The organism is Desulfatiglans anilini DSM 4660, assembly GCF_000422285.1.
GTDB lineage: Bacteria > Desulfobacterota > DSM-4660 > Desulfatiglandales > Desulfatiglandaceae > Desulfatiglans > Desulfatiglans anilini.
The window spans coordinates 1-51,693 of record NZ_AULM01000028.1 but is presented as its reverse complement, the minus strand read 5'-3'; the positions used below and the strand labels follow the sequence as shown (position 1 = coordinate 51,693).

The 51,693-nt window shown below is 59.7% G+C and carries 44 protein-coding genes; 29 read left to right on the top strand and 15 right to left on the bottom strand.

Annotation, left to right across the window (positions count from 1 at the left end):
• Window positions 1–107 precede the first annotated feature (107 nt).
• From H567_RS25430 to H567_RS0116145, 4 genes are all read right to left on the bottom strand, one after another.
• Entirely contained in the window at window positions 108–623 is a 516-nt protein-coding gene (locus tag H567_RS25430; protein ID WP_153306223.1) for a response regulator, read from the bottom strand.
• A gap of 75 nt (window positions 624–698) precedes the next feature.
• Entirely contained in the window at window positions 699–3,377 is a 2,679-nt protein-coding gene (locus tag H567_RS0116160) for a bifunctional acetate--CoA ligase family protein/GNAT family N-acetyltransferase (RefSeq protein WP_028322194.1), read from the bottom strand.
• 278 nt (window positions 3,378–3,655) lie between these two features.
• Entirely contained in the window at window positions 3,656–4,555 is a 900-nt protein-coding gene (locus tag H567_RS0116150) for a universal stress protein (protein WP_028322193.1), read from the bottom strand.
• Between the two features lie 56 nt (window positions 4,556–4,611).
• Window positions 4,612–5,301 (bottom strand): CBS and ACT domain-containing protein, encoded by a 690-nt coding sequence (locus H567_RS0116145; protein ID WP_028322192.1) that lies wholly within the window; start codon window positions 5,299–5,301, stop codon window positions 4,612–4,614.
• 458 nt (window positions 5,302–5,759) lie between these two features.
• Between H567_RS0116145 and H567_RS0116135 the strand changes: the two genes are divergently transcribed.
• The 3 genes from H567_RS0116135 to H567_RS0116125 are packed head-to-tail and all read left to right on the top strand — an operon-like array spanning window position 5,760 to window position 8,967.
• Window positions 5,760–6,635: an AAA family ATPase gene (locus H567_RS0116135; protein ID WP_028322191.1), complete on the top strand. Its 876-nt coding sequence runs from the start codon at window positions 5,760–5,762 to the stop codon at window positions 6,633–6,635.
• Window positions 6,613–8,442, top strand: a complete 1,830-nt coding sequence (locus tag H567_RS0116130) for a TraB/GumN family protein (RefSeq protein ID WP_028322190.1) — start codon at window positions 6,613–6,615, stop codon at window positions 8,440–8,442. The genes H567_RS0116135 and H567_RS0116130 overlap by 23 nt, the downstream gene beginning before the upstream one ends.
• Window positions 8,443–8,466: 24 nt before the next feature.
• The gene (locus H567_RS0116125) at window positions 8,467–8,967 is read left to right on the top strand and encodes a rubrerythrin family protein (RefSeq protein ID WP_028322189.1); all 501 of its coding nucleotides are present in this window, start codon (window positions 8,467–8,469) and stop codon (window positions 8,965–8,967) included.
• A gap of 39 nt (window positions 8,968–9,006) precedes the next feature.
• Here H567_RS0116125 and H567_RS25425 read toward each other — a convergent pair whose 3' ends face one another.
• Genes H567_RS25425 through H567_RS25415 form a run of 3 tightly spaced genes read right to left on the bottom strand, consistent with a single transcriptional unit; the run spans window position 9,007 to window position 12,080 of the window.
• On the bottom strand, window positions 9,007–10,344 hold the full coding sequence (locus H567_RS25425; protein WP_084517410.1) for an adenylate/guanylate cyclase domain-containing protein: 1,338 nt from the start codon (window positions 10,342–10,344) through the stop codon (window positions 9,007–9,009).
• 7 nt (window positions 10,345–10,351) lie between these two features.
• Window positions 10,352–10,936 (bottom strand): cysteine hydrolase family protein, encoded by a 585-nt coding sequence (locus H567_RS25420; RefSeq protein WP_035254773.1) that lies wholly within the window; start codon window positions 10,934–10,936, stop codon window positions 10,352–10,354.
• Window positions 10,923–12,080, bottom strand: coding sequence for a cysteine desulfurase family protein (locus H567_RS25415; RefSeq protein ID WP_035254772.1), 1,158 nt, complete (start codon window positions 12,078–12,080; stop codon window positions 10,923–10,925). The genes H567_RS25420 and H567_RS25415 overlap by 14 nt, the downstream gene beginning before the upstream one ends.
• An 834-nt stretch (window positions 12,081–12,914) precedes the next feature.
• Here H567_RS25415 and ppsA point away from each other — a divergent pair.
• From ppsA to H567_RS0116085, 4 genes are all read left to right on the top strand, one after another.
• Window positions 12,915–15,392: a phosphoenolpyruvate synthase gene (gene ppsA / locus H567_RS0116100; RefSeq protein WP_028322187.1), complete on the top strand. Its 2,478-nt coding sequence runs from the start codon at window positions 12,915–12,917 to the stop codon at window positions 15,390–15,392.
• A gap of 6 nt (window positions 15,393–15,398) precedes the next feature.
• Complete coding sequence (locus H567_RS0116095; RefSeq protein WP_028322186.1) at window positions 15,399–16,397, top strand: beta-ketoacyl-ACP synthase III; 999 nt, start codon at window positions 15,399–15,401, stop codon at window positions 16,395–16,397.
• 379 nt (window positions 16,398–16,776) lie between these two features.
• Window positions 16,777–18,342 (top strand): class I adenylate-forming enzyme family protein, encoded by a 1,566-nt coding sequence (locus tag H567_RS0116090; RefSeq protein WP_051185034.1) that lies wholly within the window; start codon window positions 16,777–16,779, stop codon window positions 18,340–18,342.
• Window positions 18,343–18,344: 2 nt separating this feature from the next.
• On the top strand, window positions 18,345–19,151 hold the full coding sequence (locus H567_RS0116085) for an alpha/beta fold hydrolase (protein ID WP_051185029.1): 807 nt from the start codon (window positions 18,345–18,347) through the stop codon (window positions 19,149–19,151).
• A 217-nt stretch (window positions 19,152–19,368) separates the two neighbouring features.
• Here the strand turns inward: H567_RS0116085 and H567_RS27370 are convergent, their stop codons facing one another.
• The 3 genes from H567_RS27370 to H567_RS25400 all read right to left on the bottom strand — a co-directional run bounded on the left by H567_RS27370 (window position 19,369) and on the right by H567_RS25400 (window position 22,037).
• Window positions 19,369–21,168 (bottom strand): protein-disulfide reductase DsbD family protein, encoded by a 1,800-nt coding sequence (locus H567_RS27370; protein ID WP_161626638.1) that lies wholly within the window; start codon window positions 21,166–21,168, stop codon window positions 19,369–19,371.
• An 82-nt stretch (window positions 21,169–21,250) separates the two neighbouring features.
• Entirely contained in the window at window positions 21,251–21,451 is a 201-nt protein-coding gene (locus H567_RS29050) for a hypothetical protein (RefSeq protein WP_028322183.1), read from the bottom strand.
• A gap of 10 nt (window positions 21,452–21,461) precedes the next feature.
• Window positions 21,462–22,037, bottom strand: a complete 576-nt coding sequence (locus H567_RS25400) for an HD domain-containing protein (RefSeq protein WP_051185033.1) — start codon at window positions 22,035–22,037, stop codon at window positions 21,462–21,464.
• A gap of 832 nt (window positions 22,038–22,869) precedes the next feature.
• Here H567_RS25400 and H567_RS0116060 point away from each other — a divergent pair.
• From H567_RS0116060 to H567_RS0116050, 3 genes are read left to right on the top strand one after another with little or no spacing between them, the layout of a single operon-like run.
• Complete coding sequence (locus tag H567_RS0116060; RefSeq protein ID WP_035254769.1) at window positions 22,870–24,237, top strand: glycosyltransferase family protein; 1,368 nt, start codon at window positions 22,870–22,872, stop codon at window positions 24,235–24,237.
• A gap of 20 nt (window positions 24,238–24,257) precedes the next feature.
• A complete protein-coding gene (locus H567_RS0116055; protein WP_028322181.1) occupies window positions 24,258–25,118 on the top strand; it encodes an HAD-IIB family hydrolase in 861 nt (286 codons plus the stop codon).
• Window positions 25,102–26,334, top strand: coding sequence for a glycosyltransferase family protein (locus H567_RS0116050; RefSeq protein ID WP_028322180.1), 1,233 nt, complete (start codon window positions 25,102–25,104; stop codon window positions 26,332–26,334). Before H567_RS0116055 ends, H567_RS0116050 begins: the two co-directional genes overlap by 17 nt.
• Before the next feature lie 25 nt (window positions 26,335–26,359).
• Here the strand turns inward: H567_RS0116050 and H567_RS0116045 are convergent, their stop codons facing one another.
• Entirely contained in the window at window positions 26,360–27,712 is a 1,353-nt protein-coding gene (locus tag H567_RS0116045; RefSeq protein ID WP_028322179.1) for a glycerate kinase type-2 family protein, read from the bottom strand.
• Between the two features lie 146 nt (window positions 27,713–27,858).
• Here H567_RS0116045 and H567_RS0116040 point away from each other — a divergent pair, with 146 nt between their 5' ends.
• Window positions 27,859–28,848 carry a hypothetical protein gene (locus H567_RS0116040; RefSeq protein WP_028322178.1) on the top strand — a complete coding sequence of 330 codons (990 nt, stop codon included), beginning with the start codon at window positions 27,859–27,861 and terminating at the stop codon, window positions 28,846–28,848.
• Between the two features lie 57 nt (window positions 28,849–28,905).
• Entirely contained in the window at window positions 28,906–30,264 is a 1,359-nt protein-coding gene (locus H567_RS25395; protein ID WP_035254767.1) for an NAD(P)/FAD-dependent oxidoreductase, read from the top strand.
• A 229-nt stretch (window positions 30,265–30,493) separates the two neighbouring features.
• Here H567_RS25395 and H567_RS0116030 read toward each other — a convergent pair whose 3' ends face one another.
• Window positions 30,494–31,006 (bottom strand): type 1 glutamine amidotransferase domain-containing protein, encoded by a 513-nt coding sequence (locus tag H567_RS0116030; RefSeq protein WP_028322177.1) that lies wholly within the window; start codon window positions 31,004–31,006, stop codon window positions 30,494–30,496.
• Window positions 31,007–31,636: 630 nt separating this feature from the next.
• Here H567_RS0116030 and H567_RS0116020 point away from each other — a divergent pair.
• Window positions 31,637–32,929: a hypothetical protein gene (locus H567_RS0116020; RefSeq protein WP_153306222.1), complete on the top strand. Its 1,293-nt coding sequence runs from the start codon at window positions 31,637–31,639 to the stop codon at window positions 32,927–32,929.
• 9 nt (window positions 32,930–32,938) lie between these two features.
• Window positions 32,939–33,781 (top strand): mechanosensitive ion channel family protein, encoded by an 843-nt coding sequence (locus H567_RS0116015; RefSeq protein ID WP_028322175.1) that lies wholly within the window; start codon window positions 32,939–32,941, stop codon window positions 33,779–33,781.
• On the opposite strand, the gene H567_RS0116010 is transcribed toward H567_RS0116015, so the two are convergent.
• Window positions 33,778–34,620, bottom strand: a complete 843-nt coding sequence (locus H567_RS0116010) for a 4Fe-4S binding protein (RefSeq protein ID WP_208598405.1) — start codon at window positions 34,618–34,620, stop codon at window positions 33,778–33,780. The two genes, H567_RS0116015 and H567_RS0116010, sit on opposite strands and share 4 nt — an antisense overlap.
• Window positions 34,621–35,098: 478 nt before the next feature.
• Here H567_RS0116010 and H567_RS27365 point away from each other — a divergent pair, with 478 nt between their 5' ends.
• The 15 genes from H567_RS27365 to H567_RS0115925 all read left to right on the top strand — a co-directional run bounded on the left by H567_RS27365 (window position 35,099) and on the right by H567_RS0115925 (window position 50,041).
• Window positions 35,099–35,815 carry an acyloxyacyl hydrolase gene (locus tag H567_RS27365; RefSeq protein ID WP_051185027.1) on the top strand — a complete coding sequence of 239 codons (717 nt, stop codon included), beginning with the start codon at window positions 35,099–35,101 and terminating at the stop codon, window positions 35,813–35,815.
• A gap of 141 nt (window positions 35,816–35,956) precedes the next feature.
• On the top strand, window positions 35,957–36,523 hold the full coding sequence (locus H567_RS0116000; protein ID WP_028322173.1) for a GAF domain-containing protein: 567 nt from the start codon (window positions 35,957–35,959) through the stop codon (window positions 36,521–36,523).
• Between the two features lie 2 nt (window positions 36,524–36,525).
• Window positions 36,526–37,434, top strand: coding sequence for a serine/threonine-protein kinase (locus H567_RS0115995; protein WP_028322172.1), 909 nt, complete (start codon window positions 36,526–36,528; stop codon window positions 37,432–37,434).
• Window positions 37,435–37,447: 13 nt separating this feature from the next.
• A complete protein-coding gene (locus H567_RS0115990; protein WP_028322171.1) occupies window positions 37,448–37,894 on the top strand; it encodes a universal stress protein in 447 nt (148 codons plus the stop codon).
• Between the two features lie 97 nt (window positions 37,895–37,991).
• The gene (locus tag H567_RS0115985; protein WP_028322170.1) at window positions 37,992–39,047 is read left to right on the top strand and encodes an AI-2E family transporter; all 1,056 of its coding nucleotides are present in this window, start codon (window positions 37,992–37,994) and stop codon (window positions 39,045–39,047) included.
• Between the two features lie 1,081 nt (window positions 39,048–40,128).
• Window positions 40,129–40,626, top strand: coding sequence for a TRAP transporter small permease (locus H567_RS25385; protein WP_051185025.1), 498 nt, complete (start codon window positions 40,129–40,131; stop codon window positions 40,624–40,626).
• Entirely contained in the window at window positions 40,623–41,927 is a 1,305-nt protein-coding gene (locus tag H567_RS0115970) for a TRAP transporter large permease (RefSeq protein ID WP_028322169.1), read from the top strand. The genes H567_RS25385 and H567_RS0115970 overlap by 4 nt, the downstream gene beginning before the upstream one ends.
• A 112-nt stretch (window positions 41,928–42,039) precedes the next feature.
• On the top strand, window positions 42,040–43,071 hold the full coding sequence (locus H567_RS25380; protein ID WP_035254780.1) for a TRAP transporter substrate-binding protein: 1,032 nt from the start codon (window positions 42,040–42,042) through the stop codon (window positions 43,069–43,071).
• 422 nt (window positions 43,072–43,493) lie between these two features.
• Window positions 43,494–43,850: a ferredoxin family protein gene (locus tag H567_RS27965; protein ID WP_084517405.1), complete on the top strand. Its 357-nt coding sequence runs from the start codon at window positions 43,494–43,496 to the stop codon at window positions 43,848–43,850.
• A gap of 540 nt (window positions 43,851–44,390) precedes the next feature.
• The gene (locus H567_RS0115950; protein ID WP_028322168.1) at window positions 44,391–45,314 is read left to right on the top strand and encodes a beta-keto acid cleavage family enzyme; all 924 of its coding nucleotides are present in this window, start codon (window positions 44,391–44,393) and stop codon (window positions 45,312–45,314) included.
• A gap of 14 nt (window positions 45,315–45,328) precedes the next feature.
• A complete protein-coding gene (locus H567_RS0115945) occupies window positions 45,329–46,081 on the top strand; it encodes an ABC transporter ATP-binding protein (RefSeq protein ID WP_028322167.1) in 753 nt (250 codons plus the stop codon).
• A gap of 2 nt (window positions 46,082–46,083) precedes the next feature.
• Window positions 46,084–46,779, top strand: coding sequence for an ABC transporter ATP-binding protein (locus H567_RS0115940; RefSeq protein ID WP_028322166.1), 696 nt, complete (start codon window positions 46,084–46,086; stop codon window positions 46,777–46,779).
• Window positions 46,780–46,905: 126 nt separating this feature from the next.
• The gene (locus tag H567_RS25375) at window positions 46,906–48,105 is read left to right on the top strand and encodes an ABC transporter substrate-binding protein (RefSeq protein ID WP_161626637.1); all 1,200 of its coding nucleotides are present in this window, start codon (window positions 46,906–46,908) and stop codon (window positions 48,103–48,105) included.
• Between the two features lie 109 nt (window positions 48,106–48,214).
• Window positions 48,215–49,093 carry a branched-chain amino acid ABC transporter permease gene (locus H567_RS0115930; protein WP_028322165.1) on the top strand — a complete coding sequence of 293 codons (879 nt, stop codon included), beginning with the start codon at window positions 48,215–48,217 and terminating at the stop codon, window positions 49,091–49,093.
• Between the two features lie 15 nt (window positions 49,094–49,108).
• Window positions 49,109–50,041: a branched-chain amino acid ABC transporter permease gene (locus tag H567_RS0115925; protein ID WP_028322164.1), complete on the top strand. Its 933-nt coding sequence runs from the start codon at window positions 49,109–49,111 to the stop codon at window positions 50,039–50,041.
• Here the strand turns inward: H567_RS0115925 and H567_RS27960 are convergent.
• Entirely contained in the window at window positions 50,030–50,836 is an 807-nt protein-coding gene (locus H567_RS27960) for a transposase (RefSeq protein ID WP_084517412.1), read from the bottom strand. The genes H567_RS0115925 and H567_RS27960 overlap by 12 nt on opposite strands.
• A gap of 380 nt (window positions 50,837–51,216) precedes the next feature.
• Window positions 51,217–51,693: transposase (locus H567_RS0115915; protein ID WP_035254763.1), on the bottom strand; the 477-nt coding region annotated here is incomplete at its 5' end.

The window sequence follows — 51,693 nt, the reverse complement described above, 5'->3', positions numbered from 1 at the left end:
AAGGAGATCAAGCGCTTGCGCGGAGGCGACCTGGTGGTCGCCGCACAAGCAAACGTGCAGATTGACGCCGAGATTGGCCAAAAAGACCATTTCCGGACGGAAACTCCCTAAGGTCCGGACCATTGCTCGTCAGCGGAAGGGGTGTCCGGCGAGGGGCCGTCATTCGGGAGCAGATTATAGATGAGAGTTTTCAGCGGTTCAATGCTATTCCCCATTTTTTCGACAAATCCCAAGGTGTCCAGGATCTCGGACCACTGATCGTCGACGGGGAGGAAGCCGTGTATGACGACCGGCAGGGCGGGGATGCGGCTGTCGAGCTTCTCGTAGAGCTGCTTTTCCTTCAGGTCCGGCAGATCTGGGTCCAGGATCAGGAGGTCCAGCCGTTCGGGTCCGAAGGCGCAATCGAGCACCTCCGCTGCGGATTTGGCCAAATGGACCTTGAACCCGTCGTTGGCCAGCTCACGTTTCAAGAAGTCCCTGATGTGCGGATTACGGTCAGCAACGAGAATCGTGAACATCCTTTCCACCGCCTCTGCCTCCGGATACATCCCCGTTGTTACGAATGGCGGATCCGCCTTGCTGCTCCGGGAGGCCACCAGCCCCCCATTCGGGTCCGGGTTCAACCCGATCGATCCAGCAGCTTGCGCGCCGCAGGGCTGTCCGGACTTTCTCCGGCCGCCGCAAGGCGGCCTGGCCGTTCACCCGTTCAGTTCGAGGCTGAGGGCATACAGGCCGTTTTCGGCGGCCTTTTTGACCTCGAAGCCGAGGCGCCGGGCCAACGCCAGCATCTGCGTGTTTTCCGCGAGCACCTGTCCAGTGATCCTTTTCATGCCCTTTTCCTTGGCGATCCCGATCAGGCGATCCATCAGGGCCGCTCCGATGCCTTGCCCCTGCCAGGGATCGCCCACAGCGACAGCGAATTCGGCCTCTTCCGTCCGCGGGGTGCTCATGAGGCGCGCGACCGCCAGGATCCGTTCGTGCTCCACCTCCGTGTCGATGGCCACAAGGGCCATGTCGCGGTCATAGTCGATTTGGGTCAGCCTGGCCAGCATCTTCGCCGGCAGGGCTTTCAAGGGGCTGAAAAACCGGAAATAGATGCTGCGGGGGGAAAGCGCCGAAAAGAGCTCGACCAGGAGCGGCGCGTCTTCCGGTTTAATGGGGCGGAGGAAGAAACGCCTTCCGTCTTTGGTGTTGATCATGGCCTCGTACTGATTCGGGTAGGGGCTGATCACCAGATGCCCGGGGGACGGCCCGGCGGGCGGTGCGATGCGGATGCGTGCATCCACCGCGAGGCCGCGGTGGGCGTCGAGCAGGAAAGGGTTGATGTCCAGTTCGGATATCTCCGGGAAATCCGTGACCAGCTGGGCCAGACGCACGAGGACTTCTTCCAGCAGTTCGATGTTGGCGCGGGGGATGTTCCGATAGCCCTCTAAGACCCGATGGATCCGGGTCTCCTCCATGAGGCGCCTGGCCAGAAGCCGGTTGAGCGGAGGCAGCGCCAGCGCGTGGTCCTTCCAAAGCTCCGTGAGGATGCCTCCCGCGCCGAAAAGGAGCACCGGCCCGAAATCGGGATCCATTTTGCTGCCGAGAATCAGTTCGTGCATCGGATGGGAGACCATGGGCTGCACGGTGACGCCGTCTATGCGTGCGTCCGCCTTGTAGGCGCGGGCGGCCGCGAGGATGCGCTCGAAGGCCTCCCGGGCCTCGTCGGGCGTTTTCAGGTTCAATTCGACGCCGCCGGCATCCGATTTGTGGACGATGTCCCGTGACAGGATCTTCATCACCGCCGGAAAGCCCAGCCGGGCGCTCAAGGCCGCCGCTTCGTCGGCGTCATGGGCGGTTTCGGTCGGATTGACGGGGATCCCATAGGCGCTCAGGATCTTTTTGGACAGGGGCTCGTCAAGCATTCCGCCGCCGTCCTCGAGGGCCTTCTCGATCATCGATTTTGCCGTGACCCCGTCGAAATAGAGCGAGCGGTCGAATTTCGGCGGGATCTCGTGGAGCATTTCCAGGTTGCGGGCGTAGGAAACTGCGTACATAAAGGCCGTGACCGCGCGTTCTGGCGAGTCGTAGGTGGGGAAGGCGGACTGATTCATGGCCTCCCGCCCCGGGTCCGCCCCCTCACCGCCCATCCAGACGGAGAAGAGCGGCATGTCCGGATTTTTGTTCCGGAAGGCGGATACGAGCGCGGAAGCGACCTCGGCCGTCGGGTTCAGGCCCTGCGGGACATAGACGGTCATGAGCGCATCCATCTCTTTGGCCGAAAGACAGATCTCGGCTGCGGCCTTCCACCGTTCGGGGACGGCGTCTCCCAGGATGTCGATCGGGTTGCGCCTGCTCCAAAAAGGCGGAAGCAATGCATCGAGCGCCTTCAGCGTATCGGGTTGGAGGGGGGCCGGTTCGAGGCCGTAGGAGGCCAGGGCGTCGGCGGCCATGACCCCCGGGCCGCCTCCGTTCGTGAGGATGCACAGCCTGTTTCCGCGCGGGTTGTGCTGCTTGGCGAACAGTTCGGCACAGTCGAAGAGTTCATTCATGGTCTCGACCCGCAGCATGCCGGCCCGCTTGAAAGCGGCATCGTAGACGGCGTCTTCCCCCGCCATCGCACCGGTGTGGGAGGATGCCGCCGCGGCGCCGGCGGCCGACCGGCCCGCTTTGAGCACCACGATGGGTTTGACCCGCGAGACGGCGCGCGCGGCGCTCATGAACTTGCGCAGATGGGTCAGGCTTTCGACGTAAAGCACGATGGCGCTAACGTCGGGGTCATGCCCGAGGTAGTCGACGAGGTCCCCGAAGTCGACATCCAGCATCGACCCGATACTGACGAAATAGCGGAAACCGATCCCCTCGCGTTCAGAGAGGTCCAGGATGGCGGCGCACATGGCGCCGCTCTGCGAGATGAATGCAAGCCGGCCGCTGAGCGGCGCCCGGTGGGCAAAGGTCGCGTTGAGCTTCACGGAAGCGGATACGATGCCCATGCAGTTGGGGCCGATGATCCGGATCCCGGCCGCGTCGGCGCTCTCCCGGATAGCCCTTTCGACGGCGCGGCCGCGCTCCCCGGTTTCCTTCCCGCCGGCGGAGATCACGATGGCACCGCCAAGGCCTGCCGCCTCGCCGTCATCGATGACGGCGGGCACCTTTTCGATGGGCACGGCGACAACCGCCAGGTCGACCGGTTCTCCGATCTCCCTGAGGGATGCGTAGCACCGGGTCCCCATCAATTCTTTGTACTTCGGGTTGACGGGGAAGACGGCCCCTTTGAAGGGCGCCTCCAGCAGGTTGCTCAGAAGCGCTTCGCCGATGGTGCCGGCCTTCTCCGTGGCGCCGACGAGCGCCACGCTCGACGGCATGAAGATCTTCTCGAGGTTGTAGATACTCACCGCCTGCCTCCGGTACACGATCTGGAAGAAACAGCCACTCGGTCACGCATGCGTGTTCATCCGGAAATGATTTCGCCGTAGAACCCGGTTTCCATCCAAAAAGGAGGATTTTTCTTTACACGCTGCGCGTGCTCAGTCCCACCGCTTCGCGGCGGGTCCCGGTCTGGGTCATGTCAATGAAATCAAATAGCTGCGCTGAGACGGCCTGCAGGTCGCCGCACAAGCAAACGTGCAGATTCACGCCGAGATTGGCCCAATAGACCATTTCCGGATGAAATCTAGTTGATGACCCATATCGCCAGGCCCTTCCCCATTTGGATCAGCTTGTTTGTGACGCGGCCCAAAAAAAACTGCTCCACCTTGCTGATCCCCCTTCGGCCGGCGATGATGGTGCCGTACCCGCCTTTTCGGGCCTCTTCCACGATGGCGGCCGCCCGCGACGGGACATTCGTGATGACCTGGGTGCTGATCTGGGTGGGGCGCATCCCCCCGGCCATGAGGTGCTCTTTGGCCTCGTCGAAAAACCGTCCGATCACGATTTCGGCCTCTCCGATCGTCTCTCTGGTGGAGGCCCTGACAACATGGGTCAGGGTGACCTCCATCGAGCTGCCGTCAAGGGTTGCAGCGGCAAAATCGACAGCGCGCAGCGATCCTTCGGACCCGTCCACCGCGATCAGGACCTTGCCCGGGCGGGCCCCCTTTCCGACCAGGATCAGGGGAGTGAAATGCATCCCCTCGAGGAGTTTGGTGGAAACGCTGCCGAGGACGATTCGCCTCAGGTGGGCCATGCCTTTGCGGCCGACGAGCACGGCGTGGCATCCTTTTGCGGCCTGTTTGAGGATGTCCCTGGCGATCCCCGACTCCCTCGCATGAATCAGGATCCTGACCGATTCCGGTGAAAACCCGGCCTTCAACAAGTGTTTGCGCGCCTTTTCCATATAGGCCTTGAGCCGTTTCTCCTCTTCGATGGCCCAGGCGTGCACCTCCGCGATGCGGCGCCCGACGTGAGGCTGCTGCTGCAGGTCCCAGTAAGGTTCCGGGATCCTGCTGAATACGCTGAAGAGCACGACCGGCATGCTGCGCATGGACGGGATTTCGCTGATGTACCTGACGGTCTGAAAGGCGCGTTCGGAGCCGTCGAGTGCGAGCAGCAGCGGTTTTTGGGGGGTTTCAGCCATGGTCCGCCTCCTGTAAGTGAGAGGGTGGGGTCTGCCTGCCGGGTGGGGTCCCGTGTTCAGGCAGATTCTCCATAGATCTCTCGGATGTTTTCGCGATGGTCCACCATATACAGCAGTGCAGCTTTCTGACGGAGTTCTTCTTTCAGTTCGGCCAGCCTGGAGCGGTCCACCCCGTACATCCGGATGAATACCTGGCGGTAGCCCTTCGGCGCCCGTTCGTAGCTGGTCAGGATGCTGACCATGCGGCCGCCGTATTTACGGATGATGTCCGCCACGGTCTTGATCGAGCCCGGTGTGTCTTCCACCTGGAACCCGAACTGGATGCCCCGGTGCCCGACGCCCGTGAGGCTGATGAGGCAGCGGAAGATGTCCCCCTTGGTGATGGCCCCTGCGAGATTGCCGTCGTGGTCGACCACCGGTGCCCCGGAAATCCTGTGTTTGAGGAGGATTTCCGCTGTTTCCTCGACCGTGTGGTCGAAGGGAACCAGAATGGGGTCTTTGGTCATGATATCGGCCAGCTTGATCCGCGATATCAGATAGAGAAGTTCGTGCACCTCGAGCGTGGTGGCATCGGAGGCGGAGGCCCGTTTGAGATCCCTGTCCGTTACGATACCGACGATTTTGCCCCGTTTCATGACCGGCAGCATGCCGATGTCATGCTGCTTCATCCGCTTGGTGGCCTCCTGCATGTTGTCGTTGATGTCGATCGTGATCACGTTCCGGCTCATCCAATCCTTGACGAGCATGCCTGCACCTCCTGCCCTGAAGCGTTTCCCGAAGTTTGCCCGCGCCCCTTCACCGAAAACCCGACTGCCGGGGCGGGGACGCCAGGTTTCATCCCCTCGTTTTCCGAATGAAACCCAGTTTAGCACAAAGCAACATATATGCCAAACAATCGACTGGCCGGTGGCTGCCGCCCGGACCGGTTTTTCCTGCGGTCAATGGGTCGGCCGGCGGCCTTTGGCGTAGAGGCCTCTGTTGAGCCTTTTTACAATGTGTAAAAAATCCCTTTGCTTTGGGGCCGGGCTTCCGGGAGATTCGGGATTTGCATTTTGCCCGCCTCGCCATTAGAATCTTCTGATGTGAAATGAACGTCGAGGACCGGAGCTTTCCCGGTGTTTCCGGAAGGGAAACCCGGGCCGGGTCCGGGAAGCATCTGCAGGCCCCCCGATGAGCGGGTGGCCTTGTCTATGGAGGATTTGGAATGGCTGAAACGGTAACCCTGGATGGGGTGGAGATCCACCTCGCCGCCCCCGACGATGTCCCTCTCCGCTGGGTGGGCCAGCCGGAGCTGGTCACCCAGGTCCTGGCGGCCTGGCTCGTTTTGGGGGAAGAAGACCTCCCGCTGAATCCGAGGTTGATCGGAAAGCCGGGGGTCGGCAAGACCACTCTGGCCTACCACGCGGGCAGGATCCTGCAGCGCCCGGTCTATCTTTTCCAAGCGACCATGGACACGCGTCCGGAGGATCTGGTCATCACCCCGGTGATCGCGGAGCAGGGCCGCATCCGGTACATGGCGAGCCCCGTGGTCAGCGCGGTCATCAAAGGCGGGGTGGCGATCATTGACGAGGGCAACCGGATGAGCGAGAAAAGCTGGGCCTCCCTCGCCCCCCTGCTGGACGCCCGCCGATATGTGGAATCCATCGTGGCCGGGGTCAAGATCAAGGCGCATCCGGACTTCCGGTTCTGCACCACCATGAACGAGGATGCCTCGACCTTCGAACTGCCCGAATACATCCACTCGCGGCTCCAACCGCAGATCTACATCGATTTTCCCGATCGCGACGAGGAGCGCCGGATCCTGAAGAGCAATCTGCCCTTCTCCGACGATGAGGTCATCGAATATGTTCTGACCTTCCTCCAGGCGGCCCACGAGGGGGATGAGCGCTATTCCGTCCGGGATGGGATCAACATCGCGCGGTACGCCCTCAAACGCCTGGCTGCGGATGGCAAGCAGCTCGGAACGGAGCGTTCCGAGCTGCTCCCCGCTGTTTTGGGGGAGGCTGCAGCCATGATCCTCGATGTCAACGCGGCCCGCCTGTTCTCGGAGTTGCTGCATGCCGAACCAGAGGATCTCTAGCCTCGACTGGGGAAGTATCCGCTTCGTCCCCATCCTGCACAATCTGCTCGAATTCGCCCAGGAGGTGCGGCGGCAGTTTCGGGAGTTCCGGCCGGAGGTCGTTGCCGTCGAATACCCCGAGACCCTGATGGAGCCGATCCTGCGCGGTGTGGCGCGTATGCCCCTCCTGTCGGTCGTGAGCTACGAGGAAGAGGACGGGGTGTTGACCTATCTCGTCCTGGAGCCGACCGACGGACAGGTGGAAGCGCTCCGCCTGGCGCTTGCCGAAGGTGTGCCCGTCCACTTCGTCGATCGGGATACCGCTGATTACCCCTACGATTTCAGAGTGTTTCCGGACTCCTACGCCGTGAGGCGGATCGGCCACCAGGCCTACTGCGATGCCTGGCTGCGCTCGGATGCAGCTGCAGGGGCGGTTGTTCAGGAGGATCTTCTCCGCGAAAAGACCATGGCCTATCACCTGCAGAGGCTGAGTGCCGAAGGCCGCCGGGTGCTTTTCGTAGGGGGACTCGCCCACCTGGCGGGGGTCCGACGCGAGATCGAGGCCCCCCAGGCCCGCGTCATCGGAAGGACCCATCGTGACGGGGTGATGCTGGCGCATCTGCACCGGGATTCGAGCCGGGAGATCCTCTCCGAAACCCCATTTCTGGCTGCGCAATATGAAGCGGCGCGGTCGGGGGGCGAAGCGGAGGGGCTCGATCGTCTGGAGGTTCAGGCGCGGATGGTCCGGCTGGCTGGAGAGCGGCAGTGGCAGCACGCGCGGGAGCGGCTATCGGTGCAGCAGTTGCGCGTTCTGAACCGCTTCGCCCGCAATTATGCGCTTCTGAGCGCGAGGCTCGTACCGAATTTCTACCAACTGCTCGTGGCGGCGCGGGGCGCGGTCGACGACAATTTCGCCTACGAGGTCTGGGAGATCGGCAGCGACTATCCATGGCAGTCCGAGCAGCCGGATCTGCCGGTTCTGCGCCTTTCAGGCGAAGATCTCTTTCTGGATCAGAAGCGGATCCGCTTTCACCGGCGGCTCAAACAGATGCGCCGAAGGCTCGTCCCGGTCCCCGTCAGGCGCAGGGCGAGGGAGGCGGCGCCCGGCGAGTGGCGGCGGAGCTTCAGGGGGGAGGCCATCTGTTCCTACCCGCCGGAGGATCTGGTCATCGAAGGGTATGGTCAGTACCTCAAGAAGAAGGCGCTCGAGGTGAAGACGGAGGAGAATGTCCGCATCGAGCCGTTCACGGGTTCGATGCAGGATGGACTGGATGTGCGGGAAACGGTCCGCAGGTGGGCCACGGGGCGGGTCTATGTGCGCGAAGAGCGCCCGCTGCGCGGCCGGGTGGGGTCCGTGGTGGTCATTTTCGACCCCGATGAGCCTGGCGGCGAGGGAAAGGAGGCCTACCCCTGGTGCGTGACCTGGCTGGGGGAGCACGATCAGGAATCCGACATGGCCTTCTACAGCACGCCGGCCGGGGAGGTGATGAAGGGACCGGGGATCTCCCTCTGCCAGCACGGGGGGTTTATGCTGACCTATCCGCCCATGCGCGTCTTCGACATCTGGAAGGATCCGTTTTTCGGCCAGGCCCGGAACAAGCCCGAACGTCTGCTGATGGCGGCCATCGACTACAGCCTGGAACAGCACGTCGTCTACGTGGCGGCGGAGCCGCCGTCCGGGCGCTGCCGGAGCGTGGCGGCGCGGCTGGGGAAGACGATTCTCTACCTGCCGATCGGGATATTCTCCGCCGAGACCCTGCGGAAGATGCGGAGCTTTCACGTGCTCGACGGGCATCCTGTGCGGCGCTACGCGCATCGCTATGTCTGATAATAACCATGAAGGAGAAGACGAATGGGTGAGAAGACCGAAAAGAACCTGGGTTATGCCTTTGCGGCCGAGTCGAAGGCCTCGGCCCGCAATCTCGCCTTCGCCCAGAAGGCGGAGGTCGAAGGGTATGCGCAGATCGCGCGCCTCTTCAGGGCCGTCAGTGAGGCTGAAGGGGTCCACGCGCAGCGCTATCTGCGTTTGATGCGCGGGAAGATCGGATCCACCGAGGAAAACCTTCAGGCCGCGTTCGAGAACGAGATCCGTGCGAATGTGGACGAGTATCCCCAATTGATCCAGGACGCGATGAACGAAGGGGTTGCCGCGGTCGAGAAGGCCTTTACCCAGTCCCGCGATGTCGAGAGCGAGCATGCCGACCTTTACAAGCGGGCGATGAACGACATGCTGGCCGAACGGGAGACCGCCTATTTCGTCTGCCAGGTCTGCGGCTACATCGCCGAGGATGAGCCGCCGGTCAACTGCCCGGTCTGCGGCGCCGTCCAGCAGAAGTTCAAGCCGGTGCCTTAGGAAGGGTGGCGCGGACTGGGGAACGGCTTGAAGGGCGGTTCATTTCCGGGTGTGCTCGAAGACGCCTTCCCAGTCCTCAGGCGGCGGCGCGTCGAGGAAGTGTTTGCAGCGCCCGGCCATGACGCGGGAAGGGCCGTCTTTTGGATCCGCTGCGGCGGCCTGCTCGAAGCCGTGGAGGGCACGGACCCAGCTGCGCTTTCGGTAGGCCTCGAGGGCTTCGGCGTAAAAGGCCAGCGCCGCCTCGCGCGCGGGTGCTGGCCGGGGGCCGTCCGCTTCCCCCAGAAGCTCGTAGATGCGCACCGACTGGACGCGGCCCTTGACCCGGACCCAGTCGATCTCGCGCAGGCGGAAGGCGGCCCCGGCCGCCTGCGCCGTCCGCTCTCCGATCAGGATGGGCGTTCCGTAGACGGCGCAAAGGCCTTCGAGCCGGGAGGCCAGGTTGACCTGGTCCCCCAGGACGCCGTAGGAGAAGCGGTAGGGCGATCCGAGATTCCCGACCAGCATTGGACCCGTGTTGACGCCGATGCGGGCCCGGATGGCCGGTCGACCCGCGGCTCGCCAGCGCCGCCGCAGGTCGCCGAGGGCCGCCTGCATGGCGAGGGCCGCGCGGCAGGCCCTCGATGGATGATCGGACTGCTCGACCGGCGCCCCGAAGATCGCCATCAGTTCGTCCCCCACGTATTCCTTCAACGTACCTTCAAAGGCGAAAACCTCGTCGGTCATGACCGTGAAATACTCGCTCAGCAGCGTTACCATCTCGTTCGGGGTGTGTGATTCGCTGTAGCGGGTGAAATCTTCTATGTCCGCGAAAAGGACCGAGAGGTTCTTCTCTTCACCCCCGAGCCGCAGCTCCTGCGGGTTGCGGGCGATCATCTCCGAGACCGAGGGCGGCACGTAGCGCTTGAAGGCGTCGTGGAGGAAGTGCACATAGGAGAGGTCTTCGACGGTCACCAGCAGGCCGCGCAGGGCGTTTTCCTCATCCCTGAAGGGCTGCAGATACAGATTTCCCACCAGGGTCTTGCCGGAGGGCAGTTTCAGGCTGCGCGAGGCCAGGTGGGCGGGCTCGGCGTCTTCCAGAGCCCGCAGGAGCCTGCGCCCGACCTCGCTTTCGGGCCCGAAGATCTCCGCCGCCGGTTTGCCGGTGAGTTCCTCCTCCTGGAATCCCAGGATATCCTGGGCGGCCTTGTTGCTCATCCGGACGAGGCCGTCCCTGTCGGTGGCGATCAGCGCCACGGGCAGCATGGACAGAAGCGCCTTGCTGTAGATCGACAGGTTGATCAGCCGCCGCGCCTGCTGGATGGCGAGGTCTTCCAGGCCTTCGTAAAAGGCCGCCATCGGGTCGCTCTCGGGTGGTGCGGAAGGGGGCTTCCGGTTCATGTAGGGCTCACGACGGTTTGAGCGCTTCCAGCAGAGCGGGTGCGCGCATGACCTGGAAAAGCGGGTGAAGGGGGTTGCGGCGGTAGAGGTCGAGCGTCTGCCGGTGCGTTTCCGCGGAGGCCGCCGCCGCGCAGTCCTCGAGCAGGACGGCCTTGAAGTCGTGGCACAGGGCGTCCATGACGGTCGTGAGGACGCAGAAGTTGGTGGCGATGCCTCCTACGGCGCACACGGTGACGCCCCTTTCCCTCAGCCAGTGTTCGAGTCCTGTCTTGAAGAAGGCTGAAAAACGGGGTTTCGGCAGCCAGTAATCCTCCGGGCGGCGGTCCAGTTCGTCTACGACCTCGGCGCCTTCGGTGCCCGCCAGCGAGTGCGGGCTCATACGCCCCTTGAAGATGAAATCCTCCGCGTGGAAGGCGTCGGTTGCGAAGACCACCGGCCAACCGGCCTCCCGGAAGGCGGCGCTCAGGGTGTTGATGGGAGGGATGATGGCCTTTGCCAGAGGCGTGATGGGCAGATGCCTCTCTTCGATGAAGTTGTCCTTGACCATATCGATGATCAGCAGGGCGGGCTTGTCCGCTTCAAAGTCGTTCATGATCCATCCTTTTAACCTGGTCGATGATGAGGCCGGCGGCCTCGATGATTTGATCCAGCGTGTTGGACCTGCCGAGCGACAGACGCAGGGCGCCCATGCCCGTGGCAGGCTCGATGCCCATCGCGGAAAGGACATGGGAGAGGGCTACGCTGCGGTCGTGGCAGGCGGCCCCGGTGCTGGCCATGATGTTCGGGAGGGCTTCGAGGATCCTTCCGCCCTGCAGACCGGGCACCGAGACGTTGAGGGTGTTCGGAAGACGCTCGGAGGGGTCGCCGTTCAGGACGAGCCCGTCGATGCCGGCGAAGAGGCGTTCCTGCAGCGTGTCCCTGAGCCGTTCGACCCTGCGGCGCTCGGCCGTGAGGGTCTCGGCCGCCAGCCGGCAGGCCGCGCCCAGCCCCACGGCGAGGAGGACGTTTTCCGTGCCGGCGCGCCGGCCGGACTCCTGCCCCGCGCCGTGGATGAGGGGCGTGATTTCGAGGCCTTCCCGGATGTAGAGGGCCCCCACGCCTTTGGGGGCGTAGAGTTTGTGCCCCGCGACGCTCAGGAGCGCGACGCCGAGGGCATCGACGTCGACGGGGATCTTTCCCACCGCCTGCGCGGCGTCGGTGTGGAGCGGGACCCCGTGCTCCGCCGCGATCGCCGCGATCTCGGCGACCGGTTGGAGCGTTCCGGTCTCGTTGTTGGCCAGCATGACGCTGATCAACCCGGTGCCGGGCGTGAGGGCGCGCCGGACCGCGTCCGGATCGACCCGTCCGCGGCCGTCGACCGGCAAAACGGTGAGGGTTGCACCGAGTTCGCCGAGGTAGAGCGCGGGGTTGAGGATCGCCGGGTGCTCGACGGCCGTCGTCACGAGGTGAAAGGCCCCCGGACGGCGGAAGTCCACGCGGCCTTTGAGGGCCATGTTGTTCGCCTCGCTGCCGCCGGAGGTGAAGACGATCTCCTGCGGCTTGCAGCCGAGAAGGCGGGCGACGTCGGCCCGCGCCTCTTCCAGGGCATCCTTGGCCCGCCGGCCGAGCGGATAGCCGCTCGAGGGGTTGCCGAACGCCTCCCCGAGAAAAGGGAGCATGGCTTCACGCACCTCGGGGGCGATGGGTGTCGTGGCGTTGTGGTCCAGGTAAATGGGTTGGTGTTGTGCGCAATGCATCGAAGGAATCCTGATAGAACGGGGAAATCAACAGGCTGCAGGTCTGCAGCGTTCTCTGCCGATCGGGCGCCGTCATGCATCGACCGGCGGGAAAAAACGGCCTACAGGCGCCTTTTAACGCAATTTTTCTGAATTGACAACAAATTCCATTGATGGTAGGTCTAGACCGTGGTTGCACGGGCTGGATCGCCGCCGGTCGGCGGTGCAGAGGGGGATCGTGCCCGGATGTCGTTTCTGGACGGGCATCGGCTTGAGCAGATGCCTGTTTGCATTTGGTGGCTGTTGCCGGTGGATACAGGAACGGTCTTCGGAGCCGGCCGTTCACCCCGTTCGATAGGGAAAATCCCCGCTTCCGCCGCGCTTTCCCGGGTTTGCATCGCCCTCGAGTCCCCGATCCCGGCGGCAGAGGAAAACCCGGAACCGAATGTCCGGGGCGCCCGCCGGGCCGCGGTGAGTGGAGTCTGCGGATCGGCGCGGAGGCAGGTGAACAGGCCCGTTCCCGGACGGAGGCGCCAATCGGTGCCCATCCGGGAGATGCGATTCGGCATGACCGGGTTTCCGATTCGGAGATGTTCGTTTGTTTCCACCCGGAAAGGATGTTCCGGTACAACCCGGTCCCCAACCCTGAAACGAGGATTTTTTCTTTTCACGTTGAGCGTGCACAGACACGCCGCTTCGCGGCGGGTCCTGGTTTGCTGAAATCGAGGACATCAAGCGCTTGCGCGGAGGCGGCCTATAGGTTGACGCACAAGCCAACGTGCAGATTGACGCCGAGATCGGCGAAACGACCATTTCCGGATGGAAACCAGTTTGCTTGGGAAGAGGAGAGAGTCGATGGCAAAAGATAATGAGAAGAAGTTTATACTCTGGTTCAACGAGATCGGCATACGGGACGTCCCCCTCGTCGGGGGCAAGAATGCCTCGCTCGGAGAAATGTACCAGAAACTGCACAGCCGGGGGATCCAGGTCCCGAACGGTTTCGCCATCACGGCTTATGCCTATCGTTATTTCCTGAAGTACGCCGGCATCGAGGATGAGATCAAGAAGATCCTCAAGAACCTGGATACGAGCAATATCGAAGGCCTCATGCGCAAGGGCCGGGAGGTCCGCGAGACCATCGTACACGCCGAGTTCCCCCCCGATCTCACCCAGGCGATCTACACGAACTACGACAAACTGGCCGAGGAGTTCGCACTGCAGGGGCAGGATGCGGTCGATGTGGCCATCCGGTCCTCGGCGACGGCGGAAGACCTGCCGGACGCCTCTTTCGCCGGCCAGCAGGACACTTATCTCAATATCCGCGGGAGGATGAGCGTCCTCGATGCCTGCCGCAAGTGCTTTGCCAGCCTCTTCACCAACCGGGCGATCAGCTACCGCCACGACAAGGGCTTCGGACAGTTCGACGTCTCGCTTTCCATCGCGGTCCAGAAGATGGTCCGGAGCGATTCAGCCTATTCCGGCGTCATTTTTTCGATCGACACGGAGACGGGGTTCAAGGACGCGGTCTTCATCACGGCCGCCTACGGCCTGGGTGAAAACGTGGTCCAGGGCGTGGTCAACCCCGATGAGTACTATGTGTTCAAACCGACGCTGAAGCAGGGCAAGCGCGCCATCGTCAGCCGGAAGGTGGGGGACCGCGACATCAAGATGGCCTACTCGATGGAGGACGACGCCACGGTCAAGAACGTGCCGATCACGCTGCCCGAGCGGCACCGCTACGTCCTCACCGACGACGAGATCCTGCAGCTGGCGGAATGGGCCTGCATCATCGAGGAGCACTATTCCAAGGAGTCGGGCTACTTCAAGCCGATGGACATCGAGTGGGCCAAGGACGGCGACGGCGTCAACGTAGGGACCGGAAAGCTCTTCATCGTGCAGGCGCGTCCTGAAACCATCCACAGCCGCAAGGACCTGAAGACCTACGAAAACTACTATCTGGTCCAGGAGGGCGACCTGCTGGTCAGCGGAACGGCGGTGGGGACCAAGGTCGGCCAGGGGGAGGCCAACGTCATCCACTCGACGATCGATATGGGCAAATTCAAAAAGGGCCAGGTCCTGGTGACGAGCATGACGGACCCGGACTGGGAGCCGATCATGAAGATCGCCGCGGCGATCGTGACCAACAAGGGCGGGCGGACGTGCCACGCCGCGATCGTCTCCCGGGAGCTTGGCATCCCCTGTGTGATCGGTACCGGAAAGGGCGATGAAGTGATCAAGCCGGGCATGGAGGTGACCGTCTCCTGCTGCGAAGGCGAGACCGGCAATGTGTACAAGGGGCTCCTCAAATACGAGGTGGAAAAGATCGACCTCGAAGACGTCCCCAAGACCAGGACCAGGGTGATGATGAACGTCGGCATGCCCGAGAAGGCCTTCGCCCAGGGGATGATCCCGAACGACGGGGTCGGGCTGGCGCGCGAGGAATTCATCATCAACTCGCACATCGGGATCCATCCGCTGGCCCTCCTGGACTATGCGGAGCTGAAGGACCGGGCCCAGTCGGACCAGAAGATCGCGGGGGTGGTTTACAAGATCGACCAGATCACCTCGGTTTACGACGACAAGCGTCTGTTCTTCATCGACAAGCTGGCCGAGGGCGTGAGCCGCATCGCCGCCGGCTTCTATCCGAACGATGTCATTGTAAGACTCTCCGATTTCAAGACGAACGAGTATGAGAATCTGCTGGGCGGCTACCTCTACGAACCGCAGGAAAGCAACCCCATGATCGGCTGGCGCGGGGCCTCGCGCTACTACGACAAGAACTTCATGCGGGCCTTCGAGCTGGAGTGCCTGGCGCTGCACAAGGCGCGCAGCGAGGTCGGGCTGAACAACATCAAGGTCATGGTGCCCTTCTGCCGTACGCCGGAGGAGGGCCGGCGGGTGGTCGACCTGATGAAGCAGTTCGGGCTGACGCAGGGGGAGGACGGCCTCGAGATCTATGTCATGTGCGAGATCCCGAGCAATGTGATCTGCGCGGATCAGTTCGCGGATATCTTCGACGGCTTCTCCATCGGTTCCAACGATCTCACCCAACTGACCCTCGGCCTCGACCGCGACTCGTCGCTGGTTTCGCACCTTTATGACGAGCGCAACGATGCCGTCAAGCGTCTGATTGCCCAGGTCATCAAGACGGCCAAGGAAAAAAAGCGGAAGATCGGGATCTGCGGGCAGGCGCCGAGCGATTTTCCTGAATTCGCGGAGTTCCTGGTGGAATGCGGGATCGATTCCATGAGCCTCATACCGGACACCGTGATACGGACGAGGCTGCTGGTCGCGAAAAAGGAAAAGGCCCTTGGGATCAAGGTGGAGAACTGACAGCGCATGGGAAACATACGGATTCTCGGGACCGGGTCCTACGTCCCGCCCAAGGTGTTGACGAATTTCGACCTCCAGGCCATGGGCCTGGATACGACCGATGAGTGGATCGTCAAACGAACCGGAGTCAGCGAGCGGAGGATCGCCGATCCTGATGTTGCGACGTCCGATCTCGCCTATCAGGCCTCTCTCCGCGCCCTCGAGATGGCGGGGTTGACCGCCCAGGACCTGGACCTCATCATCGTGGGGACGATCACCCCGGACACCTGCTGCCCTTCGGCCGCCAACTGGCTGCAGGCCCATCTGGACGCCCCTCAGGCGGCCTCCTTCGATGTGACCGCCGCGTGTTCGGGCTTTATCTTCGGTCTGAACGTGGCCGAGCAGTACCTCAAGAACGGGGTCTACCGGACGATCCTGGTCGTCGGGGCCGAGGTGATGAGCCGAACGCTCAACTGGAAGGACCGTTCGACCTGCATCCTCTGGGGCGACGGTGCGGGCGCGGCTGTCCTGACGGCCGGGGATGCCGGGCCGGAGATCCTCTCGACGCATATCCACACGGATGGGGCCAACGGCCGCGACCTGCTCATGCCGGGCGGGGGGTCCAAAACGACGCCCATCTCGCATGAAAGCGTCGACAAAGGGCTCCACACGCTCAATATGATCGAGGCCAATGCCAGTTTCCGCGTGGCGGTGCGCCACTTCATCGAGTCGATCCGGGAGGCCCTCGATTTCAATGGGTTGCGTGTGGAGGATGTCTCGTGGTTCATCCCTCATCAGGCCAACCTGCGGATGTTTCAATCCATCGCGAAATTTTTGGATGTTCCGATGGAACAATTTTACGTAACACTCAATAAATACGGGAATATTTCTTCGGCATCCTGTGCCATTGCCTTCGACGAGGCGGTGCGGGACGGCAGCATCAGGGATGGAGACCTGGTGTGCCTGCCGGTCTTCGGAGGCGGATTGACCTGGGGGAGCGCCCTCGTCAGGTGGGCGTCCGTCTGAGGCCGCTTTTTCGAGGAAGTGCTGCCTGATACCGGGCGCCCCGCAGCCGGCGCCGAAGAGTCTCCTGATCCCGGTGCGTTCGCACCAAAACGCGCATGAGCCCACACCATGGGATCCGGCTTCCTTTTACCCGCCACGTTCCGCCCTGGAGCGGGCGCTCCGAGGCCTGCCCTTCCAGGTCTGCCGCACCATGCCGATTTGCCCTTCGTCGAAAAGCGCGATGCGCCGTGGGTGTTCAGCCGGACCCCCAGTGAGCGGAGCGGCGTGACGGCCGCCGAACGAGCGGGCATTGACGGTGGCGCTGGTTCGGCGGGCATGGCCTTTTGGTGTTGAAAACCTGGTCCTGTTGGACGATTCTCTTTCCGGACGGACGCGCCTGATGATTGAATCGATGAATATCGCCTGGTGGGTGCAGCGCTGGAGCGAGTTGCATCCCAGGAAGACCGCCGTGTTCTTCGAAGGGGCCTCCGTCAGCTATGCGGAGCTCCACGAGAGGGTGAGCCAGTGCGGGTGCTGGCTGCAGTCCGTGGGGATCGAGAAGGGCGACCGGGTCGCGGTGATGCTTCACAACGGCCTCGAGTTTCTCGAGCTCTATCTGGCGTGCGCGCGCCTGGGCGCCATCTTCGTGCCTCTCAATTTCAGGTTTACGGTTCATGAGCTGCGCTACCTGCTGGCCAACGCCAGGCCTCGGCTGTTCGTCTTCGGCAAGCGGGCCGCGGCGAAGATCGGCATCGAGGACCTCGCCCGCTCACGCCCTCCCATGCTGCTCGCCTGTGTAGCGGCCGAGGGGGCGCCGGCCGGCTGCCTCGACTACCTCAAGGAGCGGGCGGAGTTCAAAGGGTGCCGCCCCTTCCTGACTCGATCCCTCGCGCCGGCCGATCCGGAAGAGCCCCAGGTGATTATGTACACCTCCGGCACGACGGGCCGGCCGAAAGGCGCCGTGCTCTCCTTCCGCAAGACCTTTTTCAACTGCCTCAATGCGGATATCTTTTTCAAGCTCCATTTCGACGACGTCATGCTCGTCATCCTGCCCATGTTCCACTCCGGGGGCCTTTTCATCCAGGCATCGCCGACCCTCTACAAGGGGGCGACCATGGTGATCCATCCACGCTTCGATCCCCTCAAGACCTACGCGGATATCGCCGCTTACCGCGTGACCAAGTTTCTCGGGGTCCCGACGGTGTACCGCGCCCTTTTGAAGGTCGGTCCGAAACCGGAGCATCAGCTGTCCTCCCTCCGGGTCTGCGCCGTCGGCGGGGAGAAGGTGACCCCGGAGCTCCTGGCCGCCTGCAAGGAAGCGGGATTCTGGGCGCGGCAGATCATGGGGCAGACCGAGACGTCGATCCTCTTGTGGGCCTCCGAGGAGGATTCCCTCCGGAAGCCGGGGACGGTCGGGCGCCCGGTCTTCCATGCCGAGGTGGCGCTGTTCGACCGCGAGGGGAGGGAGGCCGCCCCGGGCCAGATCGGGGAGATCGTCGTGCGGGGCTCCGTCATGATGAAGGAGTACTGGCAGGACCCGGTTCAGACCGAGGCGACCATCCGCAACGGGTGGCTGCACACGGGGGATCTGGCCTACCAGGACGAGGACGGCTATTTCTATCTGGTGGACCGCGCCAGGGACATGTACATCTCCGGCGGCGAGAATGTCTACCCCGCCGAGATCGAACGGGAACTGCGGGCGCACCCCAAGGTCGAAGACGTCGCTGTGATGGGGGTTCCCGATGCGGAGTGGGGCGAGGCGGGCCATGCCTGCATCGTCCTGCGCGCGGGCCAAAGCCTGACGGAGGAGGAGGTGCTGTCCTACCTCGATGGAAGACTGGCCCGTTACAAGATCCCGAAGCGGGTTATGTTTTTCGAAGAGTTTCCCCGCACATCGCTCGGGAAGGTCCGGAAGGCCGTTCTGATGGAGCGTTTTCTGCGGAAAGGTGCGGCTGGGAGGAGCTGATCGTGGAAAAAAGGGAAGCAGGAACCGATGGGAATCATTCGCCTTACACCGTCCTCACGCGGGCGGGCGTGGGCTTCGAAGCGGGATCGAACCGGTTCTTCCCGGACCGGCCGACCCTTCTGATGGTGCACGGCGCTGGCGGGCGGGGCGCGCACTGGCTCAATCAGACCGGTCCGCTCGGGCGGACCCTGAACACGGTCGCGGTGGATCTGCCGGGGCACGGCGGCACCGCGGGCCCGTCGCATGACGAGATCGGCGGCTATGCCGCATGGCTCGAGGAGGTAGTCGCCCCCGCCTTCGAGGCCGGCGTCGTCCTGATGGGGCATTCCATGGGTGGGGCCGTCGCGCTCGAGGCGGCCCTGCGGGGGGCCATGAACATCCAGGCCTTGATCCTGGTCGGGACCGGGGCCCGGCTGCGCGTCGCGCCCGATTTTCTGAAGGGCCTGAGGGGCCGTTTTGAGGAAACGATCGAGGCCATCATAGGCTATGCCTATGCGCCGGGGGCCCCCGAGGAACTGCTGAAAGAAGGGGCGCGCATGATGAAGGATTCGGGGATGTCCGTGGTGTCCGGCGATTTCGAGGCCTGCAGCCGGTTCGACTGCCGGGAGAGAGCAGGCCGCATCGCCTGCCCGGCCCTTGTCCTTTGCGGGGAGACGGACCGCTTGACGCCTCCGAAGCTGTCGGAAGAACTGGGAAGGCTCCTGCAGCGCGCCTCGGTCCAGTTCATCCCGCGGGCGGGGCACATGGTGATGGTGGAGTCGCCCACGATCCTCAATCGAGCGGTGCAGGCCTTCATCGAAGGCCTCTGACGGCGCTGGGGCGACTCTCGCCTCCTTTTGCGCCGGGGCTCTTTTCCTGCTCTTCGAACGTCGGCAGCACGGCATGGATGCCCTTTTTTACGGAAAAAGAGCCACCCCGTCGCGCATGCAGGTTCAGGGTTTGAAAGCCCGATTCTCGCGTGGGATCGCGCTTTTAAAGGCCCGCCGCCTCTTTGGGCGCGAGGATCCTCCGGGACGATGCTTCTCCTCAAGGGGGCGGTCCAAGGGCCCTTTTCATCCGTTCCAGCACTCCCGCCTTGTCCGTGTAGGATTCGATCCTCAACCCCTCCAATTCATTCCCGTCCGGGCCGATGAAGATGATGGTCGGAACCCCTTTGAGGCCGTAGCGCCGCTGCAGTTCGTCCTGCCGGGGGTGGCGTCTGGTCAGGTCGATCTTCAGCGGAACGAATCCCTCCGCCAGGCGGACGACCTCCGGATCCCTGAAGACCGTTGCGTCCATCTGGCGGCAGGGGGTGCACCAGTCGGCATAGAAGTCGAGGATCACCGGCATGCGCCTGGATGCAGCCTCTTCGAGCCTGGCGGGCTCGTAGGGGACCCACGGGACGCCGGGGCGGGACTGGAATCCGGTGTAAAGATAGACGAGGGCGGCGGCGATGCCGACCAGGCCGAGGGCCTTCTTGGCGATGTCGAAGGCCCCGGTCCCTTTGCCGCTGCGGTCGATCCACCCGAGGTGCAGCCCAGCCGCGATGAGGATGGCGGCGACGAGCGCGGCTCTGGCCTGGCTGCCCGGGATCAGCGAAAAGACCATGTAGGCGGCCATCCCGATCAGCACCCAGCCGAGCAGTTTGCGCACCCAGACCATCCAGTCCCCTGACATGGGCAGACGGTTCAGTGCGCCGGAAAAGATTCCGAGGATCGTCAACGGCAGCCCCATGCCGATGCTGAGGGCGGTGAAATACAGGACCCCGAGGACGGGATCGCCCTTTTGCCCGACGATCGTGAGAAGCCCGAGGATGAACGGCCCGAGGCACGGTGCGGCCACGATGCCGAGCGTCAGGCCCATGAAGAGCGTGCCGAAATAACCGCTGTAGTTCTTTGCGGCCAGGCGGGTGAGCTGAGGGGGCAGCCGCAGGTCCCAGAGCCCGAAGAAGCTCAGGGCGAGGAGGACCAGCAGCAGGGCGATCCCGGTGAGGACCCAGGCGCTCTGCAGGACGGCGCCGAGGAGCCCCCCGGACAGGCTGGCGGCGGCTCCGAGGGCGGCGTTGGTGGCGGCGAGCCCCATGATGTAGAAGAGGCCGTGCAGAAGCGGATGCCCTCCCAGGGTGCCGCCTTTTCCCCCGAAGTAGGAGACCGTGATGGGGATCAGCGGATAGATGCAGGGGGTCAGATTGAGGGCGAGGCCCCCCAGAAAGATGCCGAGGATGGTCCACCAGAAGCCGCTCCACCGTCCGTCTCCGGATTTGGCGGCTGCGGCGTCCGCATCGGCTGGCCGAGGTTCCACCCCGCCTGCAACGGCGCCGGGCGGCAGGACCTCGATCTCGAGAGGGAAGCGGATCTCCTCGGGCGGGCGGCAGGTTGCCTCCGAACAGGCCTGGAAGAAAAAGACCCCTTCGATCCGGTATCGACCGGGCTTCGCATCACCGGGCACCTCGAGGGCGGCCGACACGGTGAAGCCGCCGTCATACACCTCGATCGGTTGGTCGAGGTACGGGAAGCGGACCTTCTTCGGCGGCGGGAAGCAGATCTGGGAGATCCGGACGGGATCCTCTCCCGGGAAGTCCAGGCGGGTGGCGAGCATCCCTTCCGATTCTTCCAGTCCGTGGATGAACCAGGACTCGCTGATGGCGACCTTGAATCGCAGGGGATAGGCGCCGCCGGCCGGGAAGCCTTTCTCCGGCTGGATCGCCTCGATGGAGGCCGTGGCGCCCCAGGAAGGGGGCGCGGACATGGCACAGGCGATGAAGAAGAAAGCCGGCAGAAGGAGCCGCAGAAAGCTCTTCTGCACCGGCCGGCCAGGTTTTCGAGAGGGAGTGTGGTCGGTTTTCATGGTAGATTCCGGATGGGTTTCAAGGGGATGCCGCGGGTTTTCCGGCATGGCCGGTGATGCCCGCAGCGCCGGCGGCCGGCCTTCAGCGGGGCTGCCGGTAATCCGGCGGGGTCTTGGCGCCGTCGAGCATGCGCTCCAGCCGGCCGAGGTCCGCCCGCGCCCTGCGCAGCGCCTCGATGAGGGCATCCTGCCGGTCGCGCGGGGCGCGCTCGATCTCCTTTTCGAGCCGTGCAACCTCGGTTTTCATCCGGTACAGGTCTCTCGCTATCAGCTTGATGGACATGGACGGACCTCTAGGACGTGGTGAAGACCGGTTCTTCAGGTCCCTTCAAGACATGGTGTTTCAGGGCCTCCGGTCCGAAAGCGAGTTTACTGAATATCTTCCCTTCGATCAATCGGCAACGGCCGAAGTTCAGGCGGATGGCGGAGCATCTGTCCGGGTCGCCGGCGCCGTAGCGTTCGATGATATAGTCCAGCCTTCGATCGAGGCTGACGATCCGGTCGTGGTTCACCCGTTTGTCGGCATAGTATACGAGTTCCTTTTCGGAGTATACGCCGTTCAGATCGAAGCTCCGCAGCCTCACGTGTTCGGCGACGATGTCCGCGATCTCGTCGAAGTGGTGTTGAAGGCAGATCCGGCGCCCCAGTTCGGAGTGGTCTTCGCCCGACTGGAGCGACGGAGTCTTGGCGATGTCGTGCATGAGGGCCCCCGCTGTGGTCTTGGCGACCGACACCGGGATCCCCTGGGCCAGCAGAGTCTCCGCTAGAAAATGAGCCACGCGCGCGACGATCAGGCTGTGGGCCCGGATGTTGTCCAGCATTCTGTGCTGGTCCCAGGCCTCCAGACATGTTTCATAGCTTGGAATCATAGTGCTCTCTTTCCGGCTCTCTCCCTCGCAAAAGGAACGCCGAAAGGGGCCCGCCGGCGTCCGCTCCGAGTGGGTAATGATGATGGCATGCGTCCTTTCACGGCATTCTGCAAACTCCAGCCTCTCCAGAAAGGACGCCCCGGGGCGGCAGGGTTTCGTGTTTGCCGACGGGGATGTTTCACCACAGGCGGGACGCATGCACCTATAGCCATAAAATGATCTTTTTCCGTCCTGTTTTCAACCCTCAAACGGGTGTTTTCGGCTAGAAGCCCGCTGACCGCGGACGGTCACGGCTCAAAAGGCACCTTCCATTCCAGTCAGCGCCTTGATGGGCAACGCCACCCGTGCAAGGAAAGGCGCTCGGGATCGGTGCCTGCAGGTCCTGATGAGCCTACAGCTTTTCGGGATGTCATGCAAGCCGGTGCGCACCGGCGGACATCCGGTTGCGGCGGCCGGGTGCTCCTTGAAGGACGGGATCCCTTCCTCCCTCATCCGCTCCCGGTTGTCGACAATCGGGGCCGCACCAACCCCTTTGCGGCCGAAGAGGGCAGCAAGGCCCCTGACCGGCTCAGGGCTTGAAAAACGGTCAGGCGCTTGCAGCCCGGGGAGGGCGTCGCCCCGAACGGCATTGACATCGGGGGGTAAATTCGCTAGGTTCCATCAAGAAACCGGATAGGATCGAGCCATTTTTACATGCGACCCTTGGGGCCGCCGCGCGGACGGCGTATTTTGCCATGAGGCCGCGCCCCGGCGGAGCGGCGCATCGCCCAAGGGCCCGTTTTCGTCCTCGTCACGTCCTGGGGGGCGGGATCGGGGGCGCCAGGGGGTAGCGATGAGCGATTTCTCCCAGCACAGCGGGCAGATCACGACCTTTCACATCCTGCAGACGGACCGGAACCACCTGAAGACCCAACTGCGCCTTCATTCGCGATGGAAGAAGACCGTCCTCATCATCCCGTGCCTCGCCTCTGAATTCACGGACCCCGACAACCTGCCGGTGTTCAGGAACATCCTGAACCAGCTTCGCAGTATCGTCTATCTTTCGACCATCATTTTCGGACTCGACCGCGCGGGCGAAGAGGACGCCTTTCACCTCAGGCGGCTCATCGACGAGGCGGGGATCCGCAACGCCTTGATCCAGTGGAACGACGGTCCGGGTTTCAGCGGGATCTATGCCCGGCTGAACGAGGCCGGATTCGATATCAGCGAGCCCGGGAAGGGCAAAAACATGTTCCTGAGCTTCGGGATAGCGCTGGCACTGGGTGCGCACTCCATCGGGTTGATCGATGCCGACATCCGCACCTTCAAGCGGATTCAGCTCGACCGCCTGTTCTATCCGGTGGTCGCCCTCAACTACGATTTCTCGAAGGCCTACTACGCCAGGTTGATGAACAAGCAGATCTACGGACGGGTCAAGCGGCTGCTGCTCGACCCGCTGCTCCTGGCGCTGAAACGGAAATTCACGGAAAGCCGGGAAGAGAAAATGCTCCGGCTGATCGATTTCCTCCTGGCCTTCAAGTACCAGCTTTCGGGCGAGGTGGCCTTTCACTCCGATCTGCTCAAGCGGATGCGCTTCGCCACCAACTGGGGGGTCGAGATTTTCACGCTGATCGAGGTGTATCGCAAGGCTTCTTCGGCCGCCCAGGTCATGTTCAGCGATCGGCCTTTCGACCACAAGCACCAGGTGAGTTCGTCCGGCGACCCTGCCAGGGGCCTGAACCGGATGGCCATCGACATCGTCGCGACCCTCATGAACGCGCTGGTCATCGAAGAGGGTCTCGAAATCTCGGATACCTTCTTCCGGGACCTTGCCGTGACTTACCAGGCCGTGGCCGAAGAGCACGTGAAGAAGTATTCGGACGATGCCGGGTTCAGCAATCTGAAGTACGACCGCGATGCGGAAGAGTCGCTCATCAAGGATGTCTTCCGGCACAGCATCATCCACGCCGGCGAGATGCTGACGGCGCCCTACCGGATGACCGAGCGTTTCCTGCGTTTCCTGCACACGCACGAGGAGTTCGCCCCATTCCTGGAGCAGGGTCTGGCGGATGCCGTCCTGGCCGTTGAGCGGCGGACGGAAAAAGGCGGCTTCGACATGCCGCAGACAGTCTCCTGGGAACGGGTCCACAACAAACTGCCCGACATCTTTTTTCAGATCATCGAGGTTGTGGAACGGGAAAAACAGCGGTTTGCGCACTGAGACCCCGCGGCGGATCAGCGATGAAACATTCGGGTGGGCTGACAGATTCCTATATCGTTTTCACTGATCTGGACGGGACCCTGCTGGATCACGACACCTACGCGTGGGAAGCGGCCGCGCCCGCCCTTCGCCTTTGCCGGCGCCTAGGGGTGCCGGTCGTCCTCGTCTCGAGCAAGACCCGGGCCGAGATGCAGCCGCTGCGCCAGGCGCTGGGCCTCTCGGACCCGTTCGTCGTGGAGAACGGCGGTGCGGTCTTTTTCGACGGCGGGAATCCCCGGCCCGAAGGCGCCTCGCCGGAGGACGGCTTCTGGGTCTGGCGTTTCGGCGAGCCTTATCCGCGCCTGGTGCAGGCGCTCGCCGAGATCCGCAATCAGACCGGGCTGCCTGTCAGAGGCTTCTCCGATATGCGCGCGGAGGAGATCGCGGAACTGACGGGCCTGGGCCTCGAGGATGCGCGCCTTGCCGCCCGGCGGGAGTACGACGAACCGTTCATTGTTCAAACGGCCTCCGGCGGGGGCAGCCGGGCGCTCGAAGAAGCCGCCCGCGCCCGCGGGCTGCAGATCCTGGCTGGCGGGCGGTTTTTTCATCTCCAAGGCTCGAACGACAAGGGGAGAGCGGTGAGGATGCTGATGGCGCACTACCGCCGGCTTCGCACCCCCGTCTGGTCGATCGCATTGGGAGACAGTCCGAATGATTTTTCCATGCTCGAACAGGTCGAATTCCCCGTACTGATCCGATCGGCGCGGGATTACAGTTACTTGAAGAAACATATTCCCAATCTGATGATCAGCAGCCGGATGGGCCCTGAGGGCTGGAACGAGACGGTCTCGGCGATTTTGGGAGAGATGAAGGAGGGAGAAATAGATGACGGAAGGCTTTGAAAGAGAGGTCAACCCGCAGAATATCGAGAAGGCCGAGATGGTGGTTTGCATCCCGTCCTACAAGGAGGCCGACTCCATAGCGTATCCGATCAAGCAGGCGGACGAGGGCCTCAAGAAATATTTCGGCGACAAGCGTGCGGTCATCATCAATTGCGACAATGATTCGCCCGACGAGACGAAGGCCGTCTTCCTGGGTACGGAGACCGTAACGCCCAAGATCTACCTCTCGACGCCTCCGGGCGTCAAGGGCAAGGGCAACAACTTCAAGAATCTGTTCGAAAAGGTGGTCGCACTGGGTGCGAAGGCCGTGGTGGTCGTCGATGCCGATCTGAAAAGCATCACCCCGGAGTGGATCAGGCACCTCGGCGAGCCGCTCTACAACGGATTTTCCTACGTGGCGCCGCTCTATATCCGTCACAAGTACGATGGGACCATCACGAACGGCATCGCCTATCCGCTGACCCGGTCGCTCTATGGACGGCGGGTGCGCCAGCCGATCGGGGGCGATTTCGGCTTCAGCGGCGAAATGGCCAGGGCCTATGCGGAGTGCGAGATCTGGGACGAGGCCGTAGCGCATTTCGGGATCGATATCTGGATGACCACGGTGGCCATCCGGCAGAAGGTCCAGATCTGTCAATCCTTCATGGGGCGGCCCAAGATCCACCGCACCAAAGACCCGGGGGCCCACCTCGGCCCCATGTTCCGTCAGGTGGTGGGCACCATCTTTTCGTTGATGGGGCGCCTCGAGGACCTGTGGCTCAAGGTGAAATACAGCCGGCCGACCGCCATCTACGGCTTCGGCCTCGGCGAGACGGAGATGCCTCCCAAGGTGTCGGTCGACACCGCGAACCTCTTGCGCCAGTTCCGGAAGGGCTTCGATGACTTCGACGGCCTCTGGAAGACGGTCCTGACCCCGGATGTCTACAAGAAGCTTCTGGAGATCAAGGATATGAAGGAAAACGTCTTCGATGTGCCGACGGACCTGTGGGCGCGCATCCTCTTCGATACGGCCGTCGCCTACAGGGATGCGGTCCACGATTGCGATGAGATGATGGAATCGCTGATCCCGCTCTACTTCGGCCGAACGCTGTCCTTCGTCAAAAAGACCCGGAGCATGAACATCAAGCAGGCCGAAGAGGCCATCGAAGAAGACTGCATGACCTTCGAGATGACCAAGCCCTATCTCGTGAAGCGTTGGCAGCAGAAGCGCGGCTGATGCCGCCCGGCCGCCTTGGCGGTCCTCACCGGACGAGGACGAGGCGCACGTCCATGACGTTGGTCCGCGTCGGACCTGTCACCAGGAGATCCCCCGTTTTTTGAAGGAAGGGGTAGGCGTCGTTTTCCCTCAGCGCCTGCACGGCTTCGACGCCGGCGGCGCGGCCCCGCGAAACGGTCAGGGGGTCGACGACGGCCCCTGCGGCATCCGTCGGGCCGTCGTTGCCGTCCGTCCCGCCGCTCAGGACGACCACGCGCGGCGGCTCGCCTTCGAGGTCGAGCGCAGCCGCCAGGCTGAACTCCTGGTTCCTGCCCCCGAGGCCTTCGCCCCGGATCGTGACGGTGGTCTCCCCGCCGGAGATGACGCAGAGCGGCGGACGGGCCGGATACCCCGATTTGAGGCACTCCTTGGCGATGGCCGCGTGCATCCTTGCGATGTCGCGCGTTTCCCCCTCCACCATGGACGAAAGGATCAGGGCGCCGTATCCGAGCGCCTTCGCCCGCCGCTCGGCCGCCTCGAGAGCCAGGATATTGCTTCCCACAACGGTGTGATGGACCTTCTCGAAGATCGGGTCGCCCGGCTTGGGGGTTTCGGGGAGCCGCCCTTCCTCACCGGCCCGGATGTGCCGGCGGATGGAATTCGGGATGTCGTCCAGTTCATATTTCTCGAGGATCGCAGCCACCTCGCCGAAGGTTGACGGATCGGGCGTGAAGGGGCCGGACGCGATGACGTCGATCCGGTCGCCGACGACGTCCGAGAGCATCAGGTTCAAGGTGGCGGCCGGGTAGGCGGCGCGGGCCATCTGCCCGCCCTTCAGGGCCGATATGTGCTTCCTGACGGCGTTGATTTCGTCGATGCTCGCGCCGCAGGCGAGCAGGCTGCGTGTCAATGCCTGCTTTTCTTCGAGCCGGATCCCTTCGGCCGGCTGCGGGAGCAGCGCCGAACCTCCCCCGGAAATCAGCGAAAAGACCAGATCGTCTTCGCCGGCCTCCCCTAGCAGATCGAGGATCGCCTTTGCCCCCGCCACGCCGTTCCGATCGGGTACGGGGTGATCCGCCTCGATGATGCGGGTGGCCCGCAGGGCCTCCCCGAAGCCGTATTTGACCACGATGACGCCGCGGGTGATGCGGTCGCCGAGAAGATCCTCCACCGCCTTGGCCATTGGCGCGGTCGCCTTGCCTCCTCCGACGAGCCATATCCGCCGGAAGCGTTCGAGGTCGAGAGTGAAGAAGGCCTCCTCGCCGGACCGCACGGTGAGCTGTGCCTGGTCGAGGGTGCAATGGCCTCGCACGGCGGCGTAGGGATCGACGGCCTCGACGGCGGCCTCGAAAATGCGGCGGGCGTCGATTCGCATAGCGTCAAGCGTTTTTTCGTGCATGTTGGTCTCCTTCCGGATCCATCCTTCATTCTTACGATATCCAAGAGTTTAAAAGAGTGTTGCCCGCTTTGCAACTCCCGTTGCTGTTGACTTGAGTGCATCACGATGCTTAAAATGACTGATAGACGACATACGAGGTGAAAACGATGAAAAGATGGATCAGCCTAATCATTGCCATATTTCTGGCAGTGTCCTTGCATGGTGCCGCGGCGGCCGAAGCGCTCTTTTCGGAGGGCTGGGAGGCGGGCATCGATGCGGAAAAATGGTTCCGAACGAGCATGGAAGGGGCCGAGGTCTGTCTTCCGGGTTACGAGAGCAGCGGCGCTTTGACGGCAGGCGTGGGCGCAGAGCGTCTCGAAGGAATTCTGACAACGGAGACCTTCGAGACGGAGGGCGGCCTTTCTGCGGCCTTCCAACTCAAGGCCTCGCCGGATCTGCCGGACGGGGCGCAGCTGGCGGCGGGGTTTACCGGGGCCGACGAAAACGAGTCTCTTCCATCCTTTCTGGCCTCGGTGACGCTGACCTCGCCGCCGTCCCAGGGGATCCTTTATGCCACCGAGCATGCGGTGTTTTGGGAGGCCTGCCCCGACGACGCGTGGCATCTCTTCCAGATCACCGTGACGCCGGAGGGCGATGTCCGTTTTTACCGGGACGGCGTCTTGAAGTTCGCGACGTTCTCCGAGGTCGATTCAGCGGCATATCCATCGACACGGTTTCAGATCTGCGGCAAGGGCCCTGGGGAAGACCGGCCGCTATTCTGGTTGGATGACCTGACGGTGTGGACCTACAGCGCTGCATGCGGGGCCGATTTCAACGAGGACGGCATCGTCGACATGCTGGATCTTCAGGAGCGTGCGGATCGGGATGTGCAGCTGTTCGCCGATTGGTACACCCGCGAGTGGCAGCAGCGTTCGGACAAAGGGGATTTCAACGGCGATGACCTAATCGATCGGAAGGACGCGATGGAGAAGGTCCTCGATGCCGCGATCGTCTTTATGGAATGGGTGGAAGGCTGCTGGTCTCCGTCCGTGCCGGGGCCGCAGCAGGATGCGCTGGATGAGGCGCTCCGGATAGCCGGCCGCCTCCAAAGGGTCATTGAAGACAATCAGCGGCGCAGCCTCGCCATCGGCTGGTAGCGCCTCCCTCACGTGCTGCCTTCCTGCAGGCGGCATCGGGAAAGGTCTTTCGGGCCCATGAAATACGACGTGATCATCGCTGGAGGGGGGCCGGCCGGGATCTTTGCGGCGCTGACGCTGGCCCGCTCGGGCGTCGAAAAGGTCCTCCTGCTTGAACAGGGCAAGGACCTCCCCGCGCGCCGAAGGGACGATGCGCGGGACCGCATCTGCGGCTGGGGAGGAGCGGGCGCTTACAGCGACGGGAAGCTGACCCTTTCGACGGATGTCGGAGGGGTCCTCGGGGATTTCGTCGAGGAAGGGGAACTGCGCCGGCTGCTCGAGGCCGCCGACGGGCTTTATGCCGCCCACGGGGCGCCCCAGCGCATTTTCGGGGAGTGGACCCCGCAGATGGAGGCGCTTCAGGAACGGGCGCGACTGGCGGATCTCGAACTGATTCCGACCCGGATCCGCCACATGGGGACCGAAAACTGCGTTCTGATCCTCGACGCCTTCCGGCGCGAACTGGAGGGATGCGTAGAGACCTGGACCGAAACCCGTGTCGCGGATCTGATCTGCGAGGATGGGCGCGTAAGAGGGGTCAAACTGGGGGACGGACGCTTCGTCGAGGGGCGTTTCGTGATCGCCGCTCCGGGACGCTCCGGCGCGGGCTGGATGAAGGAGCAGATCGACCGGCTCGGGATCAGGACGAGTTCGGCCCCTGTGGATATCGGGGTCCGGGTGGAACTCCCGGCTGCAGTTCTGAGGGAGGTTACGGATATCGCCTATGAGGCGAAGCTGATCTACTACTCCCGGACCTTCGACGAGAAGGTGCGGACCTTCTGCATGAACCCCTACGGGGAGGTGGTGACTGAGCGTTACGAGGGGATCACCACCGTCAACGGCCACAGCCACGCCGAAAAACGAAGTGCGAATACCAATTTTGCGATCCTCGTGAGCAGCCGGTTTACGGAGCCGTTCAACGATCCGATCGCCTACGGGCTGTACATCGCACGACTGGCCAACCTGCTGGGCGGTGGGGCCATCGTTCAGCGGCTGGGGGATTTTTCCGCCGGGAGACGCACAACAGCCTCGCGCCTGGAGCGGTGCCTGACCCGCCCGACGCTGGCGAAGGCGACCCCGGGGGATTTGAGCTTCGTATTCCCCTACCGGCACATGCTGAGCATCATCGAAATGCTCCAGGCCCTGGATCGCCTGGCCCCAGGCGTCTACTCGCGGCACACCCTCCTCTATGGGGTGGAAGTCAAATTCTATTCCAATCGGATCGCGCTTTCCCCCGAGTTGGAAACCGGTGTGGAGAACCTCTTTGCCGTCGGCGACGGCGCCGGGATCACCCGCGGCCTCCTCCAGGCCTCCGCAAGCGGCATCCTCGCCGCCGAATCCATCATCAAAAGGGGTCGGACCAAGCTATCTATTTGAAAAAACTTTATTATGGTACAAAAAAGCCCCGTTTTTCGAGCTTAGAACCAGCTTTTTACCGCCAAAATGATCCTGATAAGAAAGATTTCTGGCACCGGCGTTCTTTGCCCATTTCCCCCGCCCGACGCGGCCGTCTACCGGAAATGATTTTCACCGGCGCTGGAGGCGCCGGCTGTCTGAATCTGATTCCTGGCGGCCTTCTTGGATGGTTCGGATATAGCCGGTTCCTTCAGCTTGAGAGCGCGGCGAGGCACGCCTCGATAAAAGGCGGCAGATCCGAGGGCTGCCGGCTGCTGATCAGATTGCCGTCGATCACGAGCTCCTGTTCGATGAATGTGGCCCCTGCATTCTTGATGTCCTGGATGATGGATTTCCACCCGGTCATCTTCCGGCCGCGGATGACATCAGCCGTGATGAGGATCTGGGGCGCGTGGCAGATCGAGAAGACCGGTTTTCCACTTTGGACGAACTCCCGCACGAAATTCACCGCGTCCTCGTCCACGCGCAATTTGTCAGGGGAGTAGCCTCCCGGTATCAGCAGGGCGTCGAAGTCCGACACTGAAACATCGTTGACGGCCTTGTCGACCGTAACGGGAGTGCCCGCCTTTTTCCCCTTTACTATCTGACCCGCCTTCAATCCTACGCGAACGATCGTATGCCCCGCTTGCTGGAAGGCCTTGACAGGTTCCGTATACTCCGAATCCTCGAATAGATCCGTGATGATTACCGCCACTCGACTCATGACACCTCCTTTATTGTAGTATTGGGGTCGGACCAAGCTTCCTCTTTGAAATAATTCCATTATTGCCGGAAAAGACCTCGTTTTTCAAGCTTAGAAGCAGCTTTTCGCCGCTAAAATGACGATTACAATAGAGCAATAGAGCCTGCAGCCTTATGGGTTAACAGAGTTCTCTCTCAGTCCGTCTCCATGCGGAGAAGAGAGTCATTTTCTCCACATCCTTCCGGTGATCAGGGCGGCCACGGGGGGCGGATCCCTATCGCTACTGGCGTTTCCCGTTCGAGCCACACATATGAGTGGTGCAGGCGGGCAGGCCGCGTCTTTGCGGCACGCTTTCCGGAGGGCCTCGTGGTAGCCTTGGACGAAAAACCGGTTGATTATGACCCGGTATCTTGCTACCAAATAGACATCGGAACCGTTTGCCAGCCGGATCTTTCGTGATCGCGGGTGCAGGGCGGTCCCGCCCGCGCCGCAAACACCGATGGCAGACCTTATGGAGAAAGGGCTTGCCCGCTCCGCCGAGTTGGTGAGTCGCTTCTTTCTGCCCTTGGGCCTGGCCCGGGATGAGAAGGCCTTTCGGCCGGCGGCTGGAAAGCCTTGCCAGAACAAATGATGAAAACGGGGTACAGGCCTATGACGGAGAGGATGGATCCAGCTACGTGTGCCGAGGTGGAGCGAAACGGCCTCTGGACACTCGTTCGCCTCGAAGAGTTCAGACGGCCTACAAGGCCGGCCGCCGAGGCGGTGCGCAAAGGTTTGCTCGGGCTCTGGGATCGTCTGCGCGGATCTTCCAAAGCAGCCGAGGAGGCGGTGGCTGAAAAGGATCTCTGCGTTCTGCCGGAGGATCTCCTGAAGGACGTCCTGCCGGGCGACCACCATAGGGAGGTCGCGGCAGAACTGAAACGTTTGCAGGGAGCCGTTTCCAATGGCGGGGCCGCGGCGGTGAACGGTTTTGCGGTGCTGCGGGCTCCTGGAGATGGCATAGCCTCGGGGATTCGCGCCATGGCCGAGGAAGAGGGTTGGTCGGTGCCGCCGGCATTGAAGGCCGAGGAGATCCTGGCGGGTGGGGAGGCATTTCTCGAAAGCCTGCTTCGCAACGTGGATGTTCCGTTGGCCATTCCCGAGTTTGAGTCCTTCTATTTGAGGCATCACCTGGGTTTCGGCTTTCTTCGTCGCCTTTTGGAGATCCTTGTGGTCACGGGGCGGCGTTGCATTGTGGGCTGCAACAGTTGGGCATGGGCCTTTTTGAGCCGGTCGGTGGGTGTCGACCGCATCCTGAAGACGGTCTATACGCTCGAGGCCTTCGACGGGGAGCGGTTGCAGAGGTGGTTCGGTCAGGCTGCGGCCGGGGCCTTCCAAAGGGGGTTTTCCTTCAGGCAGGCGGACAGCGGGAGATACGTGCTGAGGACAGCACCGGAGAACGGACCGGGGAGCGGATGCGGGGATTCCGAACAGGAGGGTGAAAAGCGGGACGTACCGGTGGATGTGTCGGATTTTCTGCGGCATGTCGCCGCGTACAGCCGCGGATTGCCTGGTGTTGCGGTGGCGATCTGGCGCTTCAGCCTGCGGTTTGCCTATGAGGCCGAGGTGGAGGAAAAGGCGCAGAAGGCGGCCGCTGTCGACAGGGGTGCCACCATCTGGGTCAAGCCGTGGCCCCGCGTCACGTTGCCTTCCCTGCCTGCCGGACGTCAGGTTCCGCTCCACCTGATCCTGCACGCCCTCCTCCTGCACGGCCGCCTGGAAGGGCGGACGCTGCAGAGGATCCTGCCGCTGTCCGGCACGGATATCATGGCAGGGCTTGCGACTCTCGTCGGATGCGGGGTGGTGGAGGCCGTCCCGGACGGTTCCTGGCAAGTGAGTGCGCTTGGATACCCTGCAGTGGATGATGCCTTGAGAGGCGAGGGATACCTTGCCGGAGCCTTTTAGGAGGCCAGAATGTCACCCAATCCAGAAATCGCCGATGCCTTTCGTGAACTGAGCCACGTCAAGCTTCTGCCGATTATCCTGATCGCCGTTGCGGCATGGGCCGCGATCAAGATTGCCGACCGTCTTTTCCCCTGGGTTGCAGAGCGGCTCCCGGCCAGGTTCCGGTTGCACGTATTGCCGGTGGTCACGATCGTCCGTTTGATGATTTTCGCCCTTGCGATGGTTTTGATCGTTCCCCTGATCATCGAACCGTCGTTCCAAAACCTGGTTGCCATCCTCGCGGCGGCGGGCCTCGCTATAGGTTTCGCCTTCAAGGATTACATGAGCGGCATCATCGGCGGTTTGCTGGTCGTTTACGAACGGCCCTATCGTGTAGGTGACTGGGTCGAGATCGACGGCGACTACGGGGAGGTGAAATCGGTGAGCGCCAGGTCGGTGCGGCTCCTGACCCCCGATGACACGATGGTGCATATCCCGCACACCAGGATGTGGCAAAGCGCTATCCGTAACCACAACGACGGGAAGCGGGATCTGCAGTGCACAGCGGATTTTTATCTGGACAGCGATCATGACGGATCGTTGATGCGCCAGAGACTCCATGACGTAGCCTTGACAAGTCCTTACGTGAACCTGGATCACCCGATCATCGTAGTGACTTCTGAAAATCCCTGGGGAACGCGCCATCGGATCAGGGCGTATCCGATCGACGCGCGGGAGCAGTTCCTGTTTATCAGCGATTTGACGGCGAGGGGAAGGAGAAGCATCTCCGAGGCGGGAGGACGCCCGATCCGGGTGCCCTGGCCCCCGGGCTCGGAGAATGAAGTTCGGGGCTTATCAGGGACAGGCACCTAGAGGTAGATTTTGCTTTCGGCCGGTTCCGCGAACCGCTCCCTCAGTTTTCGGATCCGCACGTGGAGTGGGGCAAGTTCAGCCCGGATGGCGCCTTCGGGACAATATCTCACGCAGTTGAAGCAGAAGATACACTCCGGGCCGAATTCCGGGTAAGGGGTGAGGCGGATCGCCTGGACGGGGCATTGGTCCGCGCATAGGTTGCAAAGGGTGCAGCGTTCCTGGTCGAGGGTGCGGGTGGGGAAGTGGGCCTTCGCCCGCGTAAACCCTTCGGGATCGGGTTGCGGGGGCGCTTGCGGATCAGGAGCGAGCGCGTCGGCGGCGATCGCAGCCGGTTCGAGGGTCTTCATCTTGGCTTCGACGGAGGTGACCAGCTGTTCGGCAAGCAGGGCGTCGCTCCGGTCGGGGCGGCCTTTCGCCAGGGGTTCATCGAGGGCCCACATGAGCGAGTGTTCTGCTACGAATTTACCGGCACCGAGCACGGGATAACCTTTTTCCTGAAGCGTACAGGCCATGTCGTATAGAGCCCGTCCGCTGTTGACGCCCCCCCACGTGACGAAGGGGACGGAAAATCCGTTGCAGGCCGGGGGCAGCCCGGAAAGGAAAGCCGTCACGGGCGGTGCTGCGTAGGAGGCGTATACGGGTGAGCCGACATAGATGCAGATGTTGTCCCTGGCCGCGCCCATCTGGGACATAACGAAGGGAATGTCGTCGTCCCGTCCGAGGTCGATCATGACGGCAGGTGTCCCCGCGGCTCGGAGGGTGCTTTCGAACGCGCGGGCCATGCGGCGGGTGGTGCCTGCGGGTGAGAAATAAGCGATCAGTGCTTTGCGGATGGCCATCGGCATAACCGCCCTCCTTTGCGTGGTGCCTTCGCCGGAGAAGGCTGCTTACCAGGTTGTCCGGCCGGCAAATATCGCATCACCGTGCGTTGGCACACGGGGTGTACAAGCTCCTCTTTCCCTCGTCGACCCTGTGCGGTCTCATGTGGGAAAGCCTAGCAGCGGGGACGCGCCCCGCATCCACAGAAGAGGACCGCTTTCATCCGCCGCGCGGGAACTTCTCTCGACTACTTTGGGACAGGTCCCGCTTCATGGTGCATGGAGGGGATGCGGTCGCCTGTGGGGATGTCGCACGGTCAGGATCCATGCGGCGCCAAGAGGCGCACCACCACCCAGAGGCGGTGAAAGAAGCCCTTTCCCAGGGAAAAACTAGCGCAGGGCCTTGGATAAAGTCAAAAGAAATGGTTGGGGAGGCATTGAAAATTGGAGCCGCGTGGGCGGCCGCACGCGACGCTCGATGGCGACAGGTTCAAAACAGATGCAAACGCCAAAATACGGCAAGGAGGCGAAGGTTCGAAAGATGGGGGTGGTGTGCAATCGGAAGAAGGCTTGGATCGTCATTGCCTTCATGCTGCCTTTGATGGCCGGAGCGGGGCAGTCCCGCGCCATGGAGCTCTGCGCCGGCGATGCGGCATTCGATGCGCCTTTCAGAAAGGGGCAGGTCGCACTGCAGCTTGCGTCCGGCCTTCTTTTCTCACCGACCATGTTGGCAAAGCGGTCGTCTGTCATGGATTATTGGCAGACCAATCTGCGCCTTTCGAAAATGCTGACGAAGCCGGGGCCCGACAGGTCGCTTCTCCGGGGGAATTGGGAACTGATCGGCGAACTGACTTACTCGTATATTTATAAGGGGGCAGGCAACGTCATGGGAGGCATTACCGGACTTATCCGCTACAATTTCGTCCAGCCCGGTGCGCGCTGCTTTCCTTACCTCCAGGCTGGGGTGGGGGTGGTCCTGAACGACGCCTATCGCGACGGGAATCAGATCGACCTCGGACAGGCCGTCGAGTTCACTCCGCAGGGCAGTGCGGGATTACGGTTCATGCTCTCTCCGCATTGGGCGCTGAACGGCGAGGTCATGTTCCATCATGTCTCAAACGCCGGCCTGTCGATGCGAAACAGGGGACTCAATGCCTTCGGGGGACTCGTGGGGATGACGTATTTTTTTGGCGGCACGGGAGAGCCTGTCCGATAAAAGAGGCTATGAGGCCTTTTCGGCGCCGGTTTGTTTGCATTGGGGACAGCCGATCGGCTATCATGGACCAGGGCGCACCTTCAGTTCCAGAGGGGAATTATTTGACCGTGGACATGCCATGCCGTTTGGAAGGAGAAAGCCATGGGGCGAAAACCGGAGAGAAAATTTTATTTGAAGGAGTTCAAGGCAATCAGCCACGCCATATCGATTTATGAAGATCTGGCGCTCCTGATGAATCACCTGAGCGAGGGGACCAGCAGAACCTTCGAGGCGAAGGGTTGCAGCATCTTCCTGGTGGACGACAGGGAGAACCAGTTGGTTCACGTCAGCACCTATGGGATCAGTGACGAGTATTTGAACAAAGGGCCGCTCGTGCTGAACAAAGAGTCGTGCGTAACCTGCACCGGTGAGCCGGTCCTGATCCGGGATATGCAGAAGGACCCGAGGGTCCAGTACCCGGAGGCCGCGGCCAAGGAGGGGATCGTGAGCATGCTCTCCGTGCCGATCAAGTACCACGGCGCCGTCATCGGCGTCATCCGAGTCTACCATGCCGAGCCGTGGGAGTATCACGAGGCTGATATCGAAACCTTGTGCGTTTTGGCTGAACAACTCGGTGTGGTGATCGAGAACAACGGCCTTAAAAACTTTCTCGAAAGGGTGAAAATGGCCTTGGAAAGCCTGCCGCTGAGGGCCTTGGAAGGGCTCTAGCCATGGCGGGGAAGGTCTTCAAAGATACCACCCCCATTTTTGTGATCGACCACGGAGACATTATCGAGGTCGGGGGAAAGCGTTATGTCGTCACCGGTCACGAAAGGGAACGCCGCTTCGGGATGGACGATCCGAAATTCTGGGTGAAGCGGGTGGTGGATGAGGAAACCGGAGAAAGGAAGCTCATCAAACTGTCTTTCCTGGAGACCTTTGTGGCTTCTTATGGGGAGGTGAAGGTCAACTGCTTCCGGAACCCGGCCAAGGAGGCTGAGATCCTTGATTTGGTCAAGGATCACCCGTATTTCATGCACGGGACATCGAGCCTCGATGAAAAGGGAAACGTGCTGCGGATTCTGGATATCGTCAACGGGACCAACTTTCTGCTTTACCTGGACGAGTTCACCATGCCGTACCGGGAGTACATAGAGAAATACCTTCCGACCATCCTCAGGCACATCGTCAAGGCGTTCGAGGCCATCCGTTTTTTGCACATCAACGGGTTCAGGCATGGGGACATCCGCAATGACCATATCATTGTTGAAAAGGAAACAGGGCGATACGTCTGGATCGATTTCGACTACGATTTCGAAGCGACGGAAAACCCTTTCGCACTGGATCTCTTCGGCCTGGGAAGCATTTTGATGAATGCCATCGGGAAGGGCCTGCACGACATGCACATGATCATGCAGCAGAAGTCCACTTATGGAGACGTGGCTGAGCGGCTCGAACCGGGCGATTTTTCAATCATCCACAAGAGGCGGCTGGTGAATCTCAAGAAACTCTACCCCGAGATACCCAAACCGTTGAATGATATTTTGATGCATTTTTCGAAATCTGCGAACGTATATTATGAATTTACCGAAGAAATCATAGAAGATCTCAATCGCTGTCTTTATTCGGTATTCGAGTGAGGGGAGGCATCCTTTGACAACGAATGTACTTGTACCTCTCAGCGACTCTGTGAGTTCCCGGGCGGTGGTCGACTACCTGGTGAATCTCCCTTTCTGTCCGGAAGACTGGAACGTCGTTCTGATGCATCTTTTCCGCAAGCCCTCCGCGAGTGAAGAGCTGATGGGAAAGAAGTTCACGGAGGAAATGTCGGCGCGCTATCAGGATGTGCTCGAAAAGGCGCAGGACCGTCTGATCGAAGCCGGGTTCACGCCTGACCACATTACGATCAAGATGATCAGCGAGCCTTATCCGACGATTTCCGACGGGATCATCGATCAGTTTCGTAAAGATAAGTATGATATGGTCGTCATCGGGCGCAAGCGGATGACCAAGGCCGAGGAGTTTGTCATGGGGGACGTCAGCGTAAAACTGCTGCGGGCCCTCGAGGGAGCCGCCATCCTGGTCGTGAAGTCGAAGTGAGGGGCCCTCCGTACAGGCGGCTTCCCTTTGAATCGGCCTGAACCACGCTGCCGCTGGAATGCCGTTGGCGATCAGCAGCGGTGCGCAGGGAGCCCGCATGAATCCCGTTATAGCTTGGTTCCGCAGACATCTTTCCGATCCCCAGATCGTAATCCTCGGGGTGCTTCTCGTAATCGGCGGGGTCCTCGTCCTGGCACTGGGCGAGATCCTCGCCCCCGTCTTGGTCAGCCTTGTCGTTGCCTATCTGCTCGAAGGGCTGGTGAAATTCTTCGAGCGTTTGAAAATTCCCCGCATCTTGAGCGTAGTGATCATCTTCGTGCTTTTCATGGCCGGCCTGCTTTTTCTCTTCCTGGCGCTCATCCCGCTTCTCTGGCAGCAGTTGGTACAGCTCATCCAGGGGCTGCCCTCCAAGATATCCTGGACACAGGATGCCTTGATGCAATTGCCGGAGCGGTACCCCGAGTTTTTCAGTGAGCAGCAGATCCGGGATTTCATGGCCATGCTGCGCTCCGAGCTTGCCCATGCCGGGCAGCGGCTCGTTTCCTTGTCGATCGCTTCGGCCCGCTTGATCGTATGGATCGTGGTCTATATGTTCCTTGTACCTATGCTTGTGTTTTTCTTCCTGAAAGACAAGAATCGCCTGCTCGAATGGGTGCGACGATTTCTTCCGGCGGAAAGGCGGCTGGCCAGCGAGGTCTGGCAAGAGGTCGACCGCCAGATAGGGAACTATGTACGCGGGAAGGCCTGGGAGATCCTCATCGTCTGGGTGGTCAGTTTCATCACCTTTTCACTCCTGGGTCTCGAGTTTGCAATGCTGCTGAGTCTTTTCGTCGGGCTTTCCGTTCTGATCCCCTATATCGGTGCCACCGTGATGACGTTTCCCGTGGCCTTCATCGCCTATTTCCAATGGGGGCCGACCGCGCCTTTTTTCTATACCGTCGGCGCGTATCTTCTCATCCAGATACTTGACGGGAACGTGCTGGTCGCCCTCCTTTTCTCGGAGGCCGTCAACCTGCACCCCATCGCCATCATCGTCGCAGTCCTCTTTTTCGGCGGTGTCCTCGGTTTCTGGGGAATCTTCTTCGCCATCCCCCTCGCCACCCTCGTCCAAGCCATCATCAACCAATGGGGTCGGACCAGGTTATCCAATTGAAATCACATTGTTATTGCCGGAAAACATGGTGTTTTGCTGCCTTAGAATGGCCTTTTCAAGGCCCAAATGACGGTTTTAAGCAGATGTAGATGCAAGGCAGGGGGATATGATGGACACCTGCTGAAAGCTTTAAGCGTTGCTCGGATTCGCGTCCAGGCTCCTTGTATCCCTGTTGGGCTGGGCTGAGGTTTATTGCCTCGAATCATTTGCAGATGTTGAGGATCTCGGGTTGAGGATCGTTTTTGTTCAGGTTTTCAGAAGGATCGTTCAATGGCTTAAAACAGGTTTTTTCAGGTTCAAAAGGCGGTTTTAAGGGGTAAAACTGGCCCGTGTTCGATTTTTTTTCGAGTCTATCCAGGTACCTATCTTGGTCCGACCCCAAATAGGGCTTGACAAAAGAAGGATGCGTATTCTAGAAGTCTAACGGGAAGTTTAATCTTGGCTGCTTTTCGAGCATCTTCTTTCAAGAAAGAGTCATTGGTTTCAAACAGGTCTTCTATTTTTTTCAAAAAGGAGGGAAGGCGTTACGGCTTGCGGCTGATGATCCTTTCGGTTTGCGATATGCGAACAAATGGTGAAGTTCGCGTCTAGGTACGCCTTCCTAATACATTAGACGAGCTATATTCGTTAAGTCTCTATTGTTTTCTAACCTTCATGTTCTTCTCATTTCAATCTGTAAAAGTACAGGGCATCTTCAAGGGTGTCCGTTGTCCCAATAAAGCGTATCAAAATTTTTTTCAAATCGAGTTGCCGGGAAAACCTCGTTGACTGTTGCCGTTATCCAGGGGTTTCCGGATGAGAAGTGCTCCGCTGAGCGCTGCTCGGTGTCTATCGTAAAGCTTTAACATTTAATCCATATATTCCGGGCATATATGCAGTTTTCAGCTGCAATCCGGTATGGTGGCGTTTGCATGGGGTAGGTGAGGTGGTTGTCCTACTTGAGGGAATATCGAAAACAGCCGAGCAGGGCTTTTGCAGCTTGAAATCGTGTATCCCGATTGGAAGTTCCATCGAGTTCAACCGCCGCGTCTTGGTTTGAAAAGATCTTTTCGTTCATGGTTAGTGTTGATGAGCGGGTCTTATGGAAAAAGAGAGCTTCAAGGTCGTCAGAAAGACTGCAGGGCTTAGCAGCCTGTTCAATTTGATCGCCTCTCTGGCGCTTCTGGTGATCATGCTGCTTACCTGTTTCGATATCTCCATGAGGTATCTCTTCAGTCGTCCAATCCCCGGGACTTATGAAATCGTGAGCATTTTGGGCGCTGTCGTGGCTGCCTTTGCGATGCCTTATACGATGCTGCAGAAGGGGCATGTCGCGGTGGACATCCTGGTCAAGAGCCTCTCGCGGGGCAAACAGCTCGTCATCGAAACCGTGACACACATTCTCGGCATCCTCTTTTTTCTTGTGCTGGTATGGCAGTCCGTCGAGTTGGGCCTCGATATGAAGGCGGCGGGGGAGATCACACCGATCCTGCATATTCCGTTTTATCCACTTATTTATTTGATTGGACTTTGTTTTTTCGGCCTATGCCTCGCCATTCTGCATAACCTCATAGACTTCTGGAAGAAGGCGAAAAGATGAATCCAGTCCATGTCGGCCTCCTTGGCGTTCTATTTCTCGTCATTCTTTTATTTTCACGTTTTCCGGTTGCCTTCTGCATGGCCCTTGTGGGGCTGCTCGGTTTCGGGTACCTGGTGAGCCCTGCTGCGGCGCTGAACATCACCGTGAAAGATTTTTATACGGTTTACAGCTCATATGACTTGACGGTCGTCCCGCTGTTCGTTTTTATGGGACAAATTCTCTTCTACTCGGGCATCAGCCGCAAACTCTACGATGCCGCTTTCAAGTGGGTCGGTCATTACAAGGGCGGCCTCGCGATGGCGACGATCGGAGCCTGTGCGGGGTTTTCCGCCATCTGCGGATCCACGAACGCGACGGCGGCGACCATGGCCTCCGTCGCGCTTCCCGAGATGAAACGGCTGAAATACCGTGATGAATTGGCTACGGGTGTCGTGGCCTCCGGGGGGAGCCTCGGAATTCTGATCCCGCCCAGCGTAATCTTCATCGTCTACGGGATCCAGACCGAACAATCCATCGGAAAACTTTTCATGGCTGGGATTCTTCCCGGGATCCTGCTTTCCATCCTCTTCATCCTGACCATCTACATCTGGGTCTCGTTGAGGCCGGAGATCGCCCCACTGGTCGAAAAGCAAGGGTTGAGAACCAGAATCAAGTCCCTGACGGGCTTGGTCGAGGTCATCATCCTGTTTTTGCTGGTCATGAGCGGGCTCTTCCTGGGCATATTCACCCCGACGGAGGCGGGCGCGGTAGGCGCCTTCGGAGGCCTGGTCATTCCTCTCGTGAGGAATCAGCTCAGCTGGGAGGGGTTTCGGGATGCACTCTACTCCTCGACGCGCACGACCTGCATGATCTTCATGATTGTCGCAGGGGCGACGGTATTCGGCCACTTTCTGGCGGTGACCACCATCCCGAGCACCTTGTCGGGGTGGGTCGTGGAGCTTCCCCTGCCTCACTGGGCCATCATGATCGTCGTCATGTTTTTTTTCCTCATAGGGGGATGTTTCATGGACGCCCTCGGAATGATCCTCCTGACAATCCCCATATTCTTCCCGGTTGCGGTCGCCCTTGGCTACGATCCGATCTGGTTTGGGGTGGTGATCGTGCTCGTGACGGAGCTTGGCGTCATTACGCCGCCTGTAGGCATCAATGTGTATGTCGTGAGCGGAATCGCAAAGGGGGTGCCATTGGAGGTCATTTTCAAAGGGACTTTCCCGTTTGTTTTGACGCTGATCACCTACATCGTCATTATGATTTTCTTTCCGCAGATCGCTCTGTTCTTGCCAAGTTTTCTGGCGTATTGATCTCTTCAATTGGAAACGGAGGTTGTGCTTCAAGCGGCTTTTCGATGAATTTTTTTGGAGTGCGAGAGGGATTTCAGAGGCGGTGAACTTCAAGATCGAAAGGAGAGTCGGTATGAGGAAAAATTTCTGGTTCACAGTGGCGTGTCTGGTATGCGGTGCATTGCTTGCGTCGATGGGGATGGTCGTTCCGCAGGCACAGGCGGAAACCTACAACTTCACCTACAGCACGTTTTTCCCTCCAACCCACATTCAGACCAAGGTGCCCCAAGCCTGGGCAAAAGAGATTGAAGAGCTTTCCAGCGGCAGGATAAAAATAAAAATCTTTACCGGGGGGTCTCTCACGCCTGCCCCGCAGATCTATGACGGGGTGGTGAAGGGCATTTCGGATTTCGGATCCTCCGTCCTGGCCTACTCCCCGGGGCGCTTCCCTATTATGGAGGCGGTGGACAACCCGCTTGGCTACCGCAACGCCTACATCGCTACGAAGGTGATCAACGAATTGTACAACAAGTTCCAGCCGCAGGAGATGAGCGATGTCCACATCTGCTACCTGTTCGCGCATGGGCCCGGGCTGCTTCACACCGTGAACAAACCCGTCCGTAAGCTCGAGGATATACAGGGTTTGAAGATCCGCTCGACCGGCACGAGTCAGTTGATCGTGCGGGCCTATGGGGCCGCTCCTGTGGCTATGTCTCAAGGCGAGACTTATGACGCCCTCAGGAAAAACATCGTGGATGGGACCCTGGTGCCCATGGAGGCTCTCGAGGGCTTCAAACAGGGAGAGGTTCTCAAGTATACGACGCTCACCTACAGCAGCGCATACACCCAGGGCTTCTTCGTGGCTATGAATCTCAAGAAATGGAACAGCCTCCCGCCCGACCTGCAGCAGATCATTACGGATGTGAGCAAAAAATACGCTAACATAACGGCCAAGGCCTGGGAAGACAGCGACGAATCAGGGCGTGAATTTGTGGAGAAACTCGGTCATGAGTTTATCGAACTGTCCGACGAGGAATCGGCGAAGTTCAAGGAGGCCGTAAAACCGGTTTTCGATACCTACATCAAAAACGCCAACGCAAAAGGCGTCGACGGGGAAGCCGTCTTCAAGGCCGTCCAGGAAATGGTGGAGGAATTCAGCAAGTAGTTATAGTTCGGGTCGGACCAAGCTAACTGCTCGGAAATAAATAGTTATCATTCTAAATGGCGCTGTTTTTCAGCCTTAGAGTCGCCATTTGGGTTCCTGAAAGACTCTTCTAAGCAAAGTGCTGCTGAGTGATTTGAGCGCTCTGCCTTTGTTTATTGTGGTGCGTTTTCTATCTGATATCAATGAAGTTCCGCTGTGTGAAAACCGATTTCAGGTGTTCACTCAGGAGTGCTGCCGAGTGAATCGACCCGATCGATGTGGGAGCGGCTGGTCTGCGGTTTTCTCTCGCAGGGGTTGTCGTGCCAGTGCATGTATAAATGATTAAAATCATTCCATAAGATATGCCGTAGCGAGGGGTCTGGCAGGTTGGTTTCTCGACCCCGGCTGGGGCTGAAAGATGGCAGGAGCGGAGAGAGGATCAAATGCCATGGATAAATAAAGAATTTTGTGATGGTTGTCGGATTTGCGTGGATTCATGTGTTGCTGGAGCCATTTCAATAATAGAGGATGTAGCCTTTATAGATGATGATAAGTGCATCCGATGTGGTGTTTGCCACAATGTATGTCCAAATGATGCTGTGCGCCATGATGGTGAGCGTATTCCGGATGAAGTTGCAGAAAATTTAAATTGGGTAAAAACACTTTTATCACATGAATATTATTTTGATGATAGAGACAAGCAAAGACAGCTTATCGATCGTTTGCAGCGATATTTTCTTAAAAATAGGAAAGTAGCCGAAAAAACCATGGAAGAAATTGAAAGATTGTTTGTTCAATGATTTGTATAATTAAAATGATTGTCTCCTTCTGTTGAAGATTTGATTTTTTCCGTTGTACCTTTTGCCTATGGCAGGTAATGATTTCAGGCTGACTGACATCCGTGGATGGCAAATGCAGTCTTTTGATTGCATTGTTTTTTTGCATGTGAAGTTTCTCTTTAGTGTGTAAAAATGCTGTGTAATTTCAATTCATGGTAAATAATTATTGTTCGATTGCTTGGTTTCTGCACTTTTCGTTATGAAAAGAGATGTTTTTGTTTCGATGCTTGCGCGATCCGAACTTCCAGGATGCGCTGATGTTTTAAAGAGGGCCATGAAGTCGAAGGGAAATGAGGAGATGAACTCCAAGATCGCCTCCTTGGCACTTGTCGGAGTGCAGCGCCGAAGGGCAGAGAATTCAAGCTCTTGAGGAAGAGTTATTCGATGGTTGAGGTGGAGTGCATGGCACAAGCTGGCGCACCCCGGTGAAGGTAGGAGAGGACAGGCACGTTTTCTGTCGAGCAAGAAGGTGCAAAAGGCAACGGATCGGAGGTTTTCTGGATGGATAAACTGATCATTACAGCCGCTATCACCGGGGGGGCGTCTCCGGAGTCCAATCCCTATCTTCCAAAAACACCGAGGGAGCAGGTGGAGGCGACGGTCGAGGCCTACGAGGCTGGGGCATCGATCGTACACCTTCATCCGAGAAACCCGCAGACCGGCAAAGGGGAAAACAGGCCGGAGTGGTATGCGGAGGCCGTTTCGGGTATACGCGAACGCTGCGATATCCTCGTCAATGTCTCTACGGGGGGTACGGGGCGGCGCGTAGACGGTGACTGGCTTTACAAAGAAATACCCGAAGAGTCGGTGAAAGGCAGGATAGGCGTCATACCGATATTGGCGGCAAACCCTGAAACGAAACCCGACATCGCCTCATTCAACGCGGGATCGCCGGTGATCGATATTTACAACAGGAAGACGGACGAGTTTCTGCTCAAATTTGTCATGGTCCAAAGTTTTCCGGATATGGTTCACATGGCGCAGGTCATGAAGGAGCATGGCGTCAAACCTGAACTGGAATGCTACGATATCGGCATGATCAACAACTGCAAGGTTCTGAAAGAATTGGGGTCCCTCGAGGAGCCCCTCTACTTTCAATGTGTTCTCGGTGTCCTCGGGCAGATCCCGGCCACGGTGGAAAACCTTCAGTATATGGTCAGGAATATTCCCGAAGGCTCACCCTGGTCCGTCTGCGCCATTGGTCTGAACGAGTTCTACATGGGGACGGTGGGGATGATCATGGGGGGACATGTGCGGGTCGGCTTCGAGGACAATATTTATCTTTCCAAAGGCGTTCCTGCAAAGAGCAACGCGGAACTGGTTGCCAAGGTGGCGCGGCTGGCCAAGGAGTTGGACCGAGAGATTGCGACTCCGGCGGAGGCCCGGAAAATCCTGGGGCTGCCCCCTCGGCAGCCTGCCACCTGATATCAGGGCGAGTGATGAATGATCGACAGGTGCTCCTCGAAACGGTCGAGGTTTCCAAGCGCTTCGGAGCGCTGGAAGTGCTTAGCGGCGTCAACCTGAAAGTGAGACAGGGGGCTATCCACTCCATTATCGGCCCCAACGGCGCGGGGAAAACCACCTTTTTCAACCTGTTGACCGGGATATTCCCCGTCTCGAGCGGTTCGATTCTTTTCAAAGGAAAGGAAATCACGGGCCTGCCGCCGTTTCGCATCTCGCGGAAGGGCATCGCCCGCTCTTTTCAGATCACGAGCATATTTCCCGACCTTTCCGTCTACGAAAACATCCGGGTGGCGGCGCAGTCGCGCCTTGGACACGCGGGGAATTTTCTGCGCAAGGCCTCGGCACTGAAGGAGGCGATGCGGAAAGCGGACCGTGTGCTGGAGATGATCGGCCTCGCAGACAAATGCGGCCACCGTGCAGAAAACCTCTCTTATGGCGAAAAGCGGATCCTCGACATCGGGATTTCACTTGCCACGGATCCTGAGCTGCTCCTGCTGGACGAACCGATGGCAGGGCTGCAGTCCGCCGATATGCAATGGATGATGAAACTGGTCAAAGAGATATCGGATAGGATGACCGTCGTCCTCATCGACCACAACATTGACCTTGTCCTGGCGATATCGGACCGGATGACGGTTCTGAACCAGGGGATGGTTATCGCCGACGGCACCCCGGCGGATATCCAACGCAACGCGCGGGTTCAGGAAGCATATCTGGGAGGGTTTTGAGGATGCTCGTTCTGGAAGACATTCACACCTATTACGATCAGAGCCATATCCTCAGGGGCCTTTCGATGGATATCCGTGAGAACGAGGCGGTGACGCTGCTAGGCAGGAACGGGGCCGGCAAGACAACCACCTGCAAGAGCATTATGGGGATGGTCCCGCCTCGCTCGGGCAAGGTGATCTTGAAAGGCGAGGACATAACCGGCCTGCCCCCGCACCGGATTGCGAAGCGGGGTGTGGGTTTCGTTCCCGAGGAGCGGCGGATCTTCCCCAGCCTGACCGTGCTCGAAAATCTGTCTCTTCCTTTATGGGGCCGAGGGCAGGAGGGATGGACCGCCGAAAGGGTGTACGAGGCCTTCCCTGTTCTGAAGGCGCGCAGCAGACATGCGGGTTCGAAACTGAGCGGCGGCGAACAACAGATGCTTGCCATCGCGCGGATCCTCAGGGCGAGAATGGAGATCATCCTTCTGGATGAGCCTACCGAAGGGCTTGCGCCCATCCTCGTTCGATCGATTGCGTCCATCATCGAGGAAATCAAGAAGAGCGGCATCACGATCCTGCTCATCGAACAGAACACGCGCTTCGCTACGCAGGTGGCGGATCGCCACTGCATTCTCTATGGCGGTGAGATCGTCTACACGGACAGCAATGATGCTTTTCGTCAAGCACATGACGTGCAGAAGAGATATCTCGGCGTATAGAAGGCGCCTTGAGATCGGCTGGTCGAATGGTTCCAGGAAAGGAGGTGAAATCCCGCGGGTCATACGTGGAGACGGGCTGTATGCGGCATACTTGAAAGGGATGCACAAAAAAGGAGGGGTATGGACATGAGCAAAAAGTTTTTGGTAAGCGTCGTCACGTTCGGTCTTTTCTACTGTTTGACCGTTTTTCAGGCTCTTGCAGCGGATACGGTCAAGGTAGGGGTGATCAGCGTCCTGTCCGGACCGCTGGCTGTCATTGGCAACGGGGAGAAATGGTCTGCCGAGATGGCGATCGAAGATTATGGGACGGTGCTGGGTAAAAAGATCGAGCTGGTTTCGAGGGATCACGCCTACAACCCGGGTGTAGCGAACGAAAAGGCCAAGGAACTCTATGAGAAGGAGAATGTGGATGTCATCATAGCCTGCCCGAACAGTGCTGCAGCACTGGCCGTCGCTGAGCAGGCACGCCTCCACAAAAAGCCTTTCATTTCGACCTCCGCCGGCACTACTGCGCTCATCGGCGACAAGTGCAACAAGTACGTCATCAAGTGGAACTACAACGATTATATGCTCGCCACCACGGTAGGGCTCTGGGGTGCGGAGCATCTCGGAAAACGCTGGTATACCATTACCTCCGATTATGCCTGGGGCCATGATCTCCTGAAACATTTCACGGCCGCCCTGAAAGAGAAGGGCGGAGAACATGTCGGGAACGACATGGTGGCTCTGGGGACCTCCGATTACAGCCCATATATCCTGAACGCCATGAACGCGAACCCGGATGTTCTGGTACTGTTGAATGTCGGGAAGGACGCCGTCAATTCAACGAAGGCCGCCATGGAGTACGGCCTCAAGAAAAAGTGCAAGATCGTCCATGCCCTGCTTTTCGAGCCGGATATCCGGGGTGCTGGCCCCGAAGTTTTCGCCGACAACTATGTGGCTGCATCCTGGAACTGGAAAGTGGATAATCCGGGTGCTCGTGAATACGCGGATAAATACCTGGAGCGGCACGGCGAAAGGCCCCATTTTATGGCCGCCGCCGTTTACAGCGCCACCTGGCAGTATCTGGAGGCGGTGAAACGGGCTGGAACCACCGATCCCGATGCGGTGATCAAGGCCTTGGAAGGGCATACCTTTACGGATCTCTTCGCGAATCCCGGGTATATCCGGCCCGAGGACCACATGCAGGTCGCTAAAGCCCTCCTCCTGCGGGCAAAAAAGCCCGATGAGATCAAGGAGAAAGAGGACTTTTTCGAGATCGTGGGAACCCTGCCTGCGGAACAAGCCTTCGGCAAGCCGGGCCAGTTCGGCTGCCAGTTGAATTAGATCGAGCCTCGGCCGGGGGCGGGCTTTCCGAAAACGATCTCCGTCCGGAAAGCCCCCATCCCGGGGGGCGTGAGTCGGTGCGCAGAATTCTCTTCGAGGACTTCCTGTCATGAGCATTCAGTTTCTGGTCGTGCAGCTTTTCAACGGGCTCATCCTCGGCTCCATCTACGTGCTGCTTTCCTTGGGCCTCACGGTCATTTTCGGCACCCTCGGAGTGGTGAATTTTGCGCACGGGGCCCTCTACATGCTGGGAGCTTACGCGGCCTACACATTCGTGAGCCTGCTCCAAGTGCCGTTCTTCGCCGCCATCGTTATCTGTCCGATCGTTGTCGGTCTGATTGGTATTTTCCTGGAAAAGACGCTCGTCAGCAGGCTTTACAACCTGCCCCACTTTTACAATCTACTCCTCACATTCGGTTTGATGTTCGCCATCCAGGACGGGATCAAGGTCATCTTCGGTCCGGAGGGCGAACCGTTCAACATCCCGGATGTGCTGTCGGGCGTTGTCGACCTCGGTTTCATCATGTATCCTAAATATCGCCTCTTCATCATCCTGCTGACGGCCGCATTGGCCTTCGGCGTCTGGTTTTTCATCTCGAAGACTAGGCTCGGGGCTGTCATTCGTGCAGGAACGGATGACGCTGGGATGGTCAGCGCCCTCGGAACCGACATCGCCAAGACCTTCACGCTGGTCTTCGGGTTTGGGGCGGGTCTATCCGGCCTTGCAGGGGCCCTGTCCGCGCCGCTTCAGAATGTTCAGCCCCTCATGGGGATGGATATGCTCGTGGAGACCTTCGTGGTGGTCATCATCGGGGGCATGGGCAGTATCGGAGGGTCGATCCTGGCGGGGCTCATCATCGGGGAATTGATTACCCTGGGCATCGTTTTCTGGCCTCCCATGGCCAAAGTCCTCGTCTATGCATTCATGGCGTTCATCCTCATTATCCGGCCGCGGGGGTTCTTCGGCCGGGCAGAATTCTTCGAATAGACGGGGTGGGGCTCGATGGAGACAAAAAAGAATCACCTTTACTGGATCGTTCCGGCGGCATCGATCGCGCTGCTGTTTCTGCCGTTTATGACCCCCTATAAGGCCTTGGCCAGCCAGATGCTGATCTTCGCCATTTTTGCGCTGGGTTATGACATCTGTTTCGGCTATACGGGCCTGCTCTCGTTTGGCCATGCCGCCTTCTTCGGTCTCGGCGCGTATACGACGGGACTGATGCTTATCCATTTCGCCGTGCCTCTTCCCGTGGGGTTGCTGGCCGGCATTCTCGTGAGCACGGCGGCGGCGTTCCCGATAGGGTTTCTGTCCATACGGCGGCGCGGGATCTATTTCGCCATGGTGACGTTGGCCTTCGCGCAGGTGATCTACTTTGTCGCCTTCAAGTGGCGTTCGCTCACGGGCGGAGACGACGGTTTGCACGGTGTGCCGAGGCCGCCTCTGGGCCCGATCGATTTCACATCGGAACTGGTGATGTACTATTTCATTTTGTTCTGTTTCGTCCTGGCTGTCATCCTTGGATTGCGCATCATTCACTCCCCCTTCGGGAAAACCCTCGAATGCCTCAGAGAGAATGAAACCCGTGCCATGAACATCGGGTACAACCCAAAATTCTTCAAGCTCATTTCCTTTGCGTTGTCGGCCGGTTTTGCCGGCTTGGCCGGAGGGTTGTATGCCGCACTCCAGAATTTCGTGCCGCTTTTCACTTTGAGTCTGGACACGTCGGGCGACATCGTGCTCATGACGTTGGTAGGCGGCATGGGCACCCTCTACGGTCCCGTCATGGGCGCTCTGTCACTTGTTTACCTGAAGGATCTTCTGAGCACTTACACCAATGTCTGGCCCCTCATCCTGGGCCTTCTCTATGTAGCTTCGATCATGATGTTCAGACGAGGAATTTTCCGATTTTGGGGTCGGACCAAGTTATCTAGTTGAAATTAATTGGCTATCATCCCAAAATATCTCGTTTTCAAGCCTTAAAACAGCGTTTTCAGGGTCAGAATCGCCATTATAAGGAAACCGGCACTCTCTGAGTTCACAGCTTTTTCTGCTTTCCACGACTTTCCTGCCGACTCCTCTTTCACCCAATTTTTCTTTTATGTCTTCAATAAAAGAAAGATTTCCAACAGCGACGCTCTCTGTCCATCTCTCTTCCCGAACATTTTCCGTGGTCTGAAGCGCCTTCTCGACCCATCTTTGGTGTGACAGTGTCAATTGATCGCCGTCTCTAATGCCTAGCAAATGCATTAATACTTCACGGTCGATCAATCTGTATCGCTTTGGATTTTCCTGGATTTCTCTATAGCCTCCGTGAGGCCAGTCACATGGATGCTTGACGACGCCGGCCCTGACCATATTCAAATCTATGTAAACAAGACATTGAACCAAATGACTATCTGTTTGTATGGCTGTTGCGTGGTAGCGATCTTCCCAAAAAGCGCCATTTCGATTTTTTCTTTGATTATACTCCTGAGCCGTACGTCCTGCTACCAACTGAATACTTTTTGGAATGGTATCTCCACCGTTTTGGTCATAGACAAGCAAGTGAATGTGATTGGAGGTTGCGGTGTAATTCAGGATGGTCAATCCATATCGCTTCTTGGCTTCGAAAAGCCAATGGATCCATCCCTGCCGATCCCTGGAGAATTTCAGCAGATACTCTCTTTTATGGCATCTGTGTGTGAGATGCCATGCGTGACCTGGAATGTAGTGTCGGTTTGCCCTAGGCATTTTTTTCTCCATATTTAGGATTGTGTTCAGTCATTTTCTCATGGTATCTGCCTATTATTTAAATTATTAATCGCATTTTTTTTCAGTGATTGATCTGTGTGAAAGCAAGTCTTTGATGGGCGAGCGCTGTCTATCTTCCGATGCTTTCTTAACAAGGTCCTGAATCCGTGAGACTCCAGTAAACAGTCGTCCGGTTTCAGGCTCAGAAGCGTAATATCGACCTGTCCGCCGGTAGATGTGAGTGTTCTGAAGCTTTTACACCCACTATTTGAGTCCTTCTTTATGCTCTTTGCTAAATATTTATGTTTTATGGCTTTTTTTAGGCATGATTCACCCTGAGATAACCTATCTTGGTTGATGAAACTTCCTGGTTTGCGGATCTAGCCGCATGCCAGGCGGTTGTACACAGCCCCGAAGGCTTCAAAAGCCGGACAATGTCGGCTGAAGACGATTTTCAAACGCCGGCCGGTTGTGACCAGCCGCGCAGCCAGATACATCAGTTCCTGGATGACCGTTTTGATGCGGCGCCTTTTGGCCGGATGGCGTAAGGGCGACCGGTCTCCGACGAGGCCCAACTGCCCGATGAAACGCAGGATGTTGTAGGCCAGACCGGCCAAAGTCAAGATCAGGGCATTGGTGGCGAACTTGCCCGATGGCAGGCGTTCCATGTCCATGTCGGATTTGATCTCACTGTGGAACTGCTCGCTGGTGGCGTGGTCCTCGTAAAGCCGGATCACCTTTTCATCCGGCAGATCGAGCGTGGTCCACCAGGCCTCCACCTCGATGTCCGGTTTGAGCAGCAGTTGACCGCGTTTGTCGCTGGTGCGCTCAACGGCCCGCATCACCCTTTGGAAGCG

Coding starts and splice junctions, on each gene's coding strand:
- H567_RS0116150 (WP_028322193.1), bottom strand. CDS start 4,555: ATGGCTGAAACCCCCCAAAAACCGCTGCTGCTCGCACTCGACGGCTCC.
- H567_RS0116145 (WP_028322192.1), bottom strand. CDS start 5,301: ATGCTCGTCAAGGATTGGATGAGCCGGAACGTGATCACGATCGACATC.
- H567_RS0116135 (WP_028322191.1), top strand. CDS start 5,760: ATGGCTGAAACGGTAACCCTGGATGGGGTGGAGATCCACCTCGCCGCC.
- H567_RS0116130 (WP_028322190.1), top strand. CDS start 6,613: ATGCCGAACCAGAGGATCTCTAGCCTCGACTGGGGAAGTATCCGCTTC.
- H567_RS0116125 (WP_028322189.1), top strand. CDS start 8,467: ATGGGTGAGAAGACCGAAAAGAACCTGGGTTATGCCTTTGCGGCCGAG.
- H567_RS25425 (WP_084517410.1), bottom strand. CDS start 10,344: ATGAACCGGAAGCCCCCTTCCGCACCACCCGAGAGCGACCCGATGGCG.
- H567_RS25420 (WP_035254773.1), bottom strand. CDS start 10,936: ATGAACGACTTTGAAGCGGACAAGCCCGCCCTGCTGATCATCGATATG.
- H567_RS25415 (WP_035254772.1), bottom strand. CDS start 12,080: ATGCATTGCGCACAACACCAACCCATTTACCTGGACCACAACGCCACG.
- ppsA (WP_028322187.1), top strand. CDS start 12,915: ATGGCAAAAGATAATGAGAAGAAGTTTATACTCTGGTTCAACGAGATC.
- H567_RS0116095 (WP_028322186.1), top strand. CDS start 15,399: ATGGGAAACATACGGATTCTCGGGACCGGGTCCTACGTCCCGCCCAAG.
- H567_RS0116090 (WP_051185034.1), top strand. CDS start 16,777: ATGATTGAATCGATGAATATCGCCTGGTGGGTGCAGCGCTGGAGCGAG.
- H567_RS27370 (WP_161626638.1), bottom strand. CDS start 21,168: ATGAAAACCGACCACACTCCCTCTCGAAAACCTGGCCGGCCGGTGCAG.
- H567_RS29050 (WP_028322183.1), bottom strand. CDS start 21,451: ATGTCCATCAAGCTGATAGCGAGAGACCTGTACCGGATGAAAACCGAG.
- H567_RS25400 (WP_051185033.1), bottom strand. CDS start 22,037: ATGATTCCAAGCTATGAAACATGTCTGGAGGCCTGGGACCAGCACAGA.
- H567_RS0116060 (WP_035254769.1), top strand. CDS start 22,870: ATGAGCGATTTCTCCCAGCACAGCGGGCAGATCACGACCTTTCACATC.
- H567_RS0116055 (WP_028322181.1), top strand. CDS start 24,258: ATGAAACATTCGGGTGGGCTGACAGATTCCTATATCGTTTTCACTGAT.
- H567_RS0116050 (WP_028322180.1), top strand. CDS start 25,102: ATGACGGAAGGCTTTGAAAGAGAGGTCAACCCGCAGAATATCGAGAAG.
- H567_RS0116045 (WP_028322179.1), bottom strand. CDS start 27,712: ATGCACGAAAAAACGCTTGACGCTATGCGAATCGACGCCCGCCGCATT.
- H567_RS0116040 (WP_028322178.1), top strand. CDS start 27,859: ATGAAAAGATGGATCAGCCTAATCATTGCCATATTTCTGGCAGTGTCC.
- H567_RS25395 (WP_035254767.1), top strand. CDS start 28,906: ATGAAATACGACGTGATCATCGCTGGAGGGGGGCCGGCCGGGATCTTT.
- H567_RS0116030 (WP_028322177.1), bottom strand. CDS start 31,006: ATGAGTCGAGTGGCGGTAATCATCACGGATCTATTCGAGGATTCGGAG.
- H567_RS0116020 (WP_153306222.1), top strand. CDS start 31,637: ATGACGGAGAGGATGGATCCAGCTACGTGTGCCGAGGTGGAGCGAAAC.
- H567_RS0116015 (WP_028322175.1), top strand. CDS start 32,939: ATGTCACCCAATCCAGAAATCGCCGATGCCTTTCGTGAACTGAGCCAC.
- H567_RS0116010 (WP_208598405.1), bottom strand. CDS start 34,620: ATGGCCATCCGCAAAGCACTGATCGCTTATTTCTCACCCGCAGGCACC.
- H567_RS27365 (WP_051185027.1), top strand. CDS start 35,099: ATGCAAACGCCAAAATACGGCAAGGAGGCGAAGGTTCGAAAGATGGGG.
- H567_RS0116000 (WP_028322173.1), top strand. CDS start 35,957: ATGGGGCGAAAACCGGAGAGAAAATTTTATTTGAAGGAGTTCAAGGCA.
- H567_RS0115995 (WP_028322172.1), top strand. CDS start 36,526: ATGGCGGGGAAGGTCTTCAAAGATACCACCCCCATTTTTGTGATCGAC.
- H567_RS0115985 (WP_028322170.1), top strand. CDS start 37,992: ATGAATCCCGTTATAGCTTGGTTCCGCAGACATCTTTCCGATCCCCAG.
- H567_RS25385 (WP_051185025.1), top strand. CDS start 40,129: ATGGAAAAAGAGAGCTTCAAGGTCGTCAGAAAGACTGCAGGGCTTAGC.
- H567_RS0115970 (WP_028322169.1), top strand. CDS start 40,623: ATGAATCCAGTCCATGTCGGCCTCCTTGGCGTTCTATTTCTCGTCATT.
- H567_RS25380 (WP_035254780.1), top strand. CDS start 42,040: ATGAGGAAAAATTTCTGGTTCACAGTGGCGTGTCTGGTATGCGGTGCA.
- H567_RS27965 (WP_084517405.1), top strand. CDS start 43,494: ATGCCATGGATAAATAAAGAATTTTGTGATGGTTGTCGGATTTGCGTG.
- H567_RS0115950 (WP_028322168.1), top strand. CDS start 44,391: ATGGATAAACTGATCATTACAGCCGCTATCACCGGGGGGGCGTCTCCG.
- H567_RS0115945 (WP_028322167.1), top strand. CDS start 45,329: ATGAATGATCGACAGGTGCTCCTCGAAACGGTCGAGGTTTCCAAGCGC.
- H567_RS0115940 (WP_028322166.1), top strand. CDS start 46,084: ATGCTCGTTCTGGAAGACATTCACACCTATTACGATCAGAGCCATATC.
- H567_RS25375 (WP_161626637.1), top strand. CDS start 46,906: ATGAGCAAAAAGTTTTTGGTAAGCGTCGTCACGTTCGGTCTTTTCTAC.
- H567_RS0115930 (WP_028322165.1), top strand. CDS start 48,215: ATGAGCATTCAGTTTCTGGTCGTGCAGCTTTTCAACGGGCTCATCCTC.
- H567_RS0115925 (WP_028322164.1), top strand. CDS start 49,109: ATGGAGACAAAAAAGAATCACCTTTACTGGATCGTTCCGGCGGCATCG.
- H567_RS27960 (WP_084517412.1), bottom strand. CDS start 50,836: ATGCCTAGGGCAAACCGACACTACATTCCAGGTCACGCATGGCATCTC.